General features: G+C 70.2%; 46 protein-coding genes, 2 tRNA genes and 1 pseudogene (2 of these 49 cut by a window edge). 16 read left to right on the top strand and 33 right to left on the bottom strand.

Annotation, left to right across the window (positions count from 1 at the left end; genetic code table 11):
- The 4 genes in view from H537_RS0136370 to H537_RS0136385 are tightly spaced (at most 12 nt apart) and all read left to right on the top strand, a layout consistent with a single transcriptional unit that may run on beyond the window.
- Positions 1–726, top strand: partial view of a branched-chain amino acid ABC transporter permease gene (locus H537_RS0136370; protein WP_029001796.1) — the 3' portion only. 156 nt of this gene lie to the left of the window's left edge; 726 of the gene's 882 nt are visible here — the last part of the coding sequence; its start codon lies off the left edge, out of view; its stop codon occupies positions 724–726.
- A 12-nt stretch (positions 727–738) separates the two neighbouring features.
- The gene (locus H537_RS47680; RefSeq protein ID WP_084151221.1) at positions 739–1761 is read left to right on the top strand and encodes a branched-chain amino acid ABC transporter permease; all 1023 of its coding nucleotides are present in this window, start codon (positions 739–741) and stop codon (positions 1759–1761) included.
- Complete coding sequence (locus tag H537_RS0136380) at positions 1758–2546, top strand: ABC transporter ATP-binding protein (RefSeq protein WP_051244462.1); 789 nt, start codon at positions 1758–1760, stop codon at positions 2544–2546. Before H537_RS47680 ends, H537_RS0136380 begins: the two co-directional genes overlap by 4 nt.
- Positions 2546–3277, top strand: a complete 732-nt coding sequence (locus H537_RS0136385) for an ABC transporter ATP-binding protein (RefSeq protein ID WP_064736116.1) — start codon at positions 2546–2548, stop codon at positions 3275–3277. The genes H537_RS0136380 and H537_RS0136385 overlap by 1 nt, the downstream gene beginning before the upstream one ends.
- A 1-nt stretch (position 3278) precedes the next feature.
- Here H537_RS0136385 and H537_RS0136390 read toward each other — a convergent pair whose 3' ends face one another.
- The 6 genes from H537_RS0136390 to H537_RS0136415 are packed head-to-tail and all read right to left on the bottom strand — an operon-like array spanning position 3279 to position 9327.
- Complete coding sequence (locus H537_RS0136390; RefSeq protein WP_029001799.1) at positions 3279–3782, bottom strand: thioredoxin domain-containing protein; 504 nt, start codon at positions 3780–3782, stop codon at positions 3279–3281.
- A complete protein-coding gene (locus H537_RS0136395; protein ID WP_238446941.1) occupies positions 3763–4992 on the bottom strand; it encodes a sialidase family protein in 1230 nt (409 codons plus the stop codon). Before H537_RS0136395 ends, H537_RS0136390 begins: the two co-directional genes overlap by 20 nt.
- Positions 4989–7148: a TonB-dependent receptor gene (locus H537_RS0136400; protein ID WP_043461740.1), complete on the bottom strand. Its 2160-nt coding sequence runs from the start codon at positions 7146–7148 to the stop codon at positions 4989–4991. Before H537_RS0136400 ends, H537_RS0136395 begins: the two co-directional genes overlap by 4 nt.
- 15 nt (positions 7149–7163) lie before the next feature.
- A complete protein-coding gene (locus tag H537_RS0136405; protein ID WP_029001802.1) occupies positions 7164–7772 on the bottom strand; it encodes a hypothetical protein in 609 nt (202 codons plus the stop codon).
- Positions 7773–7830: 58 nt separating this feature from the next.
- Positions 7831–8907: an FAD:protein FMN transferase gene (locus tag H537_RS0136410; RefSeq protein ID WP_051244465.1), complete on the bottom strand. Its 1077-nt coding sequence runs from the start codon at positions 8905–8907 to the stop codon at positions 7831–7833.
- Between the two features lie 18 nt (positions 8908–8925).
- Positions 8926–9327, bottom strand: a complete 402-nt coding sequence (locus tag H537_RS0136415; RefSeq protein ID WP_029001804.1) for a c-type cytochrome — start codon at positions 9325–9327, stop codon at positions 8926–8928.
- Between the two features lie 211 nt (positions 9328–9538).
- Between H537_RS0136415 and nosZ the strand changes: the two genes are divergently transcribed.
- From nosZ to H537_RS0136455, 7 genes and pseudogenes are all read left to right on the top strand, one after another.
- Positions 9539–11482, top strand: a complete 1944-nt coding sequence (gene nosZ, locus H537_RS0136420) for a TAT-dependent nitrous-oxide reductase (RefSeq protein WP_051244468.1) — start codon at positions 9539–9541, stop codon at positions 11480–11482.
- 70 nt (positions 11483–11552) lie between these two features.
- Positions 11553–14170: pseudogene (locus H537_RS0136425) on the top strand (4Fe-4S binding protein).
- 2 nt (positions 14171–14172) lie between these two features.
- Entirely contained in the window at positions 14173–15444 is a 1272-nt protein-coding gene (locus tag H537_RS0136435; protein ID WP_029001808.1) for a nitrous oxide reductase family maturation protein NosD, read from the top strand.
- Between the two features lie 16 nt (positions 15445–15460).
- The gene (locus H537_RS0136440) at positions 15461–16420 is read left to right on the top strand and encodes an ABC transporter ATP-binding protein (protein ID WP_043461788.1); all 960 of its coding nucleotides are present in this window, start codon (positions 15461–15463) and stop codon (positions 16418–16420) included.
- 13 nt (positions 16421–16433) lie between these two features.
- Positions 16434–17255 carry an ABC transporter permease gene (locus tag H537_RS0136445; RefSeq protein WP_029001810.1) on the top strand — a complete coding sequence of 274 codons (822 nt, stop codon included), beginning with the start codon at positions 16434–16436 and terminating at the stop codon, positions 17253–17255.
- A complete protein-coding gene (locus tag H537_RS0136450; RefSeq protein ID WP_029001811.1) occupies positions 17252–17773 on the top strand; it encodes a nitrous oxide reductase accessory protein NosL in 522 nt (173 codons plus the stop codon). The genes H537_RS0136445 and H537_RS0136450 overlap by 4 nt, the downstream gene beginning before the upstream one ends.
- A 108-nt stretch (positions 17774–17881) precedes the next feature.
- Positions 17882–19501, top strand: coding sequence for a long-chain-fatty-acid--CoA ligase (locus H537_RS0136455; RefSeq protein WP_029001812.1), 1620 nt, complete (start codon positions 17882–17884; stop codon positions 19499–19501).
- 34 nt (positions 19502–19535) lie between these two features.
- On the opposite strand, the gene H537_RS0136460 is transcribed toward H537_RS0136455, so the two are convergent.
- From H537_RS0136460 to H537_RS0136475, 4 genes are all read right to left on the bottom strand, one after another.
- The gene (locus H537_RS0136460) at positions 19536–19796 is read right to left on the bottom strand and encodes a cytochrome C oxidase subunit IV family protein (protein WP_029001813.1); all 261 of its coding nucleotides are present in this window, start codon (positions 19794–19796) and stop codon (positions 19536–19538) included.
- Positions 19793–20419 carry a cytochrome c oxidase subunit 3 family protein gene (locus tag H537_RS0136465; protein WP_029001814.1) on the bottom strand — a complete coding sequence of 209 codons (627 nt, stop codon included), beginning with the start codon at positions 20417–20419 and terminating at the stop codon, positions 19793–19795. Before H537_RS0136465 ends, H537_RS0136460 begins: the two co-directional genes overlap by 4 nt.
- Positions 20420–20468: 49 nt before the next feature.
- Positions 20469–20936, bottom strand: a complete 468-nt coding sequence (locus tag H537_RS0136470) for an RrF2 family transcriptional regulator (RefSeq protein ID WP_029001815.1) — start codon at positions 20934–20936, stop codon at positions 20469–20471.
- A gap of 223 nt (positions 20937–21159) precedes the next feature.
- Positions 21160–21447 (bottom strand): DUF2249 domain-containing protein, encoded by a 288-nt coding sequence (locus H537_RS0136475; protein WP_029001816.1) that lies wholly within the window; start codon positions 21445–21447, stop codon positions 21160–21162.
- Between the two features lie 199 nt (positions 21448–21646).
- On the opposite strand from H537_RS0136475, the gene H537_RS47685 reads away from it, so the two are divergent.
- Positions 21647–22123, top strand: a complete 477-nt coding sequence (locus H537_RS47685; protein ID WP_051244470.1) for a hemerythrin domain-containing protein — start codon at positions 21647–21649, stop codon at positions 22121–22123.
- 96 nt (positions 22124–22219) lie between these two features.
- Here H537_RS47685 and H537_RS0136485 read toward each other — a convergent pair whose 3' ends face one another.
- Complete coding sequence (locus H537_RS0136485) at positions 22220–23467, bottom strand: NnrS family protein (protein ID WP_064736117.1); 1248 nt, start codon at positions 23465–23467, stop codon at positions 22220–22222.
- 235 nt (positions 23468–23702) lie between these two features.
- On the opposite strand from H537_RS0136485, the gene H537_RS47690 reads away from it, so the two are divergent.
- Together H537_RS47690 and H537_RS0136495 are read left to right on the top strand one after the other, a co-directional pair.
- A complete protein-coding gene (locus H537_RS47690; protein WP_051244472.1) occupies positions 23703–24878 on the top strand; it encodes a mechanosensitive ion channel family protein in 1176 nt (391 codons plus the stop codon).
- 211 nt (positions 24879–25089) lie between these two features.
- Complete coding sequence (locus tag H537_RS0136495) at positions 25090–25893, top strand: DNA/RNA non-specific endonuclease (protein WP_051244474.1); 804 nt, start codon at positions 25090–25092, stop codon at positions 25891–25893.
- A gap of 87 nt (positions 25894–25980) precedes the next feature.
- On the opposite strand, the gene hppD is transcribed toward H537_RS0136495, so the two are convergent.
- From hppD to H537_RS0136520, 5 genes are all read right to left on the bottom strand, one after another.
- Entirely contained in the window at positions 25981–27072 is a 1092-nt protein-coding gene (hppD, locus tag H537_RS0136500) for a 4-hydroxyphenylpyruvate dioxygenase (RefSeq protein ID WP_029001819.1), read from the bottom strand.
- 17 nt (positions 27073–27089) lie between these two features.
- A complete protein-coding gene (locus H537_RS0136505; protein WP_029001820.1) occupies positions 27090–28319 on the bottom strand; it encodes a Glu/Leu/Phe/Val dehydrogenase dimerization domain-containing protein in 1230 nt (409 codons plus the stop codon).
- 39 nt (positions 28320–28358) lie between these two features.
- On the bottom strand, positions 28359–29153 hold the full coding sequence (locus H537_RS0136510; RefSeq protein ID WP_029001821.1) for an ABC transporter ATP-binding protein: 795 nt from the start codon (positions 29151–29153) through the stop codon (positions 28359–28361).
- On the bottom strand, positions 29153–30094 hold the full coding sequence (locus tag H537_RS47695) for an ABC transporter permease (protein ID WP_051244476.1): 942 nt from the start codon (positions 30092–30094) through the stop codon (positions 29153–29155). Before H537_RS47695 ends, H537_RS0136510 begins: the two co-directional genes overlap by 1 nt.
- Before the next feature lie 96 nt (positions 30095–30190).
- Positions 30191–31174, bottom strand: a complete 984-nt coding sequence (locus H537_RS0136520; protein ID WP_029001822.1) for an ABC transporter substrate-binding protein — start codon at positions 31172–31174, stop codon at positions 30191–30193.
- 171 nt (positions 31175–31345) lie between these two features.
- Here H537_RS0136520 and H537_RS0136525 point away from each other — a divergent pair, with 171 nt between their 5' ends.
- The gene (locus H537_RS0136525) at positions 31346–31822 is read left to right on the top strand and encodes an Lrp/AsnC family transcriptional regulator (protein ID WP_029001823.1); all 477 of its coding nucleotides are present in this window, start codon (positions 31346–31348) and stop codon (positions 31820–31822) included.
- A 22-nt stretch (positions 31823–31844) separates the two neighbouring features.
- Here H537_RS0136525 and H537_RS47700 read toward each other — a convergent pair whose 3' ends face one another.
- From H537_RS47700 to H537_RS0136600, 15 genes are all read right to left on the bottom strand, one after another.
- Positions 31845–38024 (bottom strand): DUF7379 domain-containing protein, encoded by a 6180-nt coding sequence (locus H537_RS47700; RefSeq protein ID WP_051244478.1) that lies wholly within the window; start codon positions 38022–38024, stop codon positions 31845–31847.
- Positions 38025–38045: 21 nt separating this feature from the next.
- Positions 38046–38885, bottom strand: coding sequence for a caspase family protein (locus H537_RS0136535; protein ID WP_029001824.1), 840 nt, complete (start codon positions 38883–38885; stop codon positions 38046–38048).
- A gap of 138 nt (positions 38886–39023) precedes the next feature.
- A tRNA-Pro gene (locus H537_RS0136540) sits at positions 39024–39100 on the bottom strand.
- Between the two features lie 276 nt (positions 39101–39376).
- Positions 39377–39453 (bottom strand) — tRNA-Pro (locus H537_RS0136545).
- A gap of 32 nt (positions 39454–39485) precedes the next feature.
- Positions 39486–39947: a MerR family transcriptional regulator gene (locus H537_RS0136550; protein WP_029001825.1), complete on the bottom strand. Its 462-nt coding sequence runs from the start codon at positions 39945–39947 to the stop codon at positions 39486–39488.
- Positions 39948–40043: 96 nt separating this feature from the next.
- The gene (locus H537_RS0136555; RefSeq protein ID WP_051244479.1) at positions 40044–40406 is read right to left on the bottom strand and encodes an integration host factor subunit alpha; all 363 of its coding nucleotides are present in this window, start codon (positions 40404–40406) and stop codon (positions 40044–40046) included.
- A 17-nt stretch (positions 40407–40423) separates the two neighbouring features.
- Positions 40424–42847 (bottom strand): phenylalanine--tRNA ligase subunit beta, encoded by a 2424-nt coding sequence (pheT, locus tag H537_RS0136560; RefSeq protein WP_029001827.1) that lies wholly within the window; start codon positions 42845–42847, stop codon positions 40424–40426.
- 15 nt (positions 42848–42862) lie between these two features.
- Positions 42863–43906 (bottom strand): phenylalanine--tRNA ligase subunit alpha, encoded by a 1044-nt coding sequence (gene pheS / locus H537_RS0136565; RefSeq protein ID WP_029001828.1) that lies wholly within the window; start codon positions 43904–43906, stop codon positions 42863–42865.
- A 139-nt stretch (positions 43907–44045) separates the two neighbouring features.
- Positions 44046–44402, bottom strand: a complete 357-nt coding sequence (rplT, locus tag H537_RS0136570) for a 50S ribosomal protein L20 (RefSeq protein ID WP_029001829.1) — start codon at positions 44400–44402, stop codon at positions 44046–44048.
- Positions 44403–44427: 25 nt separating this feature from the next.
- Positions 44428–44631 (bottom strand): 50S ribosomal protein L35, encoded by a 204-nt coding sequence (gene rpmI / locus H537_RS0136575; RefSeq protein WP_029001830.1) that lies wholly within the window; start codon positions 44629–44631, stop codon positions 44428–44430.
- A 170-nt stretch (positions 44632–44801) separates the two neighbouring features.
- Positions 44802–45350, bottom strand: coding sequence for a translation initiation factor IF-3 (infC, locus tag H537_RS47705; RefSeq protein WP_084151222.1), 549 nt, complete (start codon positions 45348–45350; stop codon positions 44802–44804).
- Positions 45351–45415: 65 nt separating this feature from the next.
- Positions 45416–47335 (bottom strand): threonine--tRNA ligase, encoded by a 1920-nt coding sequence (gene thrS / locus H537_RS0136585; protein WP_029001831.1) that lies wholly within the window; start codon positions 47333–47335, stop codon positions 45416–45418.
- Between the two features lie 201 nt (positions 47336–47536).
- A complete protein-coding gene (locus H537_RS0136590) occupies positions 47537–48007 on the bottom strand; it encodes a glycine zipper 2TM domain-containing protein (RefSeq protein ID WP_043461744.1) in 471 nt (156 codons plus the stop codon).
- A gap of 148 nt (positions 48008–48155) precedes the next feature.
- On the bottom strand, positions 48156–48734 hold the full coding sequence (locus H537_RS0136595) for a superoxide dismutase family protein (RefSeq protein WP_029001833.1): 579 nt from the start codon (positions 48732–48734) through the stop codon (positions 48156–48158).
- A 144-nt stretch (positions 48735–48878) separates the two neighbouring features.
- Positions 48879–51218 (bottom strand): Tex family protein, encoded by a 2340-nt coding sequence (locus tag H537_RS0136600; protein ID WP_029001834.1) that lies wholly within the window; start codon positions 51216–51218, stop codon positions 48879–48881.
- 737 nt (positions 51219–51955) lie between these two features.
- On the opposite strand from H537_RS0136600, the gene mdoH reads away from it, so the two are divergent.
- Positions 51956–54064 (top strand): glucans biosynthesis glucosyltransferase MdoH, encoded by a 2109-nt coding sequence (gene mdoH / locus H537_RS47710; RefSeq protein ID WP_051244480.1) that lies wholly within the window; start codon positions 51956–51958, stop codon positions 54062–54064.
- A gap of 96 nt (positions 54065–54160) precedes the next feature.
- Here mdoH and H537_RS0136610 read toward each other — a convergent pair whose 3' ends face one another.
- Both H537_RS0136610 and H537_RS0136615 read right to left on the bottom strand, forming a co-directional pair.
- Positions 54161–55480, bottom strand: a complete 1320-nt coding sequence (locus H537_RS0136610; RefSeq protein WP_029001835.1) for a BaiN/RdsA family NAD(P)/FAD-dependent oxidoreductase — start codon at positions 55478–55480, stop codon at positions 54161–54163.
- A gap of 45 nt (positions 55481–55525) precedes the next feature.
- Positions 55526–56623, bottom strand: the 3' portion of a protein-coding gene (locus H537_RS0136615; RefSeq protein WP_029001836.1) for an isovaleryl-CoA dehydrogenase. Its footprint extends 549 nt past the window's final position; only the last 1098 of its 1647 coding nucleotides appear in the window; its start codon lies off the right edge, out of view; the stop codon is at positions 55526–55528.

The raw sequence follows: 56623 nt of genomic DNA on the forward strand, positions 1-56623 counted from the left end.
TACGCGCTGGCGCCGTGGGTCAACCAGTACCTGGGCGGCGGCTTCTTCACCACGCTGCTGGTGGGCATCGTGCTGTCGGTGCTGCTGGGCTACGTGCTGGAGTGGGTCTTCTTCAGCTACCTCTACGAGCGCGAGCACCTGCAGCAGGTGCTCATGACCTACGGGCTGATCCTCGTGTTCGAGGAGCTGCGGTCGATCCTGGTGGGCAACGACGTCTACGGCGTGCAGCCGCCCGACTGGCTGTCCGGCAGCATCCCGCTGGGCGACCTGATGACCTACCCGGTCTACCGGCTCTTCATCTCCGGCGTGTGCGTCGCCATCGCGGTGGCGATGTGGGCGCTGATCACGCGCACGCGGCTGGGCATGAAGATCCGCGCCGGCGCCAGCAACCGCGAGATGGCGCGCGCCATGGGCGTGAACATCCGGCTGCTCTACCGCATCGTCTTCGCTTTCGGCGTGGCGCTGGCGGCGCTGGCCGGGATGATCGCGGCGCCGGTGTCCAGCGTCTATCCGAACATGGGCGCGGGCGTGCTGATCGTGTGCTTCGTGGTGGTGGTGATCGGCGGCATCGGCTCGATCAAGGGCGCGCTGGTGGCGGCGCTGCTGGTGGGCCTGGTGGACACCTTCGGCAAGGTGCTGTTCCCGGCCTTCGCCGGGATCTCGGTGTACTTGCTGATGGCCGTGATGCTGCTGTGGAAGCCCGAGGGGCTGTTCAAGGCGGGTTGAGGAGACAACGGGATGAACACGACCACGCTTTCGTCCTCGCTGCCGGCCGCGGCCCCTGCCGCGCCCGCGCGCGGCCTGTCGCTCAAGGCGGTGCCGGTGCTGCTGGGCTTCCTGGTGCTGGCGCTGCTGCCGCTGGTGCTGTCGGGCTTCTACGTCGAGCTGACGATGAAGATCATGATCCTGGCCCTGTTCGCGCTGAGCCTGGAGCTGCTGGTGGGCCAGACCGGGCTGGTGGCCTTCGGCCATGCCGGCTTCTTCGGCATCGGCGCCTACGTGGCGGCGCTGCTCACGCCGCAGGCGGGCGGCGCCTCGCTGTGGTGGCTGCTGCCCGCGGCCATGGGCGCGGCGGGCCTGTACGCGCTGGCGGTGGGCGCGCTGTCGCTGCGCACCAAGGGCGTGTACTTCATCATGATCACGCTGGCCTTCGCGCAGATGGCCTACTTCGTGTTCCACGACACGCCGCTGGGCGGCGGCAGCGACGGCATCTACCTCTACTTCAAGCCCGAGGTGAAGCTGGGCGAGCTGCAGCTGCTGGACCTGGATGCGGGCCACACCTATTACTGGTTCGTGCTGGCCTGCCTGGTGGCGACCTTCACCCTGCTGGCGCTGCTGCTGCGCAGCCGCTTCGGGCGGGCGCTGGCGGGCGTCAAGGCCAACGAGCAGCGCATGCGCGCCGCCGGCTTCGCGACCTATCCGTACAAGCTGGCGGCCTTCGTGCTCTCGGCCATGTTCGCGGGCCTGGCGGGCTTCCTGTACGCGCTCAAGGACGGCTTCGTGAACCCGGAGATCCTGAGCTGGCACCAGAGCGGCGCAGTGCTGCTGATGATCATCCTGGGCGGCCTGGGCCACCTGCGCGGCGCGCTGCTGGGCGCCCTGGCCTTCACGCTGCTGCAGGAGCTCTACCAGTCGGAAGCCCTCTTCGGCAGCTTCGCCAAGCACTGGCAGCTATCGCTCGGTCTCACCATCATCGCCTTCGTCGCCCTGCTGCCGCACGGGCTCATCGGGCTGCTGCAGCGCAAGGGAGACAAGCAATGAGCGCGGTCCTGAACCCGGCCGCCGGCGCCGCGGCGAGCACGCAAGCGCTGCTGGTGGCGAGCGACATCTCGCGCCGCTTCGGTGGCCTGAAGGCGGTGGACGGCGTGTCGCTGACGCTGGAGCGCGGCAGCCTGCACGCGGTGATCGGCACCAACGGCGCAGGCAAGTCCACGCTGATCAACCTGCTCTCCGGCGAGATCCCGCCCAGCGAGGGCCGCGTGCTGCTCATGGGCCAGGACGCCACGGCCTGGAGCCAGCCCAAGCGGGCGCGCGCGGGCCTGGGCCGCTCCTACCAGCGCAACACCATCTTCATGAACTTCACGGTGCGCGAGAACTGCCGCCTGGCGGCGCAGGCGCGCTGGCAGCGCGCCTGGGACTGGTGGACGCCGGCGCAGCGCTGCGGCAAGAGCCAGGCCGCCGCGGACGAGGCGCTGCGCAAGGCGGGCCTGTCGGCGCAGGCCGAGCGCGTGGCCGGCGCGCTCTCGCACGGGCAGAAGCGCCAGCTGGAGATCGCCATGTGCCTGGCGGGCGCGCCGCAGGTGCTGCTGCTGGACGAGCCGCTGGCCGGCATGGGTGCGGAGGAGACGGAGCGCATGCTGTCGCTGCTGACCGAGCTGAAGCAGGAGCACGCGATCCTGCTGGTGGAGCACGACATGGACGCCGTGTTCCGCGTGGCCGACCGCATCACGGTGATGGTCAACGGCCGGGTGATCGCCAGCGACACGCCCGCGGCGGTGCGGGCCAACCGCGAGGTGCAGATCGCCTATCTCGGAGAGGGCCACTGATGAGCGCCGTGCTGAACGACACCGACGACCTGCTGCGGGCCACCGATCTGCACGCCCACTACGGCCAGAGCCACGTGCTGCAGGGCGTGTCGCTGCGCGTCGCGCGCGGCGAGGCCGTGGGGCTGCTGGGCCGCAACGGCATGGGCAAGACCACCTTCATCCGCACGCTGCTGGGCCAGCTGAAAGCCTCGGGCGGGCGCGTGAGCGTGACGGGCCGGGACATGACCGGGCAGCCGCCCGAGCGCATCGTGCGCCTGGGCATCGGCTACGTGCCCGAGGGACGCGGGGTGTTTCCGAACCTGAGCGTGCGCGAGAACCTGGTGATGGCCGCGCGTGCCGGCACCCGGGGCCAGCGCGACTGGACCTTCGAGCGCGTGCTGGAAACCTTCCCGCGGCTGGCGGAGCGGCTGGAGCACGGCGGCGGGCAGCTCTCCGGCGGCGAACAGCAGATGATGGCCATCGGCCGCGCGCTGATGACCAACCCCGACCTGATGATCCTGGACGAGGCCACCGAGGGCCTGGCGCCGCTGGTGGTGGCCGAGATCTGGCGCGTCATCGGCCTCATCCGCACCAGCGGCATCGCCTCGCTGGTGGTGGACCGCAACTTCAAGAAGGTGTTGGCGCACACCGACCGCTGCGTGGTGCTGGAAAAGGGCCGCGTGGTGCTGGAGGGGCCCTCGGCCGAGCTGGCTGCCGATGAGGCGGCGCTGCATCGGTATCTGGGGGTGTGAATCACCGCCGCCCCGAACACAACGCCAGCCAGCGCTCCACGTCCGCGGCCGAAGGCTTTCCGGCCACCCACAGGGCGCCGGCGTGCGAGCCCAGGAAGGCCACGTAGGGCGTGACGCTGCCGGGCCACTGCGGGTTCACCGCGTAGCGCAGCGCCTGCGGCGAGCCCGAGAAAGCCATCAGCCGGTCGGCGCCGCGGTAGTGCCGGTCGGCCAGCAGCGCACGGTCGGATTCGCCCGGCGCCGCGTCGATCACCACCGCCACCAGCGAGGCGTCCAGCTTGCGCTGGCGGATCTCGCTGGCCATCTGGTCGATCACGGCCGGGCAGTAGGCGCAGTAGGTGGCCGTGAACACCACCACCGTGGGCCGCCCCGGCGCGGTCCGCAGCTGCTTCCAGGAGTGGGCGTCGAAGGCTTCGACGGCCGTCGGCGCGGCCTGGGCGCCGGCACAGGCCAGCAGCAGCGCGACAGCCAGCGCGCGCGCCGATTCAGGGAACCAGGGTTTCAACTTGCACTCCTTCCGCGGTGCGCCACAGCGCCACGATGCGTTGTCCATGCTGGGCCAGGCGCGGCTGGTCGCTCTCGCCGCCGCTGCGGCCCAGCTCGCGCAGGCTGAAGCTGCGCCCCTCGTCGGCCGACACCCAGGCCCGCCACCGGAACGCCTCGCCGTCGAAGCCGCGCCAGGTGATGGCCACGTGCCGCCCCGCGCTGCGCACGTCGGCATGCTCGGCCTGCGCATCGGGCAGCAGCCGCGGCTCGCCCTGCGGCGTGCCGTCGGCCGTGAGCCGGCCGTAGCGCACGCCCGCCACGCCGGCGCGCTCGCCGAACCACACGGCGTGATAGCCCTGCGCCGCCGGCGCCAGCCCCGGCCCATGGTGCGGGCAGGCGTCGATGGCCCAGCCGTCCTGCGTCGCGCGCACGGCCTGCGTGCGCTGCGCCGTGCCGACGATGGCCGCGAAGGCGTGGTCGCGCTGGTTGGGCGCGAACACGTGGCGCCACAGCGCGGCCACGCCACCCTCAGGCGCAGGCGCCAGCGCGATGCGGCAGCACTCGCAGCTGTGGTCGGCCACCTTCATGTCCGGCCCGAAGGTCACGCCGCCGTCGGTGGAGGCGTTGCGGTAAATCGCCGCGCCCCGGTAGTCCTTGCGCCCGGCCGCGCGGCTGGCCTCGGCGTCGCGCTTGTCGATCCACAGCGTGTGCAGCGTGCCCTTGGCGTCGAAGGCCACCGCGTCGAAGCGGTGCGTGATCACCTGCTGGTCGCGGTGCACCGTGAAGGGCGCGGAGAAGCTGCGCCCGCCGTCGGCCGAGCGCAGCATGCGGATGCGCCCCGTGTACGGCTTGTCCAGCGGCTGGGTGTAGGTGATGACGGCACGGCCCTCGGGGCCGAAGGCGATCTTCGGGCTGCTCTCGCCCTCGGCCGCCACGGTGTCGCCCGCCGTGTCCAGCACCCGCGGCGCGGACCAGCTCCGGCCCGCGTCGGCACTGCTGCGGGTGAACAGCCGCGCCTGCTCGTCCAGCCCGACGATCCACAGCTCGCCCGAAGGCGAAAACGCGGCGCCGATCGCCAGCTGCGGCTTGTGCCGGCCCATGGGGCCTGCGTGGCCCTTGTGGTCAGCGGCGCCCGCCGGCTGCGCTGGCACCGGCACCCCGGCGGCCAGCAGCAGCGCGCCCGTCCAGGCGCACAGCGCCCGCCGGCCCATCGCACGGCCCGGCCTCACCACGTCGCCTCCACGCCGGCGACGAGGGTGCGCGGCAGCGCCGGCGAGAACACCGGCGTGTTGGACGTCACCCCGGCGCTGTCGGCATAGCGCTTGTCGGCCAGGTTCATGACGCGGCCGAACAGCGCCACGCCGCCCGGCAGGCTCTGCCGCGCGCGCAGGTTGAACACGTTGTGGCCCGGGTACTTGCCGTAGACCGACGAGTTGCTGGCCTCCAGCCAGTAGGCGCCCAGGCGCACCCATTCGAGCTGCACCGTGCTGCCGTCGCGCGGCGTCCAGCCCAGGCGCGTGTTGGCCATGAGGCGCGGCGCGCTCTCCATCTCCTTGCCCGAGAAGTTGCCGCTGCTGCTCACCCAGTCCACGTAGGTGTGCCGGGCCCAGGACAGCGCGGTGTCCAGCCGCCAGCCGGCCGCGAAGCCCTTGTGCAGCCCTACCTCGATGCCGCGGTGCCGCGTCTTGCCCGCGTTCACCGTGGTCGTCACGTTGGTGGCGAGGTCCTTCTGGCTCACGAGGTCGTCGCGCTTGACCAGCTCATAAACCGCCACGTCGTAGCCCCAGCCGCCGGCGTCGCCGCGCAGGCCCAGCTCGAACTGGCTGGCCTTGATCGGCTGCAGCCCCAGTGCGGCCTGCGCCTTGGCCTGCGCCTCGCCGGCCGCCGTGGCGCCGCCCGCGCGGAAGAGCTGGCCCTCCGAAGGCGTGCGGAAGCCCTGGTTGTACGAGGCGTACAGGCTGGCGTTGGAGGCCAGCGCGTAGGTGGCGCCGAGCTTGGGGCTCAGACGCGAGTAGTCCGCGCTGGCCGAGGGCGTCTGGGCGTACAGGCGCGGACCCGCCGCCGTGGTGTCCGCGGCCAGCTGGTTGCTCATCCGGTAGCGCAGCACGTCGTAGCGCAGCCCGGCGGTCAGGCGCAGCGCAGACGTGGGCGACAGCTCGCCGTGCACGTAGGGCGAGGCGCTGTGGATGCGCACGTCGTAGTCGTAGATGCGGCTGCCCAGCGTGTAGCCGGTGTAGGCCGTGTCGGCCCCGGTGCCGGTCTTGGTGAGGTTCAGGCTGTCCTCGGCGTGCGAGCCCCGGCTGTGGTCCAGGTCCAGCCCGGTGATCAGGCGCGGGCGCAGCAGGCCGCCGAAGTCCTGCCGCCACTTGGCCAGCAGGCCCAGCGAGGTCACGCGCGTGGTCTCGATGCGCGGATCCGAGCTGAGGTTGAAGCTGCCGTTGAGCTCCATGGCGTTGTGGCGCAGGTAGGGCGTGAGCGTGAGCAGCGCGCCGCCGCCCTCGTGCTCGGCCTGCGTGGACAGGCGCAGCGCATCGACCTTGCGGAAGGCGATGGCCAGGTTGTTCCTGGTCGGGTTGTTCAGGTAGTCGCCGTAGGTCAGCGGCGAGTTGGCGCCCGTCTGCTGGTCGATGTGCGTGGCGCCCAGGAGGGTCTTGAGCTGCGTGCCGCCCGCCGTGCCGGCGTCCCAGCGCAGGCTCACGCTCTGGCGGTCGTAGGCCGTGCCGTCGCGCCAGCCGCCGCTGTGCGTGAGGTTGGCGCCGGCGCGCAGCGCGGCGTCCGCGCCGGTGGGCGTGTTGCCCTCCAGCAGCAGGCGGCGCCAGCCGTAGCTGCCCAGCTCGCCGGTGGCCGAGCCGCCGGGGTCCATCGCGGGCGTGCGGGTGAGCACGTTGACCGTGCCGCCGATGGCGTCGGAGCCGTACAGCGCCGTGTTGGGCCCGCGCACCACCTCCACCCCCGCGGCGCCCAGGATGTCCACCTCGTACAGCGCGTTGTGGTTGAAGAAGCCGGTGGCCCGGGTCGGGATGCCGTCCTCCAGGTACAGGTACAGCGGTCCGGTGGTGAAAGGCTGGCGGATGGCGGTGCTGTGCCCCTCGCCGTTGGTCACCGCAATGGCCACGCCCGGCACCTGCCCCAGGAGCTGCTGCGGGTGCGCGGGCGCCGTGAGGCGGATGTCGCGCTCGCGGATCACGCCGACCGAGGCCGGCGTCTCGGCCAGCCGGGCTTTCTCCCGGGTGCCGGTGACGCTGACCTGCGAGGAGACGGTTTCCGCCTCGGCGGCAGCAGCAACGGCGACGGGCGCCTCGGACTGCGCCCACGCGCCGGCGCAGAGGCTGAGCATGGCCAGCGCCAGGGGTGTGGGCGCGGGCTTGAAGGAACGGAACTTCATGAAAGGAACACCGGATCACGCCCGCGGGACCGTGGCCCGGAGCGTGGCAAGAGCAGGGAAAGCTCGGCAGGCATGCGCCGCCGTCTCGCGACGGCGCACGCGGGAGCCCGGGCCGCCGCGCCTTCGACCGGCGGGCTTCAGACCCGGGAAGCGTCGGCGCCGGTGCGCAGGTGGCCCGTGCTTCAGCCGCGCCGCCCAGGCCGCGCTGGCGTCCCTGAACGCCGTGGCGGCCGGTGCGTGTCCATGCGCCCTGCTCTCCCAGGGTAGGAAGGCCAGCAGGGTGGCGGCCTCCAGGGACTGCGGCGCCAGCGCCGCCAAGGCCGCCAGCGCGCAGTGGTCGCTGCGGTGCGCGGCCTCGGAGCCTTTGCCGTGCGAGGCCGGCTCCGCCGCCTTCGCATGGGCGGCATGCGCCGCGTGGGCGTCGTCATGCGCGGCGGGCAGCGACTGCAGCGTCAGTTGCGCCGGCGGCACGCCGTACAGCTCGCACACTTCCCCCACCGCCACGCCCTGCAGCCGCGCCGCGGCGCTGGCCAGCAGCGGCACCGCGGCCTTGAGCAGCAGTGCCAGGATCGCGAACTGCACGACCCAGCGCGCCAGGCCACGGGCCTGGCGTGGAGGGCTCATGCGGCGCGCCGGGTTCATGGCAAGGCGGTGGCGTGGGGAACGGGCACGGACGCGGGCTTCAGCCCACGGCCTGCAGTTGCGCCCGCATCCCGGGCGTGGTCCAGAGGCTGCCGTCGCGGTGCGCGATCAACGCCTCGGCACCGCCGTGCCGCAGCAGCGGCGGCGCGTCCCGGCCCAGCACCATGGCGGCGGTGCCGACGCCGTTGACGGCCTCCAGCGTCTCGCCCACCAGCGTCACGCCGTGCGGGCCCTGCGCGGGGTAGCCGGTCTTCGGGTCCAGCACGTGGTGGTAGCGGCGGCCGTCGCGCACGAAGCAGCGCTCGTAGTCGCCGGACGAGGCCACGAAGCCCCGGTGCACCGGCAGCACGCCCAGCAGCCGCTCGGGCTGGCGCGGATCGCGCACGCCCACGCGCCAGGCCGGCGCCTGCGCGGGCGCCATCGCCACCACGTCGCCGCCGCCGTTGATCAGCGCCGACTCCACGCCCTGGGCACGCAATACGTCCATGCCGGCCTGGAGGATATACAGCTTGGCAATACCACCCAGGTCCAGGCGCATACCGCGCCGGGGCAAATAGGCGGTGCCGGCGCGGGCATCCAGTACCAATTGCCTATACCCAATGGAGGATAGACGGCTGGATATATAGGAGGGTGCCGGCATTTGCGGCGCCTGGGGATCGAAATGCCATTTCCCCACACTGCCCACGGTAATGTCGAAGGCGCCGCCACTTTGCCTAGAAATGGACTGGGCCATTTCCAGGACTGTCAATAGTTCCTTCGAAATAGGCACCGGCTGCAGCCCGGCCGCTAGGCCGATGGCGCCGACGCGGCTGGTGGCCTCGTAGTGGCTCATCTCGGCCGCGAGCGCGCCCATGCGCGCGAAGGCGGCGTCCAGGGCCGGGCGCAGCAGTGCGGCGTCCGCGGACAGCACGGCGACGTCCACCTGCGTGCCCATGAGGACGCGCGTGTCGCGCAGGCGCGCCGGCCCGGCGTGCGCGGCGGCGCGCCGCGGCCAAGCCGCCACGCAGGCGCCCAGCGCGAGCGCGGAACCGCCCAGCAGCAGTTGGCGGCGCCGCGCATCGGCCAGGGCCGCGGCCCGTGCGCGGCCGCCGGGGTGAGCTCCAAGTTCGCGCTGCATAAGGAAAAAGCCTCCGCCTCAGCGCGAGGCCGCGACCATGTAGTCCACGGCCGCCTTGACCTCGTCGTCCTTCAGCGCCGTGTTGCCGCCGCGCGCGGGCATCTGGCCCTTTGCGCCATTGAAGCCTTCGAGCGCGTGCTTGTAGAGGGTGTCGGTGCCCTGGGCGATGCGCGGGCCCCAGTCGGACTTGTCGCCAGGCTTCGGGGCCCCGGCCACGCCGGCGCTGTGGCACATCGCGCAGGTCGAGCCGTAGACCTTCTTGCCGGCGACGTTCTCCGCCTCGGGCGCGGGTGCAGGCGTGGCGGCCTGGGTAGCCGCGGCCACCGGTGCCTGCTGCGGCGCGGGTGCCGCTTCCTGCTTGCCGCAGGCGCCAAGCAGGCCAAGGGCGCACAGCGCCAGGGAGAGCGTGAGGTATTTCATGGGAGTACCTGTTCGTCGTCAATTTCGATGGGAAATTCTAGGATCGGTTTTCCCGCGAAATCTCGCCCGAATGCTTCGATTTGATCCAACTCAAAGCTGTACCGGCGATATATCTCAATCATCCAGCCTGCATAAATGGAGGGCGGTGGCCGATGATGCAGTTTCACCGCCTGTTTAGGCAAAAAACTTGAACTGGTTTAAGGAATTTTCCATGGATATCGGCGTGAAGAAGAAAATCGCGGCACCCGAAACCGGCATGGCTCGGCGCCGCTTCCTGAACACCGCGGCCGCGGCCGGCCTGGCCGGCGTGGGCATGGCGGCCTGCTCCGAGAAGCCTGCTTCGGCGCCGGCCACCACGGCCCAGGCACCGGCGTCGCACGCGCCGCAGCCCAACCCCGGCGAAGGCAACGGCAGCATCCACCTCAAGCCCGGCGAGCTCGACACCTACTACGGCCTGTGGAGCGGCGGTCACACCGGCGACATGCGCGTGCTGGGCCTGCCTTCGGGCCGCGAGATCACGCGCATCCCCTGCTTCGTGCCCGATGCGCTGGTGGGCTGGGGCGTGACCAACGAGTCCAAGAAGATCATGGGCACCAAGCCCGACGGCAGCCTGAAGTACACGGTGGCCGACACCCACCACACGCACGCCTCCTACAAGGACGGCAACTACGACGGCCGCTACGCCTGGGTCAACGACAAGATCAACAGCCGCATCGCCCGCATCCGGCTGGACTACTTCACCTGCGACAAGATCACCGAGCTGCCCAACGTCCAGGGCTTCCACGGCATCTTCCCCGACAAGCGCGACCCGGTGGATGAGGCCGTCAACCACACCACGCGCGTGTTCTGCGGCGGCGAGTTCCACATCCCGCTGAGCCCGGCCGACCTGGACAAGCCCGAGAAGTACCGCTCGCTGTTCACCTGCGTGGATGCCGAGAGCATGGAGGTGCGCTGGCAGGTGCTGATCGACGGCAACTGCGACCTGGTGGCCACCTCCTACGACGGCAAGCTCGCCGCCACCAACCAGTACAACACCGAGGGCGGCGCCAAGTACGAGGACATGATGTCCGCCGAGCGCGACGCCTGCCTGTTCTTCAACATCGCGCGCATCGAGGCGGCGGTGAAGGCCGGCAAGTTCAGGACCATCGGCGACTCCAAGGTGCCCGTGGTGGACGGCACCCGCGAGGCCAACCAGGACCCGAAGACCGCGCTGACCGCCACCGTCAGCGTGCCCAAGAACCCGCACGGCGTGAACGCCAGCCCGGACGGCAAGTACTTCATCTGCGCCGGCAAGCTCTCGCCCACGGGCACCGTCATCGAGCTGAGCAAGGTGCTGGACTACTTTGAAGGCAAGCTGGAGAAGGCCGACCAGGCCATCGTGGCCGAGGTCGAGCTGGGCCTGGGCCCGCTGCACACCGCCTTCGACGGCCGCGGCAACGCCTACACCACGCTGTTCCTGGACAGCCAGGTGGTGAAGTGGAACGTCGAGAAGGCCATCGCCTTCCACGGCGGCGACAAGAACGCCAAGTACGTGGTGGACCGTGTGGACGTGCAGTACCAGCCCGGCCACGTCAACGCCTCGCAGTCCGAGACCAAGGCCGCCGACGGCAAGTGGCTGGCCGTGGGCTGCAAGTTCTCCAAGGACCGCTTCCTGCCCGCGGGCCCGCTGCACCCGGAGAACGAGCAGCTCATCGACATCTCGGGCGAGAAGATGGTGCTGATGGCCGACCACCCGGTGCGCGGCGAGCCGCACGACTTCATCATCTTCAAGCGCGAGCTGGTGCGCCCGAAGCCCGTCTACAACATCGACGACTCCGAGATCGCGGTCAAGGACGCCAAGGACGGCGGCGTCGTGCGCAACGGCAAGAAGGTCACCGTCAGGATGACTTCGCAGGCGCCGGCCTTCAGCCTGCGCGAGTTCAAGGTCAAGCAGGGCGACGAGGTCACGCTCATCCTGACCAACCTTGACAAGGTGGAAGACCTCACGCACGGCTTCGCCATCCCGAAGCACAACGTCAACTTCATCGTCAACCCGCAGGAGACGAAGTCGGTGACCTTCACCGCCGGCAAGCCGGGCGTGTACTGGTGCTACTGCACCCACTTCTGCCACGCGCTCCACCTGGAGATGCGCACCCGCATGATCGTCGAGGCCTGATCCGGCGCCCCCTTTCCGCGCGCCGGGCCACCCCCTCCCCCGGCACGGCGCGCGGACTCACTCCCGCACCATGACCCTGCTGACCCTTCTGCTGCGCCTGTGCGTGGCTGCCGCCGCGCTGCTGGGCGCTTCCTCGCCGTCGTGGGCCACGGCCTACGAGGCCGCGCTGCCCGAAGGCATCCACGGCCCGAAGCTGTGCGACTTCGCGCCCTGCGCCGAGGTCTTTCCCGGCGCGAGCTCGTTCTCCGAGCGCAAGGGCCAGCCGCCCTACGTCGAGGCCTACGCCGACGACCACGGCAAGCCCAGGCTGCTGGGCTACGTGATGCTGTCCACCGACATCACCGACACGCCCGCGTACTCGGGCAAGCCGGTGGTCACGCTCATCGGCATGGACCTCAAGGGCCGCTTCACGGGCGTGAAGGTGCTCAAGCATTCCGAGCCCATCCTGCTGCTGGGCATCCCCGAATCCGCGCTGACGAAGTTCAACGACCAGTACCTGGGCAAGTTCGTCGGCGACAACATCGAGATCGGCCAGTCGCGCCCCAATGAGGGCGTGATCGGCCTGGACGCCATCTCCGGCGCCACCGTCACCGTGATCGCGCAGAACCAGGTGATGATGACCTCCGGCGCCGCCGTGGCGCGGCAGACCGGCATCCTGGCGCCCACGGTGCGCCCGCAAGCGAAGTTCACCGACACCGGCCGCGCCCTCGACTGGGCCCGCCTGGTGGACGAGGGTTATGTGCAGCGCCTGGTGGTGACGCCGCAGCAGGTGGGCCTGGACAAGAGCGCCACGCCCTTCATCGAGCTGTGGTTCGGCCTGCTCAACCCGCCCGACGCAGGGCGCGCGCTGCTGGGCAGCGAGGGCTGGAAGCAGCTCATGGAGCAGCTCAAGCCGGGCGAGCAGGCACTGTTCGTCGTCCGCAGCGCGGGCGCCGAGTCCTTCAAGGGCTCGGGCTTCGTGCGCGGCGGCATCTACGACCGCGTGCAGGTGCGCCAGGGCCTGGACACCTTCACCTTCCGCGACCTCGACTACCTCAACCTCTACGGCCTGGCCGCCGCCGGCGCGCCGCGCTATACCGAGTCGGCGATCTTCATCGTGCGCTCGCCGGTCTTCTCGGCCGCCTTCCCCTGGAAGCTCAATTTCCTGGGCAACCGCGTGGACCGCGCCACCGGCACGCGCAGCTTCGCCAACTTTGAGACGCCCTACTGGCTGCCGGCCGCCGCGCTGGAGGGCGGCCGCCCGGTGGTGGAGGAGCCGCAGGCGGCGTGGGTCAAGGTGTGGAAGGCGCGCGCGGTGGAGATCGGCCTCTTCGCCGCGCTGCTGGTGGCGGTGGCCGTGGTGTACGCGCTGCGCGATGAACTCACGCGCCGCTCCACGCGCAGGAACAAGTGGCCGGTCAACGCCTTCAAGTACTCGGCCTGGCTGCTGAGCATCGGCTTCGTGGGATTCGGCGCCATGGCGCAGCCCTCGGTGACGCAGGTGCTGACCTGGTTCCACGCGCTGCTGTTCCACTGGACCTGGGAGCTGTTCCTCAGCGACCCGTTCATCTTCCTGTTCTGGATCTTCATCATCGTCACCGTCTTCCTCTGGGGACGGGGCCTGTTCTGCGGCTGGCTGTGCCCCTTCGGCTCGCTGTCGGAGCTGCTGTACAAGCTGGGCGGCGCCGTCGGCCTCAAGCGCTTCCAGCGCGCGCTGCCCCGGGCGCTGCACGACAAGCTGAAGTGGGTGAAGTACGGCGTGTTCTTCGGCCTGCTGGCGGTGTCGATGTTCTCCATGGGCCTGGCCGAGAAGCTGGCCGAGGTGGAGCCCTTCAAGACCACCTTCCTGGTCGGCTGGGGCCAGCGCTCGTGGCCCTACACGCTGTTCGCGGCGGGCCTGTTGGGGCTCTCCCTCTTCGTGGAGCGCCCCTTCTGCAAGTACCTGTGCCCGCTGGGTGCCTCGCTGGCGATGCCTTCCACCTTCCGCTGGTTCGGGCTGCGCCGCAAGCAGGAGTGCAACAGTTGCAAGGCCTGCGCGGCGGGCTGCGGGGCGCAGGCGATCGACGCCGACGGCCGCATCGACCACCGCGAGTGCCTGCACTGCCTGGACTGCATGGTGCTCTACACCGACACCCACGCTTGCCCGCCGCTGGCCAAGGAGCGCAAGCGCCGCGAGCGCGAGGGCCTGCCGCTGACGCGCATCGGCCGCGACGGCTACTTCATTCCCATCATCCCGATCGCCGCCGAGCCGGCCCGCCCGGTGTCCGAAGCATGAAAACCCTGGTCGATCCCCGCATGCCCACCGATCCGGTGGAGCCGCCCTGCGCCGCCGCGCGAGGCGTGGCCGGCCGGCTCTGCGCCGAAGCCTGGGACCATCTCTGGCCCTGGCGCCGCGGCGTCGCGGCGCCCCACGTCGCGCTGCGCGCGGCGGGCATCGCGCTCGCGCTGGCCGCCACCATCGCCTGGGTGCTGGGCGCCCTCGGCGAGCTGCGCGCCGGCGCCCTGATCGCCTGGTGGTTCGGCTGGAGCGTGTACGAGGTGCTGATCCGCCTGCGCGCCAAGCGCTACGTCAAGGACGGCCCGTGGTGGGGCCGGCGCTACCGCGTCGCCAACGTGATGGACATGCTGTGCTACGTGGGCTTCAAGAACCTGCTGATCGGTGCTGCGCTGTTCCTGGCCCTCAAGGCCGTGGGCGCGCTGGTGGTGTGAGGATGCGCATGACCCGCCGCCTGCTGAGCCTGCTGGCCTTGGTGCTCCCGCTGGCGCTGCACGCCGCCACCTGGACGGTGCACCCCGGCGAGTCCATCCAGCCGGTGCTGGACCGTGCCGCCGCGGGCGACGTGGTGGAAGTGCAACGCGGCCACTACGACGGCAACCTGCGCATCACCAAGCCGCTGACGCTGCGCGGGCTGCAGCGGCCCACGATCAGCGGCGGGCTGCAGGGCGACACCATCCGCATCACCGCGCCGGACGTGACCATCGAAGGGCTGATCGTGCGCGATTCCGGCAGCAGCCTGCTGCAGCAGAACGCCGGCATCTACGTCACGCCCGGCTCGCACCGCGCCACGGTGCGGCGCTGCGACCTGGTCTACAACCTGTTCGGGCTGTGGATCCAGAAGGCCAATGACGTGCGCGTGGAGCACAACCTCATCGTGGGCAAGCGCGACCACGGCTCCTCGCAGCGCGGCAACGGCGTGCAGCTCTACGACACCACCGGCGCGCGCATCGAGCACAACCACATCAGCTTCGTGCGCGACGCGCTGTACGTGGACGTCTCGCACCACGCCGTCTTCCGCGGCAACAGGCTGCACCACAGTCGCTACGGCACGCACTACATGAACTCCTACCACAACCTGTGGGAGGACAACGACAGCTACCTCAACCGCGGCGGCCTGGCGCTGATGGAGGTGCGCGACCAGGTCGTGCGCAACAACCGCGCCTGGGGCAACACCGACCACGGGATCATGCTGCGCACGCTGCAGGACTCGGTGATCGAGAACAACGTGGTGGCCGGCAACGCGCGCGGCTTCTTCATCTACGACGTGGAGTACGTGCAGCTGCGCGGCAACCTCGTGGTGGACAACCAGGTGGGCGTGCACCTCTCGGCCGGCTCCACGCGCAACCGCGTCGAGGGCAACGACTTCGTCGGCAACCGCGAGCAGGTGCGCTACGTCGGTGCCAAGGATGAAACCTGGGGCGCCGAGGGCGGCAACCACTGGAGCAACTACCTGGGCTGGGACCGCGACGGCGACGGCCGCGGCGACGTGCGCTACGAGGCCAACGACCTGGTGGACCGCCTGGTGTGGCAGCACCCCTCAGCGCGGCTGCTGCTGGCCAGCCCCGCGGTGCAGGCGCTGCGCCTGGTGGGCCAGCAGTTCCCGGTGCTGCGCGTGCCCGGCGTGGTGGACCCCAAGCCGCGCATGCGCCCCGCGCACCCGGACTGGAAGGAATGGAATGGAAAACAGTCTTCGCTTGAGCCCTGAGAAGGGAGCCTCGTTCGTGTCGAGCGACGCCGCCCGGGCCAACTTCGTGCCAGCGGATGCCGATGCGAGCCTCTGCGCCATCACCCTGCGCAACGTGGTCAAGCAGTACGGCGCGGAGCGTGCGGTCGACGGCGTGAGCCTGGACGTGCGCCGCGGCGAGATGTTCGGCCTCATCGGCCACAACGGCGCGGGCAAGAGCACACTGTTCAAGATGATGCTGGGGCTGGTGGCGCCCACCGCGGGCGAGATCCGCATCCAGGGCGCGCCGGTGTCGGGCCGGGACTTCCGCGCGGTGCGCCGCGGCATCGGCTACCTGCCCGAGAACGTGGTGCTCTACGACAACCTCAGCGGGCTGGAGACGCTGCGCTTCCTGGCGCGGCTCAAGGGCGTGCCGGAGCAGGAATGCGTGGGCGTGCTCTCGCGCGTGGGCCTGGGCCACGCCGGCCACCGAGCGGTGCGCGAGTACAGCAAGGGCATGCGCCAGCGCCTGGGCTTCGCGCAGGCGCTGCTGGGCAAGCCGCGCGTGCTGTTCCTGGACGAGCCCACCACGGGCCTGGACCCGGAGGCGATCCGCGCCTTCCACGCCACCTTGCGCGAGCTGCGCGACGACGGCGTGACGCTGATCGTCACCTCGCACATCCTGGCCGAGCTGCAGGAACGGGTGGACCGCCTGGCGATCCTGGCCGCCGGGCGCGTGCGCGCGCACGGCAGCGTGCAGGCGTTGCGCGAGCACATGGCGCTGCCGCTGCGGCTGGAGCTGCAGGTGGCCGAGTCCGGCGCCGCAGCGGTGCGCGCCGTGCTGGCAGTGTTGCCGCTGGACGGCGTGCGCTGGCACGGCCTGCGGCTGGAAGCCCGTTGCACGCGCGACGCCAAGATGGCGGTGATGGCCGCCCTCGCCGGCCTGGGCGGCGCGGTGCTGGACCTGCAGATGCACGAGCCCTCGCTGGAAGACGTGTTCTTCGGCCTGGCACATTGAGAAGGAGCACGCCATGAGCTTCGAATTCGGCCAGGTGCTGGCCATCGCGCACAAGGAGCTGCGCGACCGGCTGCGCAACCGCTGGGTGCTGGCGGTGGCGCTGGTGTTCACGGCCTTTGCGCTGGTCATCGCCTATTTCGGCGGCGCGCAGCAGGGGGCCGTGGGGCTGCGCTCCATCGAGTTCACCATCACCAGCCTGGTGAGCCTGGTGATCTATTTGATCCCGCTGATCGCGCTGCTGCTGGGCTTCGACGCCATCGTGGGCGAGCGCGAGCGCGGCTCGCTGGACCTGCTGCTGGCGCTGCCGATCACGCGGCTGGAGCTGCTGCTGGGCAAGTACCTGGGGCTGGCGGCGGCGCTGAGCCTGTCCACGGTCGCGGGCTTCGGCCTGGTGGCGCTGCTGCTGGGCACGCAGGCGGGCCAGGCGGTGCTGGCGCCCTACCTGAACTTCATGGGCAGCTCGGTGCTGCTCGGGCTGGTGTTCCTGAGCCTGGCGGTGATGCTGTCGGTGCTGGCTTCGGACCGCACGCGCGCCTCGGGCCTGGCCATCGCGCTGTGGTTCTTCTTCGTGCTGGTGTTCGACCTGCTGCTGCTGGGGCTGCTGGTGCTCACCGGCGGCCAGACCGGCGGCGACTGGTTCGCCTGGGCGCTGCTGCTCAATCCCGCGGACGTGTTCCGCATCCTCAACGTGTTTTCACTCGACGACGTGCGCAGCCTCTACGGCCTGACCAGCATCGTCCCGCAGGCGCTGGCCAAGCCGTGGATGATGGGACTGGTGATGCTGGGCTGGATCGTGGCGCCGTTGTCCATTGCCACCTGGAGATTCCGTCCATGATGCCTCGCCGCCGAACCCTGCTGCTCGCCGCCTGTGCCGCGCCGCTCGTCCTCTACGGTTGCGGCCGCAAGGAAGCTGCCGCCGTCGCCGCGGTGGAGATCGAGCCCGCCACCACCTGCGACCTGGACGGTATGCTGCTGGCCGACTACCCCGGCCCCAAGGCGCAGATCCACTATGCCGACGCCGCCGCGCCGGTGTTCTTCTGCGACACGGTGGAGATGTTCTCCACGCTGCTGAAGCCCGAGCAGGTGCGTGCCGTGCGCGCGGTGTACACGCAGGACATGGCGCGTGCGGACTGGGAACAGCCGCGCGGCCACTGGTTCGATGCGCGCAGCGGCTTCTACGTGGTGGGCAGCAAGCGCCACGGCTCGATGGGGCCGACGATCGCCGGCTTCGCCGGCGAGCAGGACGCCCACAAGTTCGCCGCCGAGTACGGCGGCAAGGTGCTGCGCTTCGCGGAGGTCAAGCCGGAGATGGCGGACCTGGGGGGCGGATCGGCGCATGACAAGCACATGTGAGGCGGCAAAGAAGCGGGAAAGCGGATAGCTACACTCGTGCTTCGACCAGCAACCCCGTGCAGGCAATACCGGCCTGACGGGGTTGCTTCCTTCTGATCCCTCACCGTCATGAGCTCCACCGGGACTCCAGGGCCCGCCCACTGGCCCCCGGGCGTGCCGCGGCACTTGGTGCCGCCGGCCACGCACCTCTTCGCCAATGCGGAGGCCGCCGCCGAGCGCTTCGGCCATAAACCTTTTCTCGTCTGCGGCGAGACCTGCCTGAGCTTCGCCCGGTTCCGCGACCAGGCCCTGGCCGTCGCCGGCTGGCTGCAGTACGCCGCCGGCGTGCAACGCACGGACCGCGTGCTGCTGGCGCTGCCCAACGGGGTGGCCTGGGCCGTGGCCTGCTACGGCATCCTGCGCGCCGACGCGGTGCTGGTGCCGGCCAACCCGGCGAGCCGCCGCGAGGAGCTGGAGCGCCTGGCGGCCGACAGCGGCGCCACGGTGGCCTTCGTCGCCCGGGAGCTGCTGGGCGAGGCGCTGCCGCTGCTGGGTACGCGGCTGGAGCGCATCGTGGTGGTGGACGGCGACGACGCCGCCACGCCGCCTCCCGCCGACGCGCGCCTGGTGCCCTGGCCGGCGGTGCGCGCCTTCGGGCAGCCGCCCGCGCCCCCGCTCGCCGGGCCCGACGACCCCGCGGTGCTGCCCTACACCTCGGGCACCACAGGCGAGATCAAGGGTTGCCTGCACACCCATGCCAGCGTGATGAGCGCGCTGGCGGCCGGGGCGGCGTGGTTCGCCTGCCCGCCGGATGCGGTGTTCCTGGCCACGCTGCCCTTCTTCCATGTCACCGGCTTCACGGGCAGCCTCAACGTGCCGCTGTACGTGGGCGGCACCGTCGTGCTGCTGCCGCACTGGAACCGCAATGCCGCGGCGGTGCTGGTGCGGCGCCACCGCGTCACGCACTGGCACTGCATCACGACCATGGTGGTGGACCTGCTGGCGCATCCGCGGCTGCAGGCGCTCGACCTGTCCAGCCTGCGCTGCATCCGGGGCGGCGGCGCGGCCATGCCCGAGGCGGTGGCGCAGCGGCTCAAGGACAGCACGGGGCTGGACTACGTCGAGGGCTACGGCCTTACCGAGACCATGGCCGCCACGCTGCTCAACCCGCCGCACCGGCCCAAGCCGCAGTGCCTGGGCATTCCCATGTTCGGCGTCGACGCCCGCATCCTGGAGCCCGGCACGCGGCGCGAGCTGCCGCGGGGCCAGCGCGGCGAGATCGTGCTCAGCGCCCCGCAGCTCATGCGCGGCTACTGGCGCCGGCCGGAGGCCGACGCCGAGGCCTTCGTCGAGATCGACGGCCGGCGCTTCCTGCGCACGGGCGACCTGGGGTACGTGGACGCGGACGGCTACTTCTTCATGACCGACCGCCTCAAGCGCGTGATCAACAGCGCGGGCTTCAAGGTCTGGCCGGCCGAGGTGGAGGCGCTGCTGTACCGGCACCCGGCGGTGCAGGAAGCGTGCGTCATCGGCACGCCCGATGCGCGGCGCGGCGAGGCCGTCAAGGCGCTGGTGGTGCCGCGCCCGGGCCACGAGGCGCTGGACACGCGGGCGCTGATCGGCTGGATGCGCCAGCACCTGGCGGCCTACAAGTGCCCGCGCCTCGTGCAGCTCGTGCCCTCGCTGCCGCGCTCGGCTTCGGGCAAGGTGATGTGGCGGCAGCTGCAGGACGCGGAGCGGGCGGGCTGAGCTGGAACGAAACGCTGCTGCGCGCCCGGGGCACCTAGAACCGAAGGGCCATGACGGCCAGGATCACGAACAGCAGCCATCCCACCACGAATCGCCGCCACAGAGCAGGCGCTCCGCGCAGCTCCATGAAGTCCAGCGCGATGGCAAGGCCCTTGGCCAGCGACATCGCGAAGACGACGGCAACAGGCCAGCCGTCACCGATGCCAAGGGCCGATTCCCCGACCCACCAGGAAACACCCGTGGCCACCAGCGTCGCCAGCCACAGGACATCGAGCCGCTTGCAAAGGATGTTCATCGCAGCACGTACACCAGCGGGAAGAGCACCACCCACAACAGATCCACCATGTGCCAGAACACGGCTGCCGTTTCGAGGGCCTGTGTGTCGGCCGGTCCCCATTGGCGGCGCGGCACGAGAAAGGCGACCGCGGCAACGATGAGCACCGCCGCGGCGACATGCATGAAGTGGAAACCGGTCAGCAGGTAATAGAACATCCAGAAGTCATCGCTCTCCGGACCGTGGCCGGCGTGCAGCTTCTGTTGGTACTCGAAGCCTTTGACGAACAGGAAAGCGGTACCCAATGCCGCAGCGCCCCAGAGCCAGCGTGCGCCGGCGCTCCTGCTTGAGCTGCGCAGTGCATGCACGCCCCGTGCGACGCACCAGCTGCCGGTCAGGAGGATCACCGTGTTGATGGCGCCCAGATGCAGATTCAGGCTCGACTGGCCCGTGCGAAACGTCGATGGGTCCTTCGCTCTGGCGACGGCGTACACGACGAACAGCAGCCCGAAGGTGAGCATCTCCAGCGCGATGACGAACCACATCGTGATGTCGCCGCTCAAGCGGCGCTCATCCCCAGGATCCGCAAGCGGCGGTCCGGCCGCATCCGGCCCGGCAGACAGGCTACTTTTGGCAATCGTCATGCTGGCGAATCGTTGTTCCACTCGGAGGTGGCCGCCTCGCAACGGCGCTTCAGGTGGCGGCCATCCCGGACGCGGCTCGCGCCGGGTGGAAGGTCAGGACTTGCGCGAGCGCGCGGCGGTTGGTCATCACGTCGGCCAGCGAGTAGCGGTCCAGCACTGCGTAGAACGCTGCGACGGCCTCCGCCAGCGGCCCCTTGAGTTCGCAACAGCCGGAGAGAATGCAGTGGCCGCCACCGGCCTCGAAGCACTCCGCGGGCACCGCATTGCCTTCCGTGTCGCGCACGACTTTTCCGAGGCAGATGTCCTTGGGCTGCATGGCCAGCGTCATCCCGCCGCCCTTGCCGCGAACGGTGGCGATCCAGCCCTGCTTGCCCAGGAAGTGGACGACCTTCACGAGGTGGTGCTCCGAGATGCCGAACGCCGTGGCGATTTCCGCGATGGTGGCCTTGCGGCCGGAGTTCGCAGCCAGGTAGAGCAGCACGCGCAGGCTGTAGTCGGTGAAGGCGGTCAGCTTCATGGTGCGGGGCTCGGTGTATTTCCTGTCTGATGTGAAAAGGGAGGGCCTGCGCCCTCCCCCGCGGACTTGTCGCTTGGCCGCGGCAACGAGCAGCGCAGGGTGCCGACACCCTGCGTCCGGCCGCCAGCCGCAGCAGCCGTCAAGCGTACAGCGCGAGGAACACACTGCCCGCGGCGAAGACGATGTCGCCGGGCCCGTGCGACATGAGTGCCTGGCGAGAGGGTCAGGCGCCGCCGCAGGAGCCGCAGCAGCGGCCGTCGCTGCGCGGCGTTGCGGACTTGGTGATGCGCACTTGCCACACTTCGGGGCCGGACTGCAAGTAAGTCCAGGTGAAGAGCCCAGGCTGCTCCGCCTGCATCTGGTAGTACAGCGGACGTGGGTCGTGATCGTTGACGATGTCCATCGTCCCGCCGTCGCCCAGGGCGTCGAAGGTCTGGAAGATCAAGGGATGGCGCTCGCGCGGCGGGACAGTGCGAACGTCGATGGTCGTAGCGACGGTGGTCTGCGTCATGGGGGCTCCGTGGTGGCGTTTAAAGGTTTATTTCCGATGCACCTAATGTAGGCAGCGGCCCCACCTGCTTCCTTGAAGCAGTTCAAGACGCGCCACGGCAGATGCTTGGTTGAAACCCTTGCGCGTGTGGCGCTTTGCATGACGTCTGCACAAGCACTCACTTAAGATGCATTTTTTTGCACCTTTTACAGAGCACCCTGTGGACATCGACCGATTCAAGGACCAGCACACCCAGATCTTCGACGCCATCGCCCAGTTGCGGCGCCATGCGCAGGCAGGCATCGCCGAGCATGCAGACGACATTGCCCGCCTCATCGTGTCGATGAGCGCGGTGATCAAATTGCACTTGGCGGCAGAAGACCGAACGCTGTACCCGGCGCTGGAGGCTGCCGGCAACCGTCAGCTGGCTCACCTTGGACGCCAGTTCCAATCGGAAATGGCTTCGATCGCAGGGGCCTACAACGCCTTCGCGCGCCGCTGGAACACCGCCGCTCAGGTGCGCGCTGACCCGGACGGCTTCAGGGCGCAAGCCAACCAGGTGCTGCGCAGCGTGTTCGAGCGCATGCAGCGGGAGGGCCGCGACTTCTACCCGGCCGTCGAACGGAACCTGGCCACACCTGCATACGTCTTGCCGGCATCGGCACGCGGCGCACAGCCTCGGCCGTCGGGTCGTTGATGCGCTGATTCACGCTCGGCAGCGGCGCGGCCTGCGACCGCAGCGCGGTGCTGCCCCGCGGGAGAGGCCGCACCCAAGCGCCGCGCGGAACCAGGGCTATGAACTGTGGGCAACAGGGACAAGACCCGCCCTTGGCCGCCCTAGCCAGCGCCCGTAGCGCAGCAGCCACCCCAGCGCCACGGCGGCCCACGCCGTGGCCGCCAGCGGCAGCAGCCAGGGCGCGCCCACCGGCCACAGCGCCGCGGCCACGCGCGCCAGCACCGCGAACTGCTGCAGCCGGAACAGCAGCCACAGCAGGTCGTCCGCCACCACGGCGCGGCCGGACTGCCCGCAGGCCACGCGCGAGGCCATGGCCAGCAGCAGCGTGCCCAGGAAGCCCAGCGCGTAGGCATGCAGCGCCGCAGCCGGCTGCGCCAGCGCCGACAGCAGCAGCGCCGCGCCCAGCCAGATAAAGCCCCGCAGCAGCATCGCCGGCAGCCGCTGGCGCAGGCTGGGCAGCCGGCTCCAGCGCCATGCCAGCCCCAGCAGCAGCACGGCGGCCACGCCCTGCCCCAGCGCCTGCACGCCACGCACCGGGCGCGGCAGCGGTCCGGTCAACCACTCGACGGGCTGCGCCAGCGCCTGCAGGCCCAGCACCGCCACCAGCGTCCACAGCAGCCAGGCCGGCCAGCGCGCGTCCAGCCGCGGCGACGCGGCGCCGAGGAACGGGATCATCCGGTGCAGCGCCGCGGCATAGACCACGCCCAGGCAGCCCCACAGCGCCGCGCGCGTGAGCGCCAGCACCAGCGTCCAGGCCTGCACCACCACGGCGCCCACGGTGGCGTCCAGCAGCAGCGCGCCCAGTGCGCAGGCCGCCAGCGCCACGCGCGCGTGCAGGCGCTCCGGCGCGGCACCGGCGCGCAGCAGCCGCCACAGACGCAGCACCAGGTGGCTCCAGCCCGCGGCCACGGCGGCCAGCCCCATGCCGGCCATCAACGGGGACTGCGGCCCGGCATCGGCCAGCGCCAGGCCGAACACCAGCCAGCCGGCCAGCTGCGCGCCGATCGCGGGAAGGAGCGCGCGCGCGGGCACCGGCGGCGCCTTCAGCCAGCGCGGGCCGGCGGTGAAGAGGAAGCCGGCGATGAACAGCGGCATGAAGCCCCAGCTCATCCACAGCGCGTGCGCCACGACGCGCGGCACGGCCTCGACCGCCGCCGGCTGCGGCAGCACCCGCAGCCACCACAGCGCGCTGGCGGCCAGCATCAGCGCGCCGGCGCTGAAGCCCAGGCGGTGCGGCGAGGCCAGCAACTCGCGCGGGTGCCAGCGGGCAGCGGCCGGCGAGGCAAGAGAGGAAGCGGAAGGCATGGGGCGCAAGGCTGAGGGCTCGCGCGCGAAAGGGATTTGCGTCGCGTCAGGGCTGGCGCCCTTCGCCGCGCACTGGTCCAGGGCCAGAACCGCTTGTCCCACCCACCGGGCGCCAGTGGGATTTGCCCTGGTCGCCCCTCAAGCGCGGGAGTGCGGATTGCTGCAACGCCGCAAACGCAGACGTTGGGGAAGCGCCGCCGGCGCGGGCGCTCTGCGAGCCGAAGGACAGGGACGCATGCCGGACTGGGCGAGCTTTGACGGATTCACTTCCACCACATTCCTGGGCGCTTCGCTGCCGAGCTGGGCCACGGCGCTGGCCGTGACGCTGGCGAGCTGGGTCGGCATGCGGCTGGCGCTCAAGCTGCTGCTGAGCCGCGCCAGCGTGGTGGCACAGGCCACCACCAACCGCGTGGACGACCTGCTGGTGGACCTGCTGCGCGGCACCAGCCGGGTGCTGCTGTTCGTGACGGCGCTGCTGATCGGGCTGTCGATGCTGGAGCTGCCGGCGCGCTGGAACGGGCGTGTCAACCAGCTGTGGTTCCTGACGCTGGCGCTGCAGTTCGGGCTGTGGGGCAACCGCGCCATCGTCATCGGGCTGCGCCGCTACGTGGAGAACCACGCCGCCGGCGGCATGGCGCAGCAGGTCAGCACCTCCGCCACGCTGATGTCGTGGGCGCTGCGCACCGTACTGTGGGCGGTGCTGCTGCTGGCCATGCTGGCCAACCTGGGCGTCAACATCACCGCGCTGGTGGCCAGCCTGGGCGTGGGCGGCGTGGCGGTGGCGCTGGCGGTGCAGAACATCCTGGGCGACCTGTTCGCCTCGCTGTCGATCGCCGTGGACAAGCCCTTCGAGGTCGGTGACTTCATCACCATGAACAGCGTGGCCGGCACGGTGGAGCAGGTGGGCCTCAAGACCACGCGCATCCGCGCCCTGGGCGGCGAGCAGGTGGTGATCTCCAACACCGAGCTGCTCAAGCAGACCATCAACAACTACAAGCGCATGCAGCAGCGGCGCATCGTCTTCAAGTTCGGCATCACCTACGACACCACGCCGGAGCAGGCCGAGGCCGTGCCGGGCATCGTGCGGCGGGTGATCGAGGGGTTGGAGCAGACGCGCTTCGACCGTGCCCACTTCCAGGCTTTCGGCGACAGCTCGCTGGACTTCGAGGTCGTCTACTTCGTGCTCGCGCCCGAGTACAACCTCTACATGGATCTGCAGCAGCGCATCAACCTGGCGTTGATGCGCGAGTTCCGCCAGCTCGGCGTGGGCTTCGCCTTCCCCACCCGCACGCTGCAGATGCCGGGGCTGGAGGCGCGGCTGGCGGCGCAGCCGCTGCCCGGGAACGCGGCTGCGATGCCGCAGCAGCCGCTGGAGCAGGCGTCGATGCGCCCGCGACGCGTGGCGCCTTGAGCGCGGCCGGCCAGGAAGGTTGAGCCCGGCGACGGCTGCGGTCACGCCCGCAACGGCCTGATTCCGGCACTGCTGCACGCCGCGCGGCGGCGCGGCAAGCCCCCGTACCTCCGGAGGCAACGAGCGGCACCTTAAGCTGTGTGGGTTTGCAACTTTCCCGCGCAGTCCCGGCGCCGCAAGGCGCCCGCGGTGCCGTACCGGCCGCCTTCCGATGTCGTTGTCCTTCGCAGTACCCCGCTCCGCCCCCTCTTCCCTTCCCTCCACCGCCAAGCGACTGCTCCAGGCCCTGGGCCTGGCGCTGCTGTGCACGCTGTCCCAGGCGCAGACGCAGCGGCTGCCCACGGGCTTCGCGCAGTGCCAGGGCTTCTTTCCGACGCAGCAGCTGCCGCGCGTGCCCGCGACGACGGCGCAGCTGCCGCGCGAGCTCTGCTACGAGTCCTTCGCCGTGCTGCATTCGGGACGCAGCCGCACGCCGGTGTACGTGGTGGAGAAGCTCACGCGCGAGCAGTTGATCGACGCGCAGGACGAGCAGCGTGCGCAGCGCTTCTTCGCCGATGCGCGCCTGCCCAGCGCCGAGCGCGCCACGCTGGACGACTACAAGGGCTCGGGCTTCGACCGCGGCCACATGGCGCCCGCGGCCGACATGCCCAGCCCCACCGCCATGGCGCAGTCCTTCTCGCTGGCCAACATCGTGCCGCAGGCGCCGGTGAACAACCAGCGCACCTGGGCCGGGATCGAGAAGTCCACGCGCAGCTACGTGATGCGTGCGCAGGGACCGGTGTACGTGTTCACCGGCCCCTACTACGCCACGCCCAGCCCGCGCACCGTCGGCCCCAACAAGGTGTGGGTGCCCACGCACCTGTACAAGCTGGTGTTCGACGCCTCCAACCGCCGCGCCTGGGCGCACTGGGTCGAGAACACCGACGACGCGCGGGCCGGCGCGCCGATCAGCTACCGCGAGCTGGTGCAGCGCACGGGCATCGAGTTCCTGCCGGGGGTGCAGGCGCGGCAGTAGCCACCGTTCAGGCTGAGCTTGTCGAAGCCCAACCGCGCGGCCGAGCTGCAGGCCCTTCGACAGGCTCAGGGCGAACGGTCAGGAGCCTCAAGCCGGCTCGGCCGCCAGCACCCCGCGGCGGATCTGGTCGCGCTCCATCGACTCGAACAGCGCCTTGAAGTTACCCTCGCCGAAGCCGTCGTCGCCCTTGCGCTGGATGAACTCGAAGAAGACGGGGCCCAGCAGCGTCTGCGAGAAGATCTGCAGCAGCAGCCGCTTGTGGCCGCCCTGCGTGCTGCCGTCGAGCAGGATGCCGCGCGCCTGCAGTTCCTCCACCGGCTCGCCGTGGCCCGGCAGGCGCTCCTGCAGCATTTCGTAGTACACCTCGTTGGGCGCGGTCATCACCGGGATGCCGGCCATTTGCAGCGCATCCACGCTCTGGAAGATGTCGTCGGTGAGCAGCGCCACGTGCTGGATGCCCTCGCCGTTGAAGGCCATCAGGAACTCCTCGATCTGCCCCGAGCCCTGCTTGGATTCCTCGTTCAGCGGGATGCGGATCTTGCCGTCCGGCGCCGTCATGGCCTTGGAGGTCAGCCCCGTGTACTCGCCCTGGATGTCGAAGTAGCGGATCTCGCGGAAGTTGAAGAGCTTCTCGTAGAAGCCGGCCCAATACGCCATGCGCCCGCGGTACACGTTGTGCGTGAGGTGGTCGATGAGCTTGAAGCCGTGGCCCACCGGGCGGCGCTCCACGCCTTCGATGAACTCGAAGTCGATGTCGTAGATGCTCTTGCCGTCCTCGAAGCGGTCGATGAGGTACAGCGGCGCGCCGCCGATGCCCTTGATGGCCGGCAGCCGCAGCTCCATCGGGCCGGTCGGGATGTCCACCGGCTGCGCGCCCAGCTCCAGCGCGCGGGCATAGGCCTTGTGGGCGTCCTTGACGCGGAACGCCAGGCCGCACGCGGACGGCCCATGCTCGGCGGCGAAGTAGCCGGCGACGCTCTTGGGCTCGCGGTTGACGATGAAGTTGATGTCGCCCTGGCGGTACAGCAACACGTCCTTGGAACGGTGGCGAGCGATGAGGGTGAAGCCCAGCTTCTCGAACAGCGGCTCCAGCAGGCCCGGGGTGGGCGATGCGAACTCGACGAACTCGAAGCCCATCAGGCCCATCGGGTTCTCGAACAGGTCGGTGGTGGCGGTCATGGTGGTTCCTCCTGGGGTTATCGGACCAGCTGGTCCAGGGTGATGGCGTAGGCGCTGCGGGCCAGCCCGGTGGGCTCGGCGGAGTGATCGCGGCACCGCTGCAGCGCCGCGGCGATGGTGGAAGACACGTCGTTGAAGATGGCGGCCTCGCCGTCGCGGGCTTCCTCGCCCATCAGGAAGGCGAAGGCGCGCGCCATGCCGCAGTTGGCGATGAAGTCCGGGATCACCGCCACGCGGCCGTCGGCGTGCTCCTGGATCGGGCCGTAGAAGATCTCGCTGTCGGCGAAGGGCACGTTGGCGCCGCAGGCGATCACTTCCAGCCCGGCCGCGGCCATGGCGTCCACCTGCTCGCGCGTCACCAGGCGCGAGGCGGCGCAGGGCAGGAAGATCTCCGCGCCCAGGCTCCAGATGCGGCGGTTGACCTCGTCGAAAGGCAGCAGGTCGTCAGCCGCGAGCTGGTTGCCGCGGCGGCCCAGGAACAGCGCCCTCACCTCCTCGACGCTGAAGCCTTGCGGGCGCAGCAGGCCGCCCTCGCGGTCGATGATGCCCACCAGCGTCGCGCCGGCCTGCGCCAGGTACCAGGCCGCCGCGGCGCCCACGTTGCCCCAGCCCTGCACGATCACGCGCTGGCCTTCCAGCGACCGGCCCCACAGCCGCCGCTGATGGCGCACCGACTCGGCCACGCCCCAGCCGGTGATTAGGTCCGCCACCGTGTAGCGGCGCGAGACGGCGGGCGTGAAGCGCGAGTCCTCCACGGCGTGCGACACGCCGCGGCGCAGCTGGCCCACCTTGCGGATGCGCTCGCTCTGGTCCGGGTTGAAGTGGCCGTTGACCACGCCTTCCTGCGGGTGCCACAGGCCGTGGCTCTCGGTGATGGGGATGACCTCGTGCACCTCGTCCACGTTGAGGTCGCCGCCGGTGCCGTAGTAGCTCTTGAGCAGCGGCGCCACGGCCTTGTACCAGCGGCGCAGCACGTCTGCCTTGCGCGGGTCGGCCGGGTCGAAGTCGATGCCCGACTTGGCGCCGCCGATGGCGGGGCCGGAGACGGCGAACTTCACTTCCATGGTCTTGGCCAGCGACTCGACCTCGCGGCGGTCCAGGCCCCGGCGCATGCGCGTGCCGCCGCCGGCGGCGCCGCCGCGCAGGCTGTTGATCACCACCCAGCCTCGCGCGGGCGTCTGGTCGTCATGCCACTCGAACACGATCTCGGGCGGCTTGTTCTCGAAGCGTTGGAGCAGGTCTTTCATGGGGGTCTCTGATTGCTTGGGCATTTGTGGGGCGCCGGCTCAGGCCAGCAGCAGCTTGTCGTCGTCCACGCGCTCGCCGCGGGTGCGCTCGAACAGGCGCAGCAGGTCGGGCACGTCCAGGCCCTCGCGCTGCGTGCCGGCCACGTCCAGCACCACGCGGCCCTGGTGCAGCATCACGGTGCGGTGACCATGGTCCAGTGCCTGGCGCATGCTGTGCGTGACCATCAGCGCGGTGAGCCTGGACTCGTTGACGATGCGGTCGGTGAGCTCCAGCACGAAGGCGGCGGTGCGCGGGTCCAGCGCCGCGGTGTGCTCGTCCAGCAGCAGCAGCTTGGAGGGCTGCAGCGAGGCCATCAGCAGGCTCACGGCCTGGCGCTGGCCGCCCGAGAGCAGGCCCATGCGGTCGGCCAGCCGGTTCTCCAGGCCCAGGTTCAGCGTGCGCAGCTTGGCGCGGAACTCCTCGCGCAGCGCGCGGTTGAGCGTGAGGCCCAGGCCCCGGCCTTTTCCGCGCTTCCAGGCCAGCGCCATGTTCTCCTCGATGGTCAGCGCCTCGCAGGTGCCGGCCATCGGGTCCTGGAACACGCGCGCCACCAGCGCGCTGCGCTGCCAGGCGTTGCGCCGCGTGACGTCCTCGCCCGCGATCTCGATGCGGCCGCTGTCCACCAGCAGGTCGCCGCTGATGGCGTTCAGGAACGTGGACTTGCCCGCGCCGTTGGAGCCGATCACGGTGACGAACTGGCCGGCGGGAATCTCCAGGTCCAGCCCGCGCAGCGCGCGGTTCTCGATCGGCGTGCCGGGGTTGAAAGTGATTTCCAGTCGTTGCGCGCGCAGCATCACAGGGCCTCTTTCGTGGTCGTCGCGGTGGTGGTCTTGACGGTGGTAGCGCGCCGGTTGGAGCGCTTGAGGAAGCGGCGCTTGAGCGTGGGCGCCAGCAGCGCGAAGCCCACGAGCACGGCGGTGACGAGGTTGAGGTCCTGCGCCTGCAGCCCCAGGAAGTCGCTGTTGAGCGCGCCGGCGATGAAGAAGCGGTAGAGCACGGCGCCCAGCACGCAGGACAGCGTCGCCAGCACCAGGCCGCGCGCCGGCAGCAGCGTCTCGCCCACAATGACGGCGGCCAGGCCGATGACGATGGTGCCCACGCCCATGGAGATGTCGGCCCCGCCCTGGGTCTGCGCGAACAGCGCGCCGGCCAGCGCCACCAGCGCGTTGGACAGCGCCAGGCCGTAGATGGTGAAGCGGTCGGTGGAGATGCCCTGCGCACGGGACATGCGGGCGTTGTTGCCGGTGGCGCGCATCGCCAGGCCGGCCTCGGAGGCGAAGAACAGGTCCAGCAGGACCTTGACCACCGCCACGATCGCCAGCAGCAGCAGCGGCTTGAACACGTAGTCGGGCCAGTCGTTGAAGGCGAACAGGCTGAAGAGCGTCGGCTCGGTGATCAGCGCCACGTTGGGCTTGCCCATCACGCGCAGGTTGATCGAGTACAGCGCGATCATCACCAGGATGCTGGCGAGCAGCTGCATGATGCGCAGCCCCACGTGCAGCCAGGCGGTGAGCGCACCGGCCGCGGCGCCGGCAAGCACCGCCACGGCCGTGGCCGCCAGCGGGTGCCAGCCCGCGACGATCAGCGTCGCCGCCACGGCGCCGCCCAGCGGGAAGCTGCCGTCGACCGTCAGGTCGGGGAAATTGATGACGCGGAAGGAGATGAAGACGCCCAGCGCGACCAGGCCGAACACGAGGCCGATCTCCAGGGCGCCGAGTGATGCAATCAACGACATGAGGTTTTCCTGCGGCAAGGCTCCGCCCGGAGCGCGCCGCTTCAGGCGCGCCGGACGCTCAGCTTGTTGAGGGAGAGGAGTAGAAACGCGCCGCGCTTACTTCTGGGCGACGGACAGCTTGGCGGCCTTGAGCAGGTCCTCGGGCAGCGTGACGCCCTGCTTCTGCGCCGCTTCGGGGTTCACGTGCAGCTCGAACTTCTGGCTGGTCTGCGCGGCGATGGCGCCGGGCTTCTCGCCGTTGAGAACGCGCACCACCAGCTTGCCGGTCTGGCGGCCGAGGTCGTAGTAATTCAGGCCCAGGGCGGCGACGGCGCCGCGCTTGACGGCATCGGTATCGGCCGCAACCACCGGCAGCTTGGCCTGCTGCGCCACCTTGACGATGCCCTCGAAGGCGGACATCACGTTGTTGTCGGTGGGCGCGTAGATCACGTCGGCCTTGCCCACCAGGCTCTGCGCGGCGCCGGGCACGTCCACGGTGCGCGGGGCGGCGGCTTCCACCAGCGTCAGCCCGGCAGCAGCCGTGGCCTTTTTCAGCGCCTGGACGATGGCCACGGAGTTGGCCTCGCCCGGGTTGTAGATCACGCCCACCTTCTTGGCCTGCGGTCGCACGCGCAGCATCAGCTCCAGGTGCTTCTCCAGCGGCGAGGCGTCCGACACACCGGTGACGTTGCCGCCCGAAGGTTCCCAGCTCTTGACCAGGCGCGCCGCGACGGGGTCGGTGACGGCGGAGAACACCACCGGGATGTCGCGCGTGGCCGCCACGGCCGCCTGCGCCGAGGGCGTGGCGATGGCGACGATGGCATCGGGCTTGTCGCCCACGTACTTGCGCGCGATCTGCGCTGCCGTGCCGGTGTTGCCCTGCGCGCTCTGGTACTCGAACGTCAGGTTCTTGCCGACCTCGTAGCCCGCCGCCTTGAGCTCGTCGCGCACGCCGTCGCGCGCGGCGTCCAGCGCCGGGTGCTCGACGATGGCGGTGACGGCCACGCGCTTGGTGGCAACGTCGGCAGCCTGCGCGCCCAGGGGCAGCAGCGAGGCCAGCGTGAGGCCCGCCAGTGCGGTGCGGATGAAAGCTTTTTGCATCGGGGTGTCTCCTGGTGTCGGCCCGTTCCGGGCTCGTGGCCCGTCGCGGCAGTCATTGCGAACAGGCGAAACTTTAGGGACCGACACGCGCAATTGCTTTGCATCAAGCGTTGGGACCTTCCCCCGAAAGCGAGACAAAATTTCATGTATCGCACGAAACGGGAGATTCCCTTGCACGCCTTTGATCTGGATCGAATCGACTGCCGCATCCTGGCGCACCTGCAGGCCCAGGGGCGGGCCTCGAACCTGGAGCTGGCGGAAGCGGCGGGGCTGTCGCCGGCGCAATGCCACCGGCGCCACCGTCGGCTGGAGGAACTGGGCCTGATCGCCGGCTACCACGCGCAGCTGGATGCGCGCCGGCTGGGGCTGACGGTGGTGGCCTTCATCCACATCGGCATGGAAAAGGGCCACCTGCGCGACCTGCCGAGCTTCCAGCGCCTGGTGGCGGACCTGCCGCAGGTGCTGGAGTGCTACTCGGTGACGGGCGACTTCGACTACGTGCTCAAGGTGGTGGCGCAGGACCTGAAGGCGCTGTCCACCTTCCTGATGGAGACGCTGATGCGGCTGCCCGGCGTCAACAGCGTGCGCTCCAGCGTGTGCCTGGACGAGATCAAGTGCACCGCCACGCTGCCGCTGGCGCAGGGATGAGCGCAGCGGCAGCGGGCCGGACTCAGAGCTTGCGGCGCTTGCGCGCCCTCGGTGCCGGCGTTGCGTCCTGCACAGGTGCCGGGGACGGCCCGGGGTCGTCCTCACCCGGCATCGCATCCTTGCCCTTGCCGCCTTCCCCGGGCTCGCCAGCGCCCGAGCCGCCGGACAACAACGACGGGCCGCCAGATGGTGGCGGTGACGGCGGCGCATCCGGATCGGGGCCCACCGCATCGGCGCGCTTGCACTCGCTGGAGCCCAGCCCCTGCGCCAGCGCCACCATGTGGGCCGCGACGTGCCACAGGGCGGTTTTCCCGCTGTACAGGTACAGCGCATCGGCCAAACGGGACAGCTGGCACAGGTGTCTCCGCACCGAGTCCAGCTCGCGCCGCTTGATCATCAGCCGCTGGAACTCGGTACGGTACTCCTGCAGCAACCGCTCCCGGGTGGACAGTGCGTCCGGGGCGCTGTCATCCAGCGAACCGTCCAGGAGGGCCTGTACCAGTCGCGCGTCCATGGGCATGAGCGCGTTCCAGGCATCGGGCTCGGTTTCAAAGGCGCGGCGGGCCTCGGTTTCGCACAGAGCCGCCAGCTCCAGCGCCTGCTCGGCTTTCTCCTGTCGCAGCGCCTGCACTTCCTTCTCGTCCTGCATCACGGTGCCGGCCGCGCCGGGAGCCGCGGACACGGCGGGAGCGCCGCCGTCGGCCTTGAGCAGCAGGGCTTGCAACGCCAGCCGGTTGAGCGCGTTGTAGGGCCGGAAGTCACGCTGTCCGCCCAGGCCCTCCCCTGTGCGGTAGGCGGCGGCACTGCGCCACAGTGTGCGCACCATCTCGCTTCCGGTCGGGGCGCCTTGGGCCGCCGTGCCGGCTGCCAGCACACCCTTGCCATACAGGCCCGCCAGCCGCTTGAGCGACGCACCGCGCAATGCACAACGCTCAGGGTTGACGCGCGGTGCGGCGCTCCCGTTGCCGCTCACCAGCTGGTCGAGCTTCGCGAGGCGTTCGAGCGAGAGCTCGATCAGCTCGGGCTTGCCCTGGCGCTCACCCAGCCGGGCCTCCATGTTCGCCAGCTGCTCGATGTCACGGATGGGCACGCGGCCCAGCAGGTCCTCCGCCCGCACTGCGCACTCGTAAGCCTGTTTCGCACTTTCGAAGTCGCCCAAGTCGGCCCAGGTGGCGCCAAGACTGGACTGCAGCGACGGCAGGTTGCGCCAGTCCTGCGGGCAGCGCTCGTCGAGCATCGCCTTGATCGCGCGGCGCTGCTGCGCCTGCTCCTGCGGCGTGAGTGCCTCGGGGCGGCGCGCCAGGGCCGCGCGGCGCGCCGCCAGCTCGTCGAGCAACTCGTCAGGGCTGGCCACGGGTCCATCGGTCAGGGTGGCCTGGCCGTCGGCTGCGGTCTCGGCGCGCCAGTCGGCGTCGCCATAGGCCTGATAGGCCCCCCAGGTGATGTCGCTCTGGCCCTCGGTGAAGATGGTCCGGCGGGCGTTGAACACCGCGTCGCCGAAGGGCTGCCGGCGCAGCAGCAGCTCGGTGTAGAACGCCTCGCCGAACTGCTGAGCCAGCGAGTCGCTGACGGCCCAGCCCGCCACCACGACGCAGCGCACCCCGATCTCGATGAGTTCGCGCGCGACGCTGGCGGCGAGCCTGTTGGCGTCGCGCAGCCGCTCGGCGTCGCGCAGCCGGTCGGCCTCGCTGTCGATCCGGCCCAGGTGGCAGCAGGAGAGGAACACCAGCTCCGGCACCCACTCCATGGCGCCGATCTCGGCCGCCGTGATCAGCAGACCGTCGGAGAGCACCACGCCGGAGCGGCGTCCGCCGTCCACGTGCAGCATGTCGAACACGCCGTGGGCGGCGATGTGCAGGATGCGCCAGGGCCGCTGCAGCAGCAGCGCCAGCACGTCTGGAGCACGCTTGTCGGCGCCGATGGCGTCCTTGACCTCGTAGCCCAGGCCCCTGAGCGCCTGGAACACGGCCGTGGCCTCCCTCTCAGCCCCTGGCAGCGGCGGCAGCGGTCGTGCGGGCTCGGCACCGTTGCAGAAGTTGCCTTCGAACCCTGCCACCGACGGATTGCCCACCACCAGCGCCGTGCGTTGAACGCTCGGCCGCACTTGGCGGCGGAACTGCACGCTGGCGAGCTGGCGCACCATGGGCGTCTGCAGCGCCAGCGGTCGGCGCCGCGCGCCCTGGAGCGCGCCGGGCTGCTCGTCGGCTGCGAACATCAGCTCCCAGGGCATGTTGGCGGTGTAGGCATCAAGCACCAGCACCACGCGCTGCAGCTGCCGGCCCGCCTCCTTGAAGTCGTGCGGCACCATGAGCTGGTAGAGCATGCGTCCGATGTTCTCGTCCCAGCGCGGATTGGCGATCTGCTGGCGCACCAGCGTCTCGATCAATCCGGGCTGGCGCTGCTGCACCACGGTCTCGGCCCGCGCGCGCTGGCCCACGTAGACGAAGCGCAGGCTGTTGGCAATCGCCGCGCCGCGCCGCGGTCGGCCCGCAGCCGCCTGCGCACAAGGCGTGAGCGCTGTACCGGGCGGCGGCAGCGCCGCCTCGCGGCGCGGCTCCTCGGCGTCGGTGATCATCAGGCGCGGCCAATAGGCACTGGCGTGGTTGTCGAACAGGCGCTGGCGCATGCCCTGGCCCTGGCGCAGCGTACGGCGGCATACCAGCGAAGTGCCCTCCCGCTGGGCCAGCGCCGATAGCGCCGAGCCTGGCTGCGCCAGCCGGCGCAGCGCGTACACCGCGGTGATGGCGGTGTCCAGGTAGAGCTCGACGACGTCGAGCCGCCCCACGCGCAGGCGCAGCTTCGTGCTCTCGTGGAACCGCGCGTTGGCCTCCACCACGCCGCGAACCAGCGCCTCCACTGAGGCCTCCACGCTGAGGCTGGCACTGGAGTTGTAGCCCATCAGCAGCGTGGCCAGCGGCAGTTCGAACTCCGTCTGCCCCAGGTCCGGACCGAGGTAATCGGCCAGCTGCAGCAGCAGCCGCAGCACGCCCGCGCGCACCGCCTCGGCAAGGTCGGTGGCGTTGAGCGGCTGCTCGTAGCGGCCCAGCCCCGTGACCACCGCGCCGCGCACCATGCCGGGCCGCAGCGGCCGCACCGGCGCCACGCGCAGCACCACGGAGGCCGTGCCGCGCGGCCCGGCGTACAGGCCCAGGGCGCGGCGGCGGCTGAGCTCGCCATCGAGCAGTTCCCGGTCGATCAGCGCCTCCGGGCCGGCGATCGGATCGAGCTCGAAATGCCCGACCAGCACCGGTTGGGTCAGGAAGCGCAGGTCCGTGGCCGTCACGCTCACTTCCAGCTGGCGCCTGGGCCGCGGCTGGAGGGCAGTGCGCGCCTTGCCTCCCACGGCGGCGGCGGCCAGCGCCGCATCGCCCAGCACCGTCGGCGGACCGGCGTCGAAGACCAGCGGCGCGTCGGCCTCGGCCGCGCGCACCACCGGGGGCGCTTCGGACAAGGCCGTGGTGCTGCCATCGACCAGCAGCTCCAGCAGCGCCCCGAAATACTCGCTCGTGTCGCACAGGTTGCCGTGCTCGGCGGGCATGTAGTAGTGGCGGCCGACGTTGCCAATGCGGCCCGAACGCCAGGTGACGGTGCCGTCGCCGCGCGTCGTGCCCTTGAGCTTGAGCCGGCCGCCGTCGTCCATCACGCCGCAGGTGGTGTTGGACGCCACGCCGAAGACATAGACGGACTTGGACTCGTACTCCTTGGGCAAGGCGAGCGGCTTTTTCGTTGCGGTGGCCTCGGCGCTGTCCTGGCGCCACAGCCAGCTGCCCTCGGTGAGCGCGTCCTGCTCGGGCACCGCCATGCGGCCGTCGCCAAACCAGAAGTCCTTGAGCAGCGGCTGCAACCCGGACCACGTGCTGCTCTTCAGGAAGTCGTAGCGCGGGTCCTTGCCTGGGTCGAAGAACTCGTCCTCGAAATCCGCAGGCGGCAGCAACTGCAGCGCGCCGCGGAACTTCGCGACGATGTCCAGCAGCTCCTGCAGGGTGTGGCGATGGTCCATGGCGGCCAGGGCGCGCAGCATGCTGCCTTTGCCCAGCAGGTTCTGCACCATGGTGTGCGAGCCGCGGTGCGGCGTGCCCAGCATGAGCAGGCGCGCGCCCTCGCGGGCCATGAGCTCGTCCATGACTGCGCGGCGGCGGTAGATGCATGCGCGCACCACCAGACCGCCCATGCTGTGGGCCAGCAGCCGGATGGGCTGCTTGGCGTGCTGCTTCAGCAGTTGCTCCAGGAAGCTACCCAGGCGGTCACCCAGCACGTCCAGCGGCTGGCGCCAGTCGTAGGCGAAGGTCACCACACGGTGCGTGCGTGCCAGCTCCTTGCACAACGCGCCGTAGGACAGCGCCAGCAGTGCATCGGCCTCCACGCCGCTGCGGCCCCAGCCGACACGCTCCAGCCCGCCGCCCAGCAGCCGCAGCGGGTCCAGCCAGATGCGCTCGCCGTTGGCCTTCAGGGTGGATCCCATCACGCCCGGCAACACCACTACCACGGGCCACTCGGCCTGGGCCGCCGCGTCGCGGGTCTGCACCTGCAGCGAACGCTCGAGCTCGGCCTCCAGCGTGGCCAGGTCCTGCGGCAAGTCCACGAAGGCCGGTAACTCCTGGGGCCTTTCGCTCACCAGCCAGTCGCGCAAGGCGCATCGGGTGTCGAGGTTGCTGAAGTAACGGAAATGCGTGGTGGCGCTGCTGCGCTCCAGCAGCGCCCGAGCACCGCTGCGGGCCGCGATGCCGGCGAGCATGGCGGGCGTGTCCACCACCAGGTCGTTGTCCACCTGGTCGAAGAGCAGGAAGTCGGTGAGCAGCACGCCCAGCCGGGCCAGCGCACTGCCGCCTTCGGCGTCGCCGGCGATCAGCCCCATGGCGATGCCGGACTGCACCTGTGCCTCGCGCAGCAACCGCGCCAGCGGCGAGTCCGGCAGCATGGCCTCGATGCCGGGCACCATGTGCGGGTCGGTGCGCCGGTTTGCAATTTCCAGCACCACGCGCTTGAAAGCCGAGTACAGCGGGTTGCCGAAGAACCACGGACTCAAGCCCAGCAGGCTCAGGATGCTTGAGAGGAAGAGGTCGAAGTTGCCGCTTGCCAGCCGCGTACCGTTGGCCGGCGCAGCCACGCGCACGTAGCGCTCGACGGTCAGCTGCTTGTCCTTCAGCAGCGTCGCGAGCTTCATGAGTTGCTCGCGTTGCTCGGCGTGGCCCTGTTCCAGCTCACCGTCCAGCGACGATCCTTGCGGCAGGCGGCGTTCGCTGCCGGCGCTGCCCAGGCCCGTGAATGCGGCATCGCGGCGGTACTCGTCGATCAAGCCACCGAAGTCGCGGATGCACAACAGGTCCGCCACCAGCCCGCCGCGCGAATGCGACACCAGGCTGACGCGTGCGCCTCGCGGCAGCGCCTTGACCAGCGCGACGGCGTTTTCGATGGGGCTTTCCGAAAGTGTGCGGTGTTCCAGCGCGTAGATGCCGCCGGGATAGGCGCTCTTGAGCGCGGGCCACGCCTCGGAGTCGGCGCCCTGCAGGTCGCCGAAGCTGCCCAGGGTGCTGGAGGCCGTGCCGTGCACGAACACCAGCATGCGCTCGTCCTTGTACTTGTCGAAATGGCCGGTCTCCACGGGCCTGAGCGTGGGCGTCCCGCCCTGGGCATCGCTCCATGCACACAAGCCCTCGTTCTTTACGGCCTTGCTTTCCAGGGCGTGCATCAGCGCCTTGGTGCCGGCCCAGGACAAGCCCAGCACCGCGGCATCGACGCCCACGTTCCTGAACAGCTCGCCCGAGTCGAGGTCACCGCGCAGCACGGCGGTGAACACCCGCTTCACTACCGCCTTCGCCACGTCGCCCATCAGGCCGCGGGACGGCCCGCCGCTGGCCTGGTTGAGCAGGTCGAGCCGGATGGTGTCGCCCGTCACCCACTCGGGATGGCTGCGCTGCAGGCTGGCGCGCAACTGCGCCGCGCTGGTGACCAGCGTGCTGCCGTCCTCCAGCTCCAGCAGCAGCACCTCGCCGTCCGCCGCCTCGATCGTGCGCACGGGCACGCCCGTGCCAGCCTCGCGCGAAGCCGGTCCCACGAGCACGGCGCTGGTCACCTCCACCAAGCCGTCGGGCAGCAGCTCATCGCGCGCACCGGCATCGGCGGATCTTCCTGCATTGTTCAGGAATGCCGGCTGGACCTTGCGCGCCGCCTCCCACCCCTGGACTTCGAGAACTTGCGCCATGGACCGTGCTCCCCGATTCGTTCAGCCGAACACCTTGGAACGCCGTGCCGCCGCGGCACCGACGAGCTGAGGCACCTGCGGATAGCTCACCGACGGCAGCTGTGCGGGCGTGATGGCCTCGTGCCACGTCGCATAGGTCGCGTCCGCACCCAGTCTGCGCAGCGCCTTGAGCGCGTAGTAGGTGAAGGCACCGTTGAAACGCCCGTTGATGAAGGCGTCGTAGCTGAAGTTGTCCGGGCCCTCCTGGCAGCCTGAGAGCAGCAGGTCGCCGCTGCGGCGCGCCACCAGCTTGGCCAGCGGGCTTTCGCCCTGCACCGGCGGCAGCCGCCGCAGCGGCGTGTTGCCGGCGCCGCGCGGCAGCGCCGCATCGTCCATCCAGTTGCCGATGGGCATGAATCGCGCGCGGGTGGCGCGCGGATCGGCGTCGACGTCCTGCGCCGCGCGGGTGACGGTGCCGGAGTGGCAGCTGTCGGAGATCAGCACCAGCTTCACCTTTGAGTGGCGACGCAGGAACAGCTCGTGGATCTCGTCGTCGGTGAGTGCGCTCTCGCTGCGGATGTCGTACGGGCACAGCGCCTCGTCCAGGCCGTCCACCTCGTCGCCGTCCATATCGGGCACGTAGGTGCCGTGGCCGGAATAGGTGATGACGACCAGGTCGCCAGGCTGGGCCTGCTCGATCAGGCTGCCCATGGCCTGAGCCATCGCCGCCTTGGTGGCCTGCCCGTCCAGCAGCATCGACACGCTGAAGCCGCGCTGCTGCAGCTCCTGGGCCCAGTCCCGGGCGTCGTTGACGCAGCCCTGGAGATCCATCCCGGTGCCGGGATAGTCATTGATGCCGATGCACAAAGCCTTCTTTGCCATGTCGCCTCCGCAAATCCGGACGCCCTGTCCGAGCGCGTCAGACTAGGACGGGACGAAAAAGGCAAACACTGGCGAAAGTCATGGCGCAAACAGCAAAAAGCCCGGTGTCTTGTGGACACCGGGCTTCGGCTGTTTCTTTGGTCGGGGTGGCGGGATTCGAACTCGCGACCCCTTGCACCCCATGCAAGTGCGCTACCAGGCTGCGCTACACCCCGACTGCTGAAGCTGAAAGTATACCGCATTTCAGATGCGGTTCTTCAACTGCGCAAAAGGTTTCACGCACAACCTTCGGGGTTGCGACCACAACTGTGTCCTCATGCGCGGCATGTGCACGTCCACCGCCGGCAGGCGCTGGTTGCCGCGCCCCTCGTACGCCCTCGCTGCGCAACGGCGGCACGCGCTGCCCATGGACGCCAGCGCGGGGCGCGCCTGCAATGCCTGGCCAAAAGCGAAAAGCCCGGTGTCTTGTGGACACCGGGCTTTGGCTTTTTTGGTCGGGGTGGCGGGATTCGAACTCGCGACCCCTTGCACCCCATGCAAGTGCGCTACCAGGCTGCGCTACACCCCGACGACTGAAGCTGAAAGTATAACACCAATCTGCTATTTCTGGTCAAGCAGCGCGCGAATCTGAAAAAGCTCCGCACGCAACTCGTCCAGCAAATCGGCATGGCCGCCGTTGGTGGACAGCGGGAATTCCGACAGATCCTCGGCCACCGCCTCCGTTTCCAGCAGCTCCGGCTCCGCAGCCAGTGCCTGGGAGGCGGCGCGCAATGCGGCGCCGCGCGGAGATTCATCGGCCAGACGGTTGCGCGCGCCGTTGATGGTGAAGCCCTGCTCGTAGAGCAGGTCCCGGATTCGGCGGATCAGCAGCACCTCATGGTGCTGGTAGTAGCGCCGGTTGCCGCGACGCTTCATGGGCTTGAGCTGCGAGAACTCCTGCTCCCAGTAGCGCAGCACGTAAGGTTTGACGCCGCAGAGCTCGCTGACCTCGCCGATGGTGAAGTAGCGCTTGGCGGGGATTTCGGGCAGCGAGGCCTTGTCCGGCGGCGGCGTCTTGTCCATCACAGGGGAGCCATGTGGAAGCCCCAGCCGCTGCGCTCAGCAGAAGCGGCGCAACGGCTGAACAGCCCGGCTGACCGGCGGTCCGCGCTCACGCCCTCACTCGGCGTCGTCGTGGGCGTCGGCATCGCCCTGCACCAGCCCCTTGAGCTTGTGGCTCGCATGGAAAGTGACGACGTTGCGCGCGTTGATGGGGATGGTCTCGCCGGTGCGCGGGTTGCGGCCCGGGCGCGGCGCCTTGCGGCGGATATTGAAGTTGCCGAAGCCCGAGAGCTTCACTTCCTGGCCCTGCACCAGCGCGCCGTGCAGGATGTCGAAGAAGGCCTCCACCATGTCCTTGGACTCGCGCTTGTTCAGGCCCAGCCGCTCGAACAGCAGCTCGGACAGCTCGGCCTTGGTCAGCGTCGGCGTCTCGATGCTGGGCAGCAACACGGACTCGGGCGGATTGGTGATGTCGTTCATGGTCCTTCGTCCCCTCCTCAGCCGCGCAGCCGCACACCCAGGCGCTGCTGCAGCCGCTGCAACAGCGCGGCGACGGCAGCGTCGATGCGCTCATCGGTGAGCGTGGCCTCCGGATCGAGCAGCTCCACCCGCACTGCCAGGCTGCGCTCGCCCGCCTCGATGCCGGCCACCGGCGTGGCGGGCTTGTAGAGATCGAACAGCTTGGCCGAGCGCACCAGGGCGCTGTCGTCGTCGAGGATGACGCTCATCAGCGCATCATGGCCGAGGTCTTCACGGGCCACCAGCGCCACGTCGCGCACGGCCGACTGCTGGCGCGGGATAGGCTTGAACTCGGGCACCGGACGGTGCAGCAGCGCGTCGAGCTCCAGCTCGAACAGCACCGGCGCCTGCGGCAGCTCGTAGGCCTGGCGCCAGCGCGGATGCAGCTCGCCGATCCAGCCGACGCTCACGCCATCGATTTCCACGCGCGCGCTGCGCCCGGGGTGCAGCGCCGGATGGGTGTCGGCCACGAACTTCGGCTGCAGCGGCGCCAGCAGCGCTTCCACATCGCCCTTGACGTCGAAGAAATCCACGCCGCGCTCGCGCTGGCCCCATTGCAGATCGTGCTCGCTGCCGAAGGCCAGGCCCGCCAGGCGCCGCGGCTGGCGCACGCCAGCGACGCTGGTGTCGCTGTCGGTCACCGAGGCATCGCGCCGGAACACGCGGCCGATCTCGAACACGCGCACGCGCGGCGCCTTGCGCGCCAGGTTGTAGCGCAGCACGTTCACCAGGCTGCCCAACAGGCTGGAGCGCATCACCGCCAGCGGCGCGGCGATGGGGTTGAGCACGCGGATCGGGTCGGCATTGCCGGCCAGCTCCTGCTCCCAGCGCTCCTCGACGAAGCTGAAGTTGATCGTTTCCTGGTAGTCCAGGTCCGCCATCAGGTGGCGCAGCGCATGCGTGCTGCGCTGGTTCTCCGGGCGCACATGGGCCGTGACCGGCGCGATCGGCGGCGTATCGGGCAGGTTGTTGAAGCCGACGACGCGGATCACTTCCTCGATCAGGTCTTCCTCGATCTGCAGGTCGAAGCGCCAGGTCGGCGGCGTGACGGTGAGCGTGCCCTCGCCTTCGCTGAACTCCAGGCCCAGGCGGCGGAACACCTCGGCGCACTGCGCCTGCGTGAGAGGCATGCCGATCACGCGCGCTGCGCGTGCCACGCGCAGCGTCACGGGCTTGCGCTCGGGCAGCCGCGTGACCTGGTCGTCGATCGGGCCGGCCTGGCCGCCGCAGATGTCCAGGATCAGCCGCGTCAGGTGCTCGATGTGCTCCACCGTCAGCGCCGGATCGACACCGCGCTCGAAGCGGTGGCCCGCGTCGGTGCTGAAGTTGAAGCGGCGCGAGCGGCCTGCCACCGCCTGCGGCCACCAGAAGGCGGCCTCGACGTAGACGTTGCGCGTGTCGTCGGAGACGGCCGTGGCGTCGCCGCCCATGATGCCGGCCAGCGACTCCACCGCCTGCGCGTCGGCGATCACGCCAACCTGCTCGTCGAGCTCGATGGTGTTGCCGTTGAGCAGCTTCAGCTGCTCGCCCTGGCGGCCCCAGCGCACGACCAAGTTGTCGTGGATCTTGTCGAGGTCGAAGATGTGGCTGGGCCGGCCGTACTCGAACATCACGTAGTTCGAGATGTCCACCAGCGGGCTGACCGAGCGCTGGCCGCAACGCGCCAGGCGCTCCACCATCCACGCCGGCGTCTGGGCTTTCAGATTGATGCCGCGGATGACACGGCCGGAGAAGCGGCCGCACAGGTCGGCGGCTTCGATGCGCACCGGCAGCCGCGCATCATGCGCCGCAGGCACGGGCTCGAAGCGCGGTGTCTGCAGCGGCGTGCCGGTGAGCGCGGAGACTTCGCGCGCGATGCCGTACACGCTCAGGCAGTGCGCCAGGTTGGGCGTGAGCTTGAGCGTGAACAGCGTGTCGTCGAGGTTGAGCACCTCGCGCACGTCGGCGCCCACGGGGGCGTCGGCCGCCAGCTCCAGCAAGCCGCCGTGCTCATCGGACAGTTGCAGCTCGCGCGCGGAGCACAGCATGCCGTGGCTCTCCACGCCGCGCAGCTTGCCCAGCTTGATCTGGAAGGGTTTGCCGTCCTCGCCCGGGGGCAGCTCGGCGCCCACCAGCGCCAGCGGCACCCGGATGCCGGCGCGGGCGTTGGGTGCGCCGCAGACGATCTGCAGCGGGCCGTCCTTGGAAAACTCGCCGGCGTTGACCTTGCACACGCGCAGGCGGTCGGCGTTGGGGTGCTGCTCGGCTTCCAGGATCTCGCCCACCACGATGCGGCTGAAGGCGGGAGCGGCCGGGCGCAGCTCTTCCACCTCCAGGCCGGCCATGGTCAGGGTGTCGGCCAGCTCGGCAGTGCTCAGCGGCGGGTTGCAGAACGCGCGCAGCCAGGACTCGGGAAATTGCATGGTCGATCTCAGCCTTTACTTGAACTGCGAGAGGAAGCGCAGGTCGCCGTCGAAGAACAGGCGCAGGTCATTGACGCCGTAGCGCAGCATGGTCAGCCGGTCCGGGCCCATGCCGAAGGCGAAGCCGATGAACTCTTCCGGATCGAGCCCGAAGTTGCGCACCACGTTCGGATGCACCTGGCCCGAGCCCGCGACTTCCAGCCAGCGGCCCTTGAGCGGGCCGCTGCTGAAGGCGATGTCCACCTCGGCCGAGGGCTCGGTGAAGGGGAAGAAGGACGGACGGAAGCGGATCTGCAGATCGTCCGTCTCGAAGAAGTTGCGGAAGAAGTCGGCGAAGACCGCCTTCAGGTCCTTGAAGCTGACGTTGCGGCCGATCCACAGGCCTTCGCACTGGTGGAACATCGGCGAGTGCGTGGCGTCGCTGTCCACGCGGTAGGTGCGGCCCGGCGCGATGACGCGGATCTCGGGCATCTCGACGCCCTTGCCCGCATGCGCCTTGACGTGCTGCACCGCGTGGCGCACCTGCATCGGGCTGGTGTGCGTGCGCAGCAGGTAGCCGCCGGCAGGGCCCCGGGCATCGACGTAGAAGGTGTCGTGCATCGAGCGCGCCGGGTGGTCGGCGGGCGTGTTCAGCGCGGTGAAGTTGAACCAGTCGTTCTCGATCTCGGGGCCGTCGGCCACGGCGAAGCCCATGGAGCCAAAGATGGACTCGATGCGCTCCAGGGTGCGCGAGACCGGGTGCAGCCCGCCGCTGCCGCGGCGGCGCCCGGGCAACGTCACGTCCAGCGCCTCGGCCTGCAGCTGGCGCTCCAGCTCCGCGTCGGCCAGCGCCTGGCGACGCGCGTTGAGGGCGGCTTCGACCTGCTGCTTCAGGGCATTGATCTCGGCGCCGCGGGCCTTCTTCTGCTCGGGCGGCAGCGCGGCCAGGCCCTTCATCAAGTCGGTGAGGCGGCCGGTCTTGCCGAGGTAGCGCGCCTTGGCGTTCTCCAGCTCGGCCGGCGTCGCGGCGGCTGCAAAGTCGGCGCGCGCGGACGACACCAGGGGATCGAGGTCGTTCATGGGATGCTGGACAGGACGATAAAAAAGGCCGGTCACCAGGTGCCGGCCTTCAGAGGATGCGTCCGGTCCATGACAGGACCGGGACAGCGCGCGGCGATCGGACCGCCGCGCGGGACGGTCAGGCCGCCACGGGCGTGACTCAGGCGAGCTGGGCCTTCACCTTCTCGACGATGCTGCCGAAGGCGGCCGGATCGTTGACGGCCAGGTCGGCCAGGACCTTGCGGTCGATGTCGATCTGGGCCTTCTTCAGGCCGGCCATGAACTTGCTGTAGGTCACGCCGAGCGAGCGGGAAGCCGCGTTGATACGGGCGATCCACAGCTGACGGAACACGCGCTTCTTGGCACGGCGGTCACGGTAGGCGTACTGGCCTGCCTTCATCACCGCCTGCTTGGCGATGCGGAAGACGTTCTTGCGGCGGCCGCGGAAGCCCTTGGCCAGGGCCAGGACCTTCTTATGACGGGCGCGGGCGGTTACACCACGTTTGACGCGAGGCATGGTTCTACTCCTTTAACCTTGAAGCTCAGAGGCCAGCGAAGGGCAGCATCGCAGCGATGTGGCCCATGTTGGTCTCATGCACGTTGGCAGCGCCACGCAGCTGGCGCTTGTTCTTCGTGGTCTTCTTGGTGAGGATGTGGCGCTTGAACGCCTGACCGCGCTTCACGGTACCACCCGGACGAACGCGAAAACGCTTCTTCGCGCTGCTCTTGGTCTTCATCTTGGGCATGACTGCTCCTTGTAAGTGACCCTTGCGGGCGACCGCGGAAAACTCATCCGCGGTGCTTGTTGGCCCGCAACGGCTTCTGGTGTCACGATCGCCGCCAAAACGCCGGCAATCGGACCGTTGGCACCGCCGGTGACCAGACCGACGGTGCCGAACCCTGCTTGTGCTGGCGCTTACTTGCGCCGCGGCGCCAGCACCATGATCATCTGGCGGCCTTCGAGCTTGGGCATGTGCTCGACCACCGCCACGTCGGCGAGTTCATCGCGAATGCGCTCCAGCAAGCGCATGCCGATTTCCTGGTGCGTGATCTCGCGACCACGGAAACGCAGCGTGACCTTGCCCTTGTCGCCGTCTTCCGCGATGAAGCGGCGCAGGTTGCGCATCTTGATCGCGTAGTCGCCTTCGTCGGTACCGGGGCGGAACTTGACTTCCTTGACCTCGATGACCTTCTGCTTGGCCTTGGCCTCGGCAGCCTTCTTCTGCTCCTGGTACTTGAACTTGCCGTAGTCCATCAGCCGGCACACCGGGGGATCAGCCGTGGCAGCGATCTCAACCAGATCAACGTCGGCCTCACCGGCCATCCGCAACGCATCCTGGATGCTCACGATGCCCAACGGCTCGTTATTGGGGCCGTTGAGACGCACCTGAGGCGCCATGATCTCCCGGTTCAGCCGGTGCTTGCGCTCGGCATTCGGAGTGCGACGGTCGAAAAAAGTAGCGATGGTTGGAACCTCTTGTCAGCCGAAGGCGGCGGCCATGGATCGGTCAGAACGCGAAACGGGGCCGCTCAGCCCTTGTTGGCGATGGCCTCGGCGATCTTTTGGCTGAAGTCGGTCGAGCTCATCACCCCAAGGTCCTGGTTGCCCCGGGCGCGCACCGCAACAGCCCCGTTTGCCTTCTCCTTGTCGCCCACGACGAGGATGAACGGAACCTTTTGCAAAGAGTGCTCGCGGATTTTATACGTGATCTTCTCATTGCGCAAATCGGCCTGCGCCCTAACTCCTTGTTTTTGCAGCGCTTTCACCACTTCCTGCGCGTAATCCGCCTGCGAGTCCGTGATGCAGGCCACCACGACCTGCGTCGGAGACAGCCAGGCCGGCAGCGCGCCGGCGTGCTGCTCAATGAGGATGCCGATGAAACGCTCCAAGCTGCCAACGATAGCGCGGTGCAGCATCACCGGCGTGCGGCGCTCGCCGGACTCGGCCACGTACTCCGCACCCAGGCGCTGCGCCATGGAGAAGTCGACCTGCATCGTGCCGCACTGCCACTGCCGGCCCAGCGCGTCCTTGAGCGTGTACTCGATCTTCGGGCCGTAGAAGGCGCCATCGCCAGGAGCGATGACGTAGTCGCAGCCCGAGCGCTTGAGGCTCTCGATCAGCGCCTGCTCGGCCTTGTCCCAGATCTCGTCGGAGCCGATGCGCGCCTCCGGCCGCGTAGCGACCTTGTAGAGGATGTCGGTGAAGCCGAAGTCCTTGTAGACCTTCTGCAGCAGCGCCGTGTAGGCCACGCACTCGTCCAGGATCATGTCCTCGGTGCAGAAGATGTGGCCGTCATCCTGCGTGAAGCCGCGCACACGCATGATCCCGTGCAGGCCGCCACTGGGCTCGTTGCGGTGACACTGACCGAACTCGCCATAGCGCAGCGGCAGGTCGCGGTAGCTCTTGATGCCCTGCTTGAAGATCAGGATGTGCCCCGGACAGTTCATCGGCTTGAGCGCGTAGTCGCGCTTCTCCGACTCCGTCGTGAACATGTTGTCGCGGTACTTGTCCCAGTGGCCCGTGGCCTCCCACAGCGAGCGGTCGATGATCTGCGGCCCCTTGACCTCGAGGTAGCCGTTGTCGCGGTAGACGCGGCGCATGTACTGCTCCACCTCCTGCCACACCGTCCAGCCCTTGGGATGCCAGAACACCACGCCCGGCGCGTGGTCGTCGATGTGGAACAGGTCCAGCTCGCGGCCGAGCTTGCGGTGGTCGCGCTTCTCGGCCTCCTCCAGCCGGTGTAGGTACTGCTGCAGGTCGTCCTTCGAGGCCCAGGCCGTGCCGTAGATGCGCTGCAGCATCTCGTTGCGGTGGTCACCACGCCAGTAGGCGCCGGCCACCTTCATCAGCTTGAAGTGCTTGAGCTTGCCCGTGGACGGCACGTGCGGGCCGCGGCACAGGTCCTCGAAGCTGCCCTCGCGGTACAGCGACACGTCCTCGCCCTGCGGAATGCTGCTGATGAGCTCGGCCTTGTAGTCCTCGCCCAGGCCCTTGAAATAGGCTACGGCCTCGTCGCGCGGCAGCACGCGGCGCGTGACCTTCTCGTCCTTCTTGGCCAGCTCGGCCATGCGCTTTTCGATCGCCTGCAGGTCCTCGGGCGTGAACGGGCGCTTGTACGAGAAGTCGTAATAGAAGCCGTTTTCGATGACCGGCCCGATGGTGACCTGCGCCTCCGGGTACAGCTCCTTCACCGCGTAGGCCAGCAGGTGCGCCGTGGAGTGGCGGATGAGCTCCAGCCCGTCCTCGTCCTTGTCGGTGACGATGGCCAGCGGCGTGTCCTGCTCGATGCGGTGGCTTAGGTCCACCAGCCTGGCTTCCTTGCCGTGGCCGATGCGCCCGCCCAGCGCCGCCTTGGCCAGGCCGGGGCCGATGGAGGCAGCCACTTCGGCGATGGTGACGGGTGCGGGGAACTCGCGGCGCGAACCGTCGGGCAGCTGGATGGCGATCATCAGGGGACTCCGGAAATGAAAAAGCGCGGTGGGAGACCGCGCTTCAGGAACGAAAAGGCAAGGGAATGACGCGCGGCAGCGACTACGAAACCTCAGCGAAGGTCGAAGTTCGCGGTGTCATAACCAAGGTGCCTTTCTCGCTCTTGCTGGATTCGGGGAAGGCACTGATTCTAAATCAGTCGGCCTGACCCCTGTCCAAGATCAGTAGCGGTAGAGCTGCCCGTCCTGCAGCCAGACCCGGTCACCCACGCGCAAGTCGCCCAGCTCGGCGTAATCGAAGGCGCGTGCGCTGCCGTTGTCGAATTGCACCGACACGCGAATGGCCCCGTTGCCGCTCTGCCCGCGCTCGATCTGGTGCCCGATCAGCGCGCCGCCCACCGCGCCCAGCACGGTGCCGGTATTGCGCCCTGAAGAACCGTGGCCCAGCTGCCGACCCACCACCGCGCCGACCACGCCACCAATGACGGCACCGCTGCCGCTGGCCTCGCCGCCCACCCGCTCGATGCGCGTGACCTGGCCGTACTGCACGCTGGTCGGCTGGGGCTGGGGCTGGGGCTGCGCCCCCCAGCCATAGCCGGGCGACGGATAAGCCGGCGCCCGCCCCACCGGCTGCTGCGCGCAGCCCGCCAACACCGCCATGGACAGCGCCACGGTGACCCACTTCGATTGCATTCGTTGCTCCACGCGCCGGAACGTGGCGCGCCTGAAGGAAGCAACGCGCCGCGGCCACGGCCGGTTGATGGCCGAACTGCAACCGGTTGTTGTGCCCGCCGCGCCGAGGCCCCGGAGAGCCCCGCGCGTCGGCGCCCCGGGCGCCGGCTCAGCGCCGCGCGATGACGCCGCAGGCGATGCGCGGACCCGAGTTGCCCGCGGGCTGCGAGCGGTAATCGTCGGGCTGCGCGTGCACCACCACCGCGCGGCCCACGATGTCGCCAGTGGCGCCGCCCACGGAAACGCCCTGCAGCATGATGCGCACGTCCGCGTTGCCGTTGGCGTCGGTGCGCACGTTGGGCATGTCGCCGGCGTGGTGCGCGACGTCCTGCCCGCCGTGCGGCTGGTTGTCAGGGTTGAAGTGGCCACCGGCGCTGGTGGCGTCAGGCGCGGAGCAGTCGCCCTTCTCGTGCACGTGGAAGCCGTGCTCGGCGTTGGGCTTGAGGCCGGTGAGGCGCGCGTGCGCCATCAAGTGCCCGCCCATGTCGTGGAACATCACCTGGCCGCTGGCCGTCTGGCCCTGCGTGGGCGAGAGCGTCGCCATCGCGGAGGGCATCATCATGCCGCCCCCACCGCCGGGGCCGCCCATGGCGCCCTCCGGCCCGCCGCGGCCGTGCCCGGCGCAACCTGCCAATGCCGCGGCCAGCGCCGCCAAGCCCACAACCCTGCTCCAGCTCAACACCTTCATGAGGTTCTCCATGCCAACGTGGATGAGGCCGCAACGATAGCGCGACCGCGGCACGGTCCTGCAGCCGGCATGCCCATGAAAGCGCCGGGCAGGACGCCAGGCCGCAGCTTAGCCGCCGTCGTCGCCCTGCCCGCCGGCCCGCGCTCAGCCGCGCTTCTGCAGCTTCGCGAAAGCCGCCGCCATCGCGCCCTGCGGCGCCGGTGCGCCGCCCTGGCCGCGCCCGGCGCGCTCGTTGCGCCCGGCCGGGCGGAAGGCGTTGCCGCCCGCGCCGCCCGCCGCGCCGCCGCGCTGGGCGCCCGCGTCGGTGCGCATGCTCAGCGCGATGCGCCCGCGCGCCAGGTCCACCTCCACCACGCGCACCTTGACGATGTCGCCGGTCTTGACCACCTCGCGCGCGTCGGCCACGAACTTGTTGGCGAGCTGGCTCACGTGCACCAGGCCGTCCTGGTGCACGCCCAGATCCACGAAGGCGCCGAACTGCGCCACGTTGCTCACCGTGCCCTCCAGCACCATGCCGGGCTGCAGGTCCTTGATGTCCTCCACGCCCTCGTTGAAGCGCGCCACCTTGAAGTCCGGCCGCGGGTCGCGCCCGGGCTTGAGCAGCTCGCCCAGGATGTCCTTGACCGTGATGGCGCCGAAGCGCTCGTCGGCGAAGGCCTCGGGCTTGAGCTTGGCGATGACGTCGGTGTTGCCCATCAGGTCGCGGATCGGCCGCCCGGCCGCGGCGATGATCTTTTCCACCACCGGGTAGGTCTCCGGGTGCACGCCCGACATGTCCAGCGGGTTGTCGCCGTCGCGGATGCGCAGGAAGCCGGCGGCCTGCTCGAAGGTCTTGGGGCCCAGCCCCGTGACGTCCAGCAGCTGGCGCCGGTTGCGGAAGGCGCCGTGCTGGTCGCGCCAGCGCACCACCGAGGCCGCCACCGTGGCCGACAGGCCCGAGACGCGTGACAGCAGCGGCGCCGAGGCGGTGTTGAGGTCCACGCCCACGCCGTTGACGCAGTCCTCCACCACCGCGTCCAGCGTGCGCGCGAGCTGGCCCTGGTTCACGTCGTGCTGGTACTGGCCCACGCCGATGCTCTTGGGCTCGATTTTCACCAGCTCCGCCAGCGGGTCCTGCAGCCGGCGCGCGATGCTCACCGCGCCGCGCAGGCTCACGTCCAGCTCCGGCAGCTCCTTGCTGGCGAACTCGCTGGCCGAGTAGACCGACGCGCCCGCCTCGCTCACCACGACCTTCTCCACGTGCGCGTCGGGCGCGAGCTGCTGCAGCCGCTTGATGAGGTCGCCGGCGAGCTTGTCGGTCTCGCGGCTGGCGGTGCCGTTGCCGATGGCGATCAGGTTCACGCCGTGCGCGGCGCACAGCCGCTGCAGCGTGTGCAGCGCGCCGTCCCAGTCGCGCCGCGGCTCGTGCGGATAGACGGTGGCCGTGTCCAGCACCTTGCCGGTGTCGCTCACCACCGCCACCTTCACGCCGGTGCGGATGCCCGGGTCCAGCCCCATCACCACGCGCTTGCCCGCGGGCGCGGCCAGCAGCAGGTCGCGCAGGTTCTCGGCGAAGACCTTGATCGCCACCGCTTCCGCCTCCTCGCGCAGGCGCGAGAACAGGTCGCGCTCCAGGCTCAGGCTGAGCTTGACCTTCCAGGTCCAGGCGATGGTCTTGCGGATCAGCTCGTCGGCCGGGCGCTTGCGGTGGCTCCAGCCCAGGTGGATGGCGATCTTGCCCTCGGCCAGCGAGGGCTGGCCCGGCACGAGTTCCTCGTCCAGCACCAGCCGCGCGTCCAGGATCTCCTGCGCCCGCCCGCGGAACACCGCCAGCGCGCGGTGCGAGGGCATGCCGCGGATCGGCTCCTGGTGGTCGAAGTAGTCGCGGTACTTGGCGACGTCGGCGTTGTTCTCGTCCTTGCCCTCGACGCGCTTGCTGCGAATGAAGCCTTCGGCCCACAGCCACTCGCGCAGCGGGCCCACCAGCGCGGCGTCCTCGGCCCAGCGCTCGGAGAGCAGGTCGCGCACGCCGTCGAGCACGGCGAAGGCGTCGGCGAAGCCCGCCTCGGGGTTGAGGAAGGCGGCGGCCTCGGCCAGCGGGTCGAGCATGGGGTCGGCCAGCAGCTTGTCGGCCAGCGGCTCCAGCCCCGCCTCGCGCGCGATCAGCCCCTTGCTGCGGCGCTTGGGCTTGTAGGGCAGGTACAGGTCTTCGAGCTCCTGCTTGGTGGGCACGGCCAGGATGGCCGCGCGCAGCTCCGGCGTGAGCTTGCCCTGCTCCTCGATGCTCTTGAGCACCGCCCCGCGGCGGTCCTCCAGCTCGCGCAGGTAGGACAGCCGGGCTTCCAGCTCGCGCAGCTGGATGTCGTCCAGGGCGCCGGTGACTTCCTTGCGGTAACGGGCGATGAAGGGCACGGTGGCACCGCCATCGAGCAGCTCCACGGCCGCCTGCACTTGCGCGGGCCGAACCTTCAGCTCGTCCGCAATCTGCAACAGGATTTTTTCCAACTCGGTCGATCCCGGGGGTCTGAGAAAGCGCGCGAGTGTGCCACGCCGCCCCTGGGTATTCCCGAGTCCCGGACCCGCGCGCGGGCATCGCCGGGCGGCCCGCGGAGGCACCACAACTCGTTTCACCCCGGGCGCCCCGGAAACGTTGCGTCCAAAAGCACCCGGCTAGTCTTGCCCTGCCCCGATCGGGTGCACCTCCCCGGCACGTTTCGTGCCACTCCGGACCCCATGAATCCATCCCCCAGCGCCACTTCACGGTGGCGCCCCCTCAGAAGCGTTTTGCCTTTTTCGCCCGCCAAGTGTTTGGCGGCAGGCAACGCCGTGCAGGCATGGGATGGCCCGGCGACCAGGTTGCGCGAGCACGCATGCGGGCTCGCGCCACGGTGGCTGGGCAGCACGGAATGCGAAAACACCTCGGAACGTGTAGTCGTTTTCGGTGCTTACACGTTACTGACGCCATCGGCCTTGGCGCCGGCCCAAGTGGCAAAGCCTGCCACCCGGGCCAGCACTGAGGCCGACCAGGTCAACGCCCACCGCCCGTCGTTTTACGGCGGTGGGTGCGTGACGCCGCTTCGGCGGTGTCCGGCGCGCACGCAACCTGTGGAGCTGCGCGTCTTCCTTCAATTGGGCACCCAGGTGCTGAGAAAAACATGGAGCCACGCCATCCAGCCGCAATGAGCGTCGACCAAAACACCGCGGCCCGCGCCGCCACCATGCCGTCTTTGAAGAGACGGCCCATGACTCCCCGCCGCTGGTTCGGCCCCAGCGCCGCGCTGCAATCGCTGCTGCGCGGTACCGGCGGGGGTGAACGCGCCCGCTCGCGCGAGCGCATGCCGGCCCCGCAACCCTGGACGGAAGCCGCGCGGCGGCGCCGCACCGGGCTGCTCGCGGCCGTGGGCCTGTCCGCCGCCGCCGCCACACTGGTGCTGGCGCAACCGGCCGCCGCGGACGGGCTGGACTGGATCGAAGCCGCTCACCTGCTGCTGTTCTTCCTGCTCTTCGGCTGGGTCAGCGCCGGCTGCTTCACCGCGCTGGCCGGCTACCTGAGCCTGCTGCGCGGCGACCCGCACGCGCTCTCGGCCGAACGGCTGGCCGCCGGCGCGGCGCCCGACCCGACCGCGCGCGTGGCGCTGGCCATGCCCATCTGCAACGAGGACATCGACACCGTCATCGCCGGGCTGCGCGACACCTGCGAGTCGCTGCGCGCCACGGGCCAGGACGACGCGTTCGACGTCTTCATCCTCTCCGACACCAGCGACCCCGCGCTGCGCGCCGCCGAGCTGCGCGCGTGGCAGGCGCTGCGCGCGCAACTGGGCGCGGGCCTGGGCGAGCGCATCTACTACCGCCATCGCCGCCGCCGCACCAAGCGCAAGGCCGGCAACGTGGCCGACTTCTGCCGCCGCTGGGGCGCGCTGTACCGCTACATGGTGGTGCTGGACGCCGACAGCGTGATGAGCGGCGAGTGCCTGGTGAGCATGCGCGGGCTCATGGAGCAGCACCCGCGCGTGGGCATCCTGCAGACGCAGCCCGTGGCGCGCGGCCACGACACGCTGCATGCGCGCGCGCAGCAGTTCCTCGGCCGCGTCGCGGCGCCGCTGTTCGGCGCGGGCCTGCGCTGCTGGCAACTGGGCGAGTCCCACTACTGGGGCCACAACGCGATGCTGCGCGTGGAGCCCTTCATGCAGCACTGCGCGCTGGCGCCGCTGCCTGGGCGCGGCGGCCTGCGCGGCGAGATCCTGTCGCACGACTTCGTGGAGGCCGCGCTGATGCGCCGCGCCGGCTACGAGGTCTGGCTGGTGGACCTGCCCGGCAGCTTCGAGCAGCCGCCGGCGCACCTGCTCGACGAGTTGCAACGCGACCGCCGCTGGTGCCAGGGCAACCTGCAGAACGCATGGCTGGTGGCCGAGCCGGGCTTCGCGCCGGTGCACCGCGCCATGTTCATCAGCGGTGCGCTGTCCTACGTCGCCTCGCCGCTGTGGCTGCTGTTCATGGGCCTGGGCGTGCTGGCCGCCGACGACGGTGCCACCCACGTCTTCTCCGGCGCGCCGGTGCTGTGGGTGCTGACGCTGGCGATGCTGGCCGCGCCCCGGGCGCTGGGCGTGGCGCTGATCCTGCGCCGCGGCCAGGCAGCGCAGTTCGGCGGCGCGGTGCGGCTGGTGGCCGGCGCGCTGCTGGAAGCGCTGCTGTCGGCCCTGCAGGCGCCGCTGCGCATGCTCGCGCACACGGTGTTCGTGGTGGGCGCGCTCACGGGCCTGAAGCTGGACTGGAAGTCGCCCTCGCGCGACGCGGTGGCCCTGCGCTGGGGCGACGCGCTGCGCCGCTTCGGTCCCTGGGCCCTGCCGGCCGCGGCCGTGGCCTGGCTGGTGGAAGTGCCGACGCTGGCGCCGGTGTGGCTGCCGCTGCTGCTGGCCGTGCCGCTGGCGGTGTGGACCAGCCGTCCCGAGATCGGCGCCTGGCTGCGCCGCCACGGCCTGTGGCTGACGCCGGACGAGCTCCAGTTTGCGGACGTGCCCGCCGCGGCGCCGACGCCCGCCCGCCCCGCGGCACGGCCCACCGGCACGGGCCGGCCACTGAGCGGGATCGTGGCCTCGCTGCTGCAGGCGCCGGCGCTGCGCCCGCAGCGGGCGCTGGCCCAGGTGCTGGCAACCGCGGCCCTGGCCATCCCGGTGGTACCCGCGGTGCTGACACCCGAGCGCACCAAGGTGTCGGTGGCCTACCTGATGGCGGAGCCCGCCCCCTACGAGGGCCGCACCGCCGCCCGGACGCTGACCCTGCGCGAAACCTCCACCACCCCGGTCAAGCGCCGCTTCAGCACGCAGCAGCGCGGGGTGTCAGCGTCGCTGTGATCCGCTGAGAAGCCGCCGCGCCATCAGTTCCCCTCTCCCGCTATCGCGGGCGAGGGGATGGCGTCACCCGTGCTTCGGCCGGCGAGCCGGTTTCTTCTAGCCCTGCAGCGCGTGGATCATCCCTTCCGCCACCGCGCAGCCGCTGGCGAAGCAGGCGGTGAGCAGGTAGCCGCCGGTGGGGGCTTCCCAATCCAGCATCTCGCCCGCGCACCACACGCCGGGCAGCGCGCGCAGCGCCTGCGTGCGCTGCTCCAGCGCCTCGAAGCGCACGCCGCCGGCACTGCTGATGGCTTCCTCGATGGGCCTGGGCCGCAGCAGCGGCAGCGGCAGCGACTTGATCGCCGCCGCCAGGGGTGCCGTGTCCGCACCCGGCGCGAACAGCGCGCGCGGCAGCAGCTCGTGCAGCAGCGCTGCCTTGGCACCGTCCAGGTGCAGGCGGCTCTTCAGATGCGTGGACAGCGAGCGCGGCCCGCGCGGGCGCGCCACCTCGGCGGCGACGAATTCCGCGCTGCGGTCGGGCAGCAGGTCCAGCGTGGGCACGGCCCGACCGTGGCGGCGGATGGCCTCGCGCAGCAGCGACGACGCGGCGTAGACCAGGCTGCCCTCCACGCCGTGCTCGGTAAGCACGAACTCGCCGCGCTGCTCGAAGCGCGCATCGCCGTCCTCGAAGCGCAGCGCCACCGTCTTCAGCGGCGCGCCGGCGAAGCGGCTGCGCAGGAACTCGCCCCAGCCCGGCTGCACGCTGCCGTCCTCGCCCACGCGGCCCACCTCGAAGCCGCAGTTGGCGGGCTGCAGCGGCGCCACGTCCACGCCCTGCTGCGCCAGCAGCGGCACCCAGGCGCCAGTGGAGCCCAGCCGCGGCCAGCTCGCGCCGCCCAGCGCCAGCACCACGGCGCGGGCGCGCAGCGTCAGCGGGCCCTGCGGCGTCTCGAACAGCATCGCCGGTGGCGACGCGCCAGGCACGGATCCGGATGCAGATTCGGCCGGCGCCTCCGCCCAGCCCACCCAGCGGTGCCGCATGTGGAAGGTGACGCCCAGCCCGCGCAGCCGTTGCAGCCAGGCACGCAGCAGCGGCGCGGCCTTCATGTCGGACGGGAAGACGCGGCCGGAGCTGCCGACGAAGGTTTCGACGCCCAGCGCTGCGGCCCAGGTGCGCAGCGCGTCGGCGTCGAAGCGGCGCAGCAACGGCTCGATCTCGGGACGCCGCGCGCCGTAGCGCTGCACGAAGCGGTCGAAGGGTTCGGAATGCGTGAGGTTCATCCCGCCCTTGCCGGCCAGCAGGAACTTGCGGCCGACGGAGGGCATGGCGTCGAAGACCTGCACGCGCAGCCCGGCTTGTGCCAGGCGCTCGGCTGCCATCAGGCCGGCGGGGCCGGCGCCGACCACGGCAACCGGTGAATCAGGGGGGGTACTCATGAGGCGGCGCAGTGTGCCACGCCACCCCCGGCGTCCTGCCGCCCCTCAGGGCATCGCCCGCGCCAGCAGCAGCTCCACGTCGCAGTCCTCGGGCAGCTGCCCGAACACGTCCGCGCCGGCGTCGATGCGGGTGGCGCAGAAGGCGCTGAACACGGCTTCCGGTGCCTGCCGTCGCAGCAGCGCCGCCTGCAGCAGCAGCGCGACGTCGCGCGCAAGGCGCCGCGCCTGCGACTCCTGCGGCGCCGCCAGCCGCTCGGTCAAACCGGCGGCCAGCCTCTCGGCGCCGCGGTGCGCGCCGCGCAGGCACTCCAGTTCGTCGCGCAGCACCTCGGCCACGCCCGCGCTGCGCAGCGCGCGCAGCAGGTCCAGCGCCATCACGTTGCCCGCGCCTTCCCAGATGGAGTTCAGCGGCATCTCGCGGTAGAGCCGCGCCATGGGGCCGTGGCCGTCGTCCTCCACGTAGCCGTTGCCGCCCAGGCATTCCATGGCCTCCTGCGCGAAATGGCTGCCGCGCTTGCAGACCCAGAACTTCCCGATCGGCGTGAGCAGCCGCCGCAGCACGGCCTCGCGCGCGTCGCCGGCGTGCTCGCTGCGGTCCACGGCGCGGGCCAGGCGCATCACCAGCGCCGTGGCGCCCTCCACCTCCAGCGCCAGGTCGGCCAGCACGTTGCGCATCAGCGGCTGCTCGATGAGCTTCTTCCCGAAGGCGCTGCGCTGCGCGCAGTGGTGCAGCGCCAGCGCCAGCGCCTGGCGCATCAGCCCGGCGCTGCCCAGCGCGCAGTCCAGCCGGGTGAGCGTGCCCATCTCCAGGATCTGCGCGATGCCGCGCCCCTCCTCACCCACGAGCCAGCCGGCGGCGCCGTCGAACTCGATCTCGCTGCTGGCGTTGGCGTGGTTGCCCAGCTTGTCCTTCAGGCGCTGGATGCGCAGCGCGTTGCGCGTGCCGTCGGGCAGCAGGCGCGGCACGAAGAAGCAGGTGGGGCCGGCGGCGGTCTGCGCCAGCATCAGGTGCGCGTCGCTCATGGGCGCGGAGAAGAACCACTTGTGGCCGGTGAGCCGGTAGCAGCGGCCCCAGGGCGTGTCCTGGTCGAACGCCGCGCGGCTGGTGTTGGCGCGCAGGTCCGAACCGCCCTGCTTCTCCGT

Origin of the sequence: Azohydromonas australica DSM 1124 (assembly GCF_000430725.1) — a bacterium.
GTDB classification, from domain to species: Bacteria; Pseudomonadota; Gammaproteobacteria; order Burkholderiales; family Burkholderiaceae_C; genus Azohydromonas; species Azohydromonas australica.

What these genes read in the sequence shown, in the direction of transcription:
- H537_RS47680 (WP_084151221.1), top strand. Translation starts at nt 739, where the DNA reads ATGAACACGACCACGCTTTCGTCCTCGCTGCCGGCCGCGGCCCCTGCC.
- H537_RS0136380 (WP_051244462.1), top strand. Translation starts at nt 1,758, where the DNA reads ATGAGCGCGGTCCTGAACCCGGCCGCCGGCGCCGCGGCGAGCACGCAA.
- H537_RS0136385 (WP_064736116.1), top strand. Translation starts at nt 2,546, where the DNA reads ATGAGCGCCGTGCTGAACGACACCGACGACCTGCTGCGGGCCACCGAT.
- H537_RS0136400 (WP_043461740.1), bottom strand. Translation starts at nt 7,148, where the DNA reads ATGAAGTTCCGTTCCTTCAAGCCCGCGCCCACACCCCTGGCGCTGGCC.
- H537_RS0136405 (WP_029001802.1), bottom strand. Translation starts at nt 7,772, where the DNA reads ATGAGCCCTCCACGCCAGGCCCGTGGCCTGGCGCGCTGGGTCGTGCAG.
- H537_RS0136410 (WP_051244465.1), bottom strand. Translation starts at nt 8,907, where the DNA reads ATGCAGCGCGAACTTGGAGCTCACCCCGGCGGCCGCGCACGGGCCGCG.
- H537_RS0136415 (WP_029001804.1), bottom strand. Translation starts at nt 9,327, where the DNA reads ATGAAATACCTCACGCTCTCCCTGGCGCTGTGCGCCCTTGGCCTGCTT.
- nosZ (WP_051244468.1), top strand. Translation starts at nt 9,539, where the DNA reads ATGGATATCGGCGTGAAGAAGAAAATCGCGGCACCCGAAACCGGCATG.
- H537_RS0136435 (WP_029001808.1), top strand. Translation starts at nt 14,173, where the DNA reads ATGCGCATGACCCGCCGCCTGCTGAGCCTGCTGGCCTTGGTGCTCCCG.
- H537_RS0136445 (WP_029001810.1), top strand. Translation starts at nt 16,434, where the DNA reads ATGAGCTTCGAATTCGGCCAGGTGCTGGCCATCGCGCACAAGGAGCTG.
- H537_RS0136450 (WP_029001811.1), top strand. Translation starts at nt 17,252, where the DNA reads ATGATGCCTCGCCGCCGAACCCTGCTGCTCGCCGCCTGTGCCGCGCCG.
- H537_RS0136455 (WP_029001812.1), top strand. Translation starts at nt 17,882, where the DNA reads ATGAGCTCCACCGGGACTCCAGGGCCCGCCCACTGGCCCCCGGGCGTG.
- H537_RS0136460 (WP_029001813.1), bottom strand. Translation starts at nt 19,796, where the DNA reads ATGAACATCCTTTGCAAGCGGCTCGATGTCCTGTGGCTGGCGACGCTG.
- H537_RS0136465 (WP_029001814.1), bottom strand. Translation starts at nt 20,419, where the DNA reads ATGACGATTGCCAAAAGTAGCCTGTCTGCCGGGCCGGATGCGGCCGGA.
- H537_RS0136470 (WP_029001815.1), bottom strand. Translation starts at nt 20,936, where the DNA reads ATGAAGCTGACCGCCTTCACCGACTACAGCCTGCGCGTGCTGCTCTAC.
- H537_RS0136475 (WP_029001816.1), bottom strand. Translation starts at nt 21,447, where the DNA reads ATGACGCAGACCACCGTCGCTACGACCATCGACGTTCGCACTGTCCCG.
- H537_RS0136485 (WP_064736117.1), bottom strand. Translation starts at nt 23,467, where the DNA reads ATGCCTTCCGCTTCCTCTCTTGCCTCGCCGGCCGCTGCCCGCTGGCAC.
- H537_RS47690 (WP_051244472.1), top strand. Translation starts at nt 23,703, where the DNA reads ATGCCGGACTGGGCGAGCTTTGACGGATTCACTTCCACCACATTCCTG.
- H537_RS0136495 (WP_051244474.1), top strand. Translation starts at nt 25,090, where the DNA reads ATGTCGTTGTCCTTCGCAGTACCCCGCTCCGCCCCCTCTTCCCTTCCC.
- hppD (WP_029001819.1), bottom strand. Translation starts at nt 27,072, where the DNA reads ATGACCGCCACCACCGACCTGTTCGAGAACCCGATGGGCCTGATGGGC.
- H537_RS0136505 (WP_029001820.1), bottom strand. Translation starts at nt 28,319, where the DNA reads ATGAAAGACCTGCTCCAACGCTTCGAGAACAAGCCGCCCGAGATCGTG.
- H537_RS0136510 (WP_029001821.1), bottom strand. Translation starts at nt 29,153, where the DNA reads ATGCTGCGCGCGCAACGACTGGAAATCACTTTCAACCCCGGCACGCCG.
- H537_RS47695 (WP_051244476.1), bottom strand. Translation starts at nt 30,094, where the DNA reads ATGTCGTTGATTGCATCACTCGGCGCCCTGGAGATCGGCCTCGTGTTC.
- H537_RS0136520 (WP_029001822.1), bottom strand. Translation starts at nt 31,174, where the DNA reads ATGCAAAAAGCTTTCATCCGCACCGCACTGGCGGGCCTCACGCTGGCC.
- H537_RS47700 (WP_051244478.1), bottom strand. Translation starts at nt 38,024, where the DNA reads ATGGCGCAAGTTCTCGAAGTCCAGGGGTGGGAGGCGGCGCGCAAGGTC.
- H537_RS0136535 (WP_029001824.1), bottom strand. Translation starts at nt 38,885, where the DNA reads ATGGCAAAGAAGGCTTTGTGCATCGGCATCAATGACTATCCCGGCACC.
- H537_RS0136550 (WP_029001825.1), bottom strand. Translation starts at nt 39,947, where the DNA reads ATGGACAAGACGCCGCCGCCGGACAAGGCCTCGCTGCCCGAAATCCCC.
- H537_RS0136555 (WP_051244479.1), bottom strand. Translation starts at nt 40,406, where the DNA reads ATGAACGACATCACCAATCCGCCCGAGTCCGTGTTGCTGCCCAGCATC.
- pheT (WP_029001827.1), bottom strand. Translation starts at nt 42,847, where the DNA reads ATGCAATTTCCCGAGTCCTGGCTGCGCGCGTTCTGCAACCCGCCGCTG.
- pheS (WP_029001828.1), bottom strand. Translation starts at nt 43,906, where the DNA reads ATGAACGACCTCGATCCCCTGGTGTCGTCCGCGCGCGCCGACTTTGCA.
- rplT (WP_029001829.1), bottom strand. Translation starts at nt 44,402, where the DNA reads ATGCCTCGCGTCAAACGTGGTGTAACCGCCCGCGCCCGTCATAAGAAG.
- rpmI (WP_029001830.1), bottom strand. Translation starts at nt 44,631, where the DNA reads ATGCCCAAGATGAAGACCAAGAGCAGCGCGAAGAAGCGTTTTCGCGTT.
- thrS (WP_029001831.1), bottom strand. Translation starts at nt 47,335, where the DNA reads ATGATCGCCATCCAGCTGCCCGACGGTTCGCGCCGCGAGTTCCCCGCA.
- H537_RS0136590 (WP_043461744.1), bottom strand. Translation starts at nt 48,007, where the DNA reads ATGCAATCGAAGTGGGTCACCGTGGCGCTGTCCATGGCGGTGTTGGCG.
- H537_RS0136595 (WP_029001833.1), bottom strand. Translation starts at nt 48,734, where the DNA reads ATGAAGGTGTTGAGCTGGAGCAGGGTTGTGGGCTTGGCGGCGCTGGCC.
- mdoH (WP_051244480.1), top strand. Translation starts at nt 51,956, where the DNA reads ATGACTCCCCGCCGCTGGTTCGGCCCCAGCGCCGCGCTGCAATCGCTG.
- H537_RS0136610 (WP_029001835.1), bottom strand. Translation starts at nt 55,480, where the DNA reads ATGAGTACCCCCCCTGATTCACCGGTTGCCGTGGTCGGCGCCGGCCCC.